Origin of the sequence: Cellulomonas iranensis NBRC 101100 = JCM 18110 (genome assembly GCF_001552375.1) — a bacterium.
GTDB lineage: Bacteria > Actinomycetota > Actinomycetes > Actinomycetales > Cellulomonadaceae > Cellulomonas > Cellulomonas iranensis.
On sequence record NZ_BCRB01000015.1, the window covers coordinates 1 to 57,296 of the forward strand.

At 76.3% G+C, this 57,296-nt stretch carries 53 protein-coding genes and 4 tRNA genes (1 of these 57 running past the window's edge); 35 read left to right on the top strand and 22 right to left on the bottom strand.

Annotated features, from left to right (window positions below):
- A partial coding sequence (locus CS2_RS04680) for a helix-turn-helix transcriptional regulator (protein ID WP_217997359.1) occupies window positions 1–762 on the top strand: 762 nt, incomplete at its 5' end.
- A gap of 39 nt (window positions 763–801) precedes the next feature.
- Here CS2_RS04680 and CS2_RS04685 read toward each other — a convergent pair.
- The 5 genes from CS2_RS04685 to CS2_RS04705 form a co-directional block, all read right to left on the bottom strand.
- Window positions 802–1,299: a DUF1269 domain-containing protein gene (locus CS2_RS04685; protein WP_070319121.1), complete on the bottom strand. Its 498-nt coding sequence runs from the start codon at window positions 1,297–1,299 to the stop codon at window positions 802–804.
- Window positions 1,300–1,430: 131 nt separating this feature from the next.
- Window positions 1,431–3,221: a malto-oligosyltrehalose trehalohydrolase gene (gene treZ, locus CS2_RS04690; RefSeq protein WP_070319122.1), complete on the bottom strand. Its 1,791-nt coding sequence runs from the start codon at window positions 3,219–3,221 to the stop codon at window positions 1,431–1,433.
- Window positions 3,222–3,305: 84 nt separating this feature from the next.
- Complete coding sequence (gene treY, locus CS2_RS04695; RefSeq protein ID WP_070319087.1) at window positions 3,306–5,816, bottom strand: malto-oligosyltrehalose synthase; 2,511 nt, start codon at window positions 5,814–5,816, stop codon at window positions 3,306–3,308.
- The gene (glgX, locus tag CS2_RS04700) at window positions 5,813–8,005 is read right to left on the bottom strand and encodes a glycogen debranching protein GlgX (RefSeq protein ID WP_070319088.1); all 2,193 of its coding nucleotides are present in this window, start codon (window positions 8,003–8,005) and stop codon (window positions 5,813–5,815) included. The genes treY and glgX overlap by 4 nt, the downstream gene beginning before the upstream one ends.
- 77 nt (window positions 8,006–8,082) lie before the next feature.
- Window positions 8,083–8,889, bottom strand: a complete 807-nt coding sequence (locus tag CS2_RS04705; RefSeq protein ID WP_070319089.1) for a transglutaminase-like domain-containing protein — start codon at window positions 8,887–8,889, stop codon at window positions 8,083–8,085.
- A gap of 205 nt (window positions 8,890–9,094) precedes the next feature.
- Between CS2_RS04705 and CS2_RS04710 the strand changes: the two genes are divergently transcribed.
- From CS2_RS04710 to CS2_RS04720, 3 genes are all read left to right on the top strand, one after another.
- A complete protein-coding gene (locus CS2_RS04710) occupies window positions 9,095–10,270 on the top strand; it encodes a glycosyltransferase (RefSeq protein ID WP_070319090.1) in 1,176 nt (391 codons plus the stop codon).
- A gap of 90 nt (window positions 10,271–10,360) precedes the next feature.
- A complete protein-coding gene (locus CS2_RS04715) occupies window positions 10,361–10,894 on the top strand; it encodes a hypothetical protein (protein ID WP_046528291.1) in 534 nt (177 codons plus the stop codon).
- Between the two features lie 23 nt (window positions 10,895–10,917).
- Complete coding sequence (locus CS2_RS04720) at window positions 10,918–11,187, top strand: DUF6457 domain-containing protein (protein ID WP_046528292.1); 270 nt, start codon at window positions 10,918–10,920, stop codon at window positions 11,185–11,187.
- Here CS2_RS04720 and mobA read toward each other — a convergent pair.
- From mobA to CS2_RS04745, 5 genes are all read right to left on the bottom strand, one after another.
- On the bottom strand, window positions 11,159–11,761 hold the full coding sequence (gene mobA, locus CS2_RS04725) for a molybdenum cofactor guanylyltransferase (protein ID WP_070319091.1): 603 nt from the start codon (window positions 11,759–11,761) through the stop codon (window positions 11,159–11,161). The genes CS2_RS04720 and mobA overlap by 29 nt on opposite strands.
- A gap of 16 nt (window positions 11,762–11,777) precedes the next feature.
- The gene (locus tag CS2_RS04730) at window positions 11,778–12,497 is read right to left on the bottom strand and encodes an ATP-binding cassette domain-containing protein (RefSeq protein ID WP_070319092.1); all 720 of its coding nucleotides are present in this window, start codon (window positions 12,495–12,497) and stop codon (window positions 11,778–11,780) included.
- Window positions 12,494–13,255: an ABC transporter permease gene (locus CS2_RS04735; protein WP_439951181.1), complete on the bottom strand. Its 762-nt coding sequence runs from the start codon at window positions 13,253–13,255 to the stop codon at window positions 12,494–12,496. Before CS2_RS04735 ends, CS2_RS04730 begins: the two co-directional genes overlap by 4 nt.
- Window positions 13,256–13,401: 146 nt before the next feature.
- The gene (modA, locus tag CS2_RS04740; protein ID WP_233421069.1) at window positions 13,402–14,283 is read right to left on the bottom strand and encodes a molybdate ABC transporter substrate-binding protein; all 882 of its coding nucleotides are present in this window, start codon (window positions 14,281–14,283) and stop codon (window positions 13,402–13,404) included.
- A complete protein-coding gene (locus tag CS2_RS04745; protein ID WP_070319094.1) occupies window positions 14,280–14,678 on the bottom strand; it encodes a TOBE domain-containing protein in 399 nt (132 codons plus the stop codon). Before CS2_RS04745 ends, modA begins: the two co-directional genes overlap by 4 nt.
- A gap of 129 nt (window positions 14,679–14,807) precedes the next feature.
- On the opposite strand from CS2_RS04745, the gene CS2_RS04750 reads away from it, so the two are divergent.
- On the top strand, window positions 14,808–15,263 hold the full coding sequence (locus tag CS2_RS04750; protein WP_070319095.1) for a molybdenum cofactor biosynthesis protein MoaE: 456 nt from the start codon (window positions 14,808–14,810) through the stop codon (window positions 15,261–15,263).
- Window positions 15,264–15,288: 25 nt separating this feature from the next.
- Here CS2_RS04750 and CS2_RS04755 read toward each other — a convergent pair whose 3' ends face one another.
- Window positions 15,289–15,582 (bottom strand): MoaD/ThiS family protein, encoded by a 294-nt coding sequence (locus CS2_RS04755; RefSeq protein WP_070319096.1) that lies wholly within the window; start codon window positions 15,580–15,582, stop codon window positions 15,289–15,291.
- Window positions 15,579–16,628 (bottom strand): GTP 3',8-cyclase MoaA, encoded by a 1,050-nt coding sequence (gene moaA, locus CS2_RS04760; protein ID WP_070319097.1) that lies wholly within the window; start codon window positions 16,626–16,628, stop codon window positions 15,579–15,581. Before moaA ends, CS2_RS04755 begins: the two co-directional genes overlap by 4 nt.
- A gap of 81 nt (window positions 16,629–16,709) precedes the next feature.
- On the opposite strand from moaA, the gene CS2_RS04765 reads away from it, so the two are divergent.
- Genes CS2_RS04765 through CS2_RS04775 form a run of 3 tightly spaced genes read left to right on the top strand, consistent with a single transcriptional unit; the run spans window position 16,710 to window position 18,917 of the window.
- A complete protein-coding gene (locus CS2_RS04765; RefSeq protein ID WP_070319098.1) occupies window positions 16,710–17,960 on the top strand; it encodes a molybdopterin molybdotransferase MoeA in 1,251 nt (416 codons plus the stop codon).
- Window positions 17,957–18,436: a cyclic pyranopterin monophosphate synthase MoaC gene (gene moaC / locus CS2_RS04770; protein ID WP_070319099.1), complete on the top strand. Its 480-nt coding sequence runs from the start codon at window positions 17,957–17,959 to the stop codon at window positions 18,434–18,436. The genes CS2_RS04765 and moaC overlap by 4 nt, the downstream gene beginning before the upstream one ends.
- On the top strand, window positions 18,429–18,917 hold the full coding sequence (locus CS2_RS04775; protein ID WP_046528300.1) for a MogA/MoaB family molybdenum cofactor biosynthesis protein: 489 nt from the start codon (window positions 18,429–18,431) through the stop codon (window positions 18,915–18,917). Before moaC ends, CS2_RS04775 begins: the two co-directional genes overlap by 8 nt.
- Before the next feature lie 10 nt (window positions 18,918–18,927).
- Here CS2_RS04775 and CS2_RS04780 read toward each other — a convergent pair whose 3' ends face one another.
- The 4 genes from CS2_RS04780 to CS2_RS04795 form a co-directional block, all read right to left on the bottom strand.
- Window positions 18,928–20,145 carry a ThiF family adenylyltransferase gene (locus CS2_RS04780; protein WP_217997360.1) on the bottom strand — a complete coding sequence of 406 codons (1,218 nt, stop codon included), beginning with the start codon at window positions 20,143–20,145 and terminating at the stop codon, window positions 18,928–18,930.
- On the bottom strand, window positions 20,142–20,483 hold the full coding sequence (locus CS2_RS04785; protein ID WP_070319100.1) for a cupin domain-containing protein: 342 nt from the start codon (window positions 20,481–20,483) through the stop codon (window positions 20,142–20,144). Before CS2_RS04785 ends, CS2_RS04780 begins: the two co-directional genes overlap by 4 nt.
- A 149-nt stretch (window positions 20,484–20,632) precedes the next feature.
- Window positions 20,633–20,938: a DUF2249 domain-containing protein gene (locus CS2_RS04790; protein WP_070319101.1), complete on the bottom strand. Its 306-nt coding sequence runs from the start codon at window positions 20,936–20,938 to the stop codon at window positions 20,633–20,635.
- On the bottom strand, window positions 20,935–21,693 hold the full coding sequence (locus CS2_RS04795; protein ID WP_070319102.1) for a helix-turn-helix transcriptional regulator: 759 nt from the start codon (window positions 21,691–21,693) through the stop codon (window positions 20,935–20,937). Before CS2_RS04795 ends, CS2_RS04790 begins: the two co-directional genes overlap by 4 nt.
- A 79-nt stretch (window positions 21,694–21,772) precedes the next feature.
- On the opposite strand from CS2_RS04795, the gene CS2_RS04800 reads away from it, so the two are divergent.
- The 5 genes from CS2_RS04800 (at window position 21,773) to CS2_RS04820 (ending at window position 32,093) form a co-directional block, all read left to right on the top strand.
- The gene (locus CS2_RS04800; protein ID WP_233421070.1) at window positions 21,773–22,951 is read left to right on the top strand and encodes a DUF8744 domain-containing protein; all 1,179 of its coding nucleotides are present in this window, start codon (window positions 21,773–21,775) and stop codon (window positions 22,949–22,951) included.
- Window positions 22,948–25,635 carry a multicopper oxidase domain-containing protein gene (locus CS2_RS04805; protein ID WP_070319103.1) on the top strand — a complete coding sequence of 896 codons (2,688 nt, stop codon included), beginning with the start codon at window positions 22,948–22,950 and terminating at the stop codon, window positions 25,633–25,635. The genes CS2_RS04800 and CS2_RS04805 overlap by 4 nt, the downstream gene beginning before the upstream one ends.
- Before the next feature lie 223 nt (window positions 25,636–25,858).
- A complete protein-coding gene (locus CS2_RS04810; RefSeq protein ID WP_070319104.1) occupies window positions 25,859–27,289 on the top strand; it encodes an MFS transporter in 1,431 nt (476 codons plus the stop codon).
- Window positions 27,289–31,548 (top strand): bifunctional nitrate reductase/sulfite reductase flavoprotein subunit alpha, encoded by a 4,260-nt coding sequence (locus CS2_RS04815; protein ID WP_070319105.1) that lies wholly within the window; start codon window positions 27,289–27,291, stop codon window positions 31,546–31,548. The genes CS2_RS04810 and CS2_RS04815 overlap by 1 nt, the downstream gene beginning before the upstream one ends.
- A gap of 191 nt (window positions 31,549–31,739) precedes the next feature.
- On the top strand, window positions 31,740–32,093 hold the full coding sequence (locus CS2_RS04820) for a hypothetical protein (RefSeq protein WP_046528313.1): 354 nt from the start codon (window positions 31,740–31,742) through the stop codon (window positions 32,091–32,093).
- Window positions 32,094–32,156: 63 nt separating this feature from the next.
- On the opposite strand, the gene CS2_RS04825 is transcribed toward CS2_RS04820, so the two are convergent.
- Entirely contained in the window at window positions 32,157–33,740 is a 1,584-nt protein-coding gene (locus CS2_RS04825; RefSeq protein WP_070319125.1) for a molybdopterin-dependent oxidoreductase, read from the bottom strand.
- Window positions 33,741–33,925: 185 nt separating this feature from the next.
- On the opposite strand from CS2_RS04825, the gene nirB reads away from it, so the two are divergent.
- From nirB to CS2_RS04850, 5 genes are read left to right on the top strand one after another with little or no spacing between them, the layout of a single operon-like run.
- Window positions 33,926–36,484, top strand: a complete 2,559-nt coding sequence (gene nirB / locus CS2_RS04830; RefSeq protein ID WP_070319106.1) for a nitrite reductase large subunit NirB — start codon at window positions 33,926–33,928, stop codon at window positions 36,482–36,484.
- A complete protein-coding gene (gene nirD, locus CS2_RS04835; protein WP_046528315.1) occupies window positions 36,481–36,900 on the top strand; it encodes a nitrite reductase small subunit NirD in 420 nt (139 codons plus the stop codon). The genes nirB and nirD overlap by 4 nt, the downstream gene beginning before the upstream one ends.
- On the top strand, window positions 36,897–38,186 hold the full coding sequence (gene cobA, locus CS2_RS04840) for a uroporphyrinogen-III C-methyltransferase (protein WP_070319107.1): 1,290 nt from the start codon (window positions 36,897–36,899) through the stop codon (window positions 38,184–38,186). The genes nirD and cobA overlap by 4 nt, the downstream gene beginning before the upstream one ends.
- Before the next feature lie 8 nt (window positions 38,187–38,194).
- Complete coding sequence (locus CS2_RS04845; protein WP_070319126.1) at window positions 38,195–39,304, top strand: uroporphyrinogen-III synthase; 1,110 nt, start codon at window positions 38,195–38,197, stop codon at window positions 39,302–39,304.
- On the top strand, window positions 39,301–40,038 hold the full coding sequence (locus tag CS2_RS04850; RefSeq protein ID WP_070319108.1) for a sirohydrochlorin chelatase: 738 nt from the start codon (window positions 39,301–39,303) through the stop codon (window positions 40,036–40,038). The genes CS2_RS04845 and CS2_RS04850 overlap by 4 nt, the downstream gene beginning before the upstream one ends.
- On the opposite strand, the gene CS2_RS04855 is transcribed toward CS2_RS04850, so the two are convergent.
- Window positions 39,983–40,177, bottom strand: coding sequence for a hypothetical protein (locus tag CS2_RS04855; RefSeq protein WP_070319109.1), 195 nt, complete (start codon window positions 40,175–40,177; stop codon window positions 39,983–39,985). The two genes, CS2_RS04850 and CS2_RS04855, sit on opposite strands and share 56 nt — an antisense overlap.
- Window positions 40,178–40,248: 71 nt before the next feature.
- Here CS2_RS04855 and CS2_RS04860 point away from each other — a divergent pair, with 71 nt between their 5' ends.
- A complete protein-coding gene (locus CS2_RS04860) occupies window positions 40,249–40,416 on the top strand; it encodes a hypothetical protein (protein WP_156442000.1) in 168 nt (55 codons plus the stop codon).
- Window positions 40,413–41,162 (top strand): glycosyltransferase family 2 protein, encoded by a 750-nt coding sequence (locus tag CS2_RS04865; RefSeq protein WP_070319111.1) that lies wholly within the window; start codon window positions 40,413–40,415, stop codon window positions 41,160–41,162. The genes CS2_RS04860 and CS2_RS04865 overlap by 4 nt, the downstream gene beginning before the upstream one ends.
- A gap of 82 nt (window positions 41,163–41,244) precedes the next feature.
- Here CS2_RS04865 and CS2_RS04870 read toward each other — a convergent pair.
- The 3 genes from CS2_RS04870 to CS2_RS04880 form a co-directional block, all read right to left on the bottom strand.
- Window positions 41,245–41,319: transfer RNA gene (locus tag CS2_RS04870), tRNA-Val, on the bottom strand.
- 17 nt (window positions 41,320–41,336) lie between these two features.
- Window positions 41,337–41,407: transfer RNA gene (locus CS2_RS04875), tRNA-Cys, on the bottom strand.
- A 50-nt stretch (window positions 41,408–41,457) separates the two neighbouring features.
- A tRNA-Gly gene (locus tag CS2_RS04880) sits at window positions 41,458–41,529 on the bottom strand.
- Window positions 41,530–41,791: 262 nt separating this feature from the next.
- Here CS2_RS04880 and CS2_RS04885 point away from each other — a divergent pair.
- Together CS2_RS04885 and CS2_RS04890 are read left to right on the top strand one after the other, a co-directional pair.
- Window positions 41,792–42,880 carry a chorismate-binding protein gene (locus tag CS2_RS04885; protein ID WP_233421072.1) on the top strand — a complete coding sequence of 363 codons (1,089 nt, stop codon included), beginning with the start codon at window positions 41,792–41,794 and terminating at the stop codon, window positions 42,878–42,880.
- Between the two features lie 36 nt (window positions 42,881–42,916).
- Window positions 42,917–43,780: an aminotransferase class IV gene (locus CS2_RS04890; protein ID WP_070319112.1), complete on the top strand. Its 864-nt coding sequence runs from the start codon at window positions 42,917–42,919 to the stop codon at window positions 43,778–43,780.
- 72 nt (window positions 43,781–43,852) lie between these two features.
- Here the strand turns inward: CS2_RS04890 and CS2_RS04895 are convergent, their stop codons facing one another.
- Window positions 43,853–44,281, bottom strand: coding sequence for an SsgA family sporulation/cell division regulator (locus CS2_RS04895; RefSeq protein WP_052748194.1), 429 nt, complete (start codon window positions 44,279–44,281; stop codon window positions 43,853–43,855).
- A gap of 285 nt (window positions 44,282–44,566) precedes the next feature.
- Here CS2_RS04895 and CS2_RS04900 point away from each other — a divergent pair.
- From CS2_RS04900 to CS2_RS04960, 13 genes are all read left to right on the top strand, one after another.
- Window positions 44,567–44,638, top strand: a tRNA-Val gene (locus tag CS2_RS04900).
- 143 nt (window positions 44,639–44,781) lie between these two features.
- On the top strand, window positions 44,782–46,839 hold the full coding sequence (locus CS2_RS04905) for an NAD(+) synthase (RefSeq protein ID WP_070319113.1): 2,058 nt from the start codon (window positions 44,782–44,784) through the stop codon (window positions 46,837–46,839).
- A gap of 135 nt (window positions 46,840–46,974) precedes the next feature.
- Entirely contained in the window at window positions 46,975–48,990 is a 2,016-nt protein-coding gene (thrS, locus tag CS2_RS04910) for a threonine--tRNA ligase (protein ID WP_070319114.1), read from the top strand.
- Between the two features lie 3 nt (window positions 48,991–48,993).
- Window positions 48,994–49,566, top strand: a complete 573-nt coding sequence (locus CS2_RS04915; protein ID WP_046528322.1) for an HIT family protein — start codon at window positions 48,994–48,996, stop codon at window positions 49,564–49,566.
- A gap of 3 nt (window positions 49,567–49,569) precedes the next feature.
- Window positions 49,570–50,181: a phosphatidylinositol phosphate synthase gene (pgsA, locus tag CS2_RS04920; protein ID WP_046528323.1), complete on the top strand. Its 612-nt coding sequence runs from the start codon at window positions 49,570–49,572 to the stop codon at window positions 50,179–50,181.
- Entirely contained in the window at window positions 50,178–51,167 is a 990-nt protein-coding gene (locus tag CS2_RS04925) for a phosphatidylinositol mannoside acyltransferase (RefSeq protein ID WP_070319115.1), read from the top strand. The genes pgsA and CS2_RS04925 overlap by 4 nt, the downstream gene beginning before the upstream one ends.
- An 11-nt stretch (window positions 51,168–51,178) precedes the next feature.
- Window positions 51,179–52,369 (top strand): glycosyltransferase family 4 protein, encoded by a 1,191-nt coding sequence (locus CS2_RS04930; protein WP_082659978.1) that lies wholly within the window; start codon window positions 51,179–51,181, stop codon window positions 52,367–52,369.
- A gap of 8 nt (window positions 52,370–52,377) precedes the next feature.
- Window positions 52,378–53,049 carry a hypothetical protein gene (locus CS2_RS04935; protein ID WP_070319128.1) on the top strand — a complete coding sequence of 224 codons (672 nt, stop codon included), beginning with the start codon at window positions 52,378–52,380 and terminating at the stop codon, window positions 53,047–53,049.
- A 177-nt stretch (window positions 53,050–53,226) separates the two neighbouring features.
- Window positions 53,227–54,138, top strand: coding sequence for a pyridoxal 5'-phosphate synthase lyase subunit PdxS (gene pdxS / locus CS2_RS04940; protein WP_046528326.1), 912 nt, complete (start codon window positions 53,227–53,229; stop codon window positions 54,136–54,138).
- Window positions 54,135–54,731 carry an NUDIX hydrolase gene (locus tag CS2_RS04945; protein ID WP_070319116.1) on the top strand — a complete coding sequence of 199 codons (597 nt, stop codon included), beginning with the start codon at window positions 54,135–54,137 and terminating at the stop codon, window positions 54,729–54,731. Before pdxS ends, CS2_RS04945 begins: the two co-directional genes overlap by 4 nt.
- 78 nt (window positions 54,732–54,809) lie before the next feature.
- Entirely contained in the window at window positions 54,810–56,003 is a 1,194-nt protein-coding gene (locus tag CS2_RS04950) for a pyridoxal phosphate-dependent aminotransferase (protein ID WP_070319117.1), read from the top strand.
- 100 nt (window positions 56,004–56,103) lie between these two features.
- Entirely contained in the window at window positions 56,104–56,724 is a 621-nt protein-coding gene (gene pdxT / locus CS2_RS04955) for a pyridoxal 5'-phosphate synthase glutaminase subunit PdxT (RefSeq protein WP_070319129.1), read from the top strand.
- Between the two features lie 90 nt (window positions 56,725–56,814).
- Window positions 56,815–57,296 carry the 5' portion of a YebC/PmpR family DNA-binding transcriptional regulator gene (locus tag CS2_RS04960; RefSeq protein ID WP_046528329.1) on the top strand. It continues 274 nt past the right edge of the window, so the window shows 482 of its 756 coding nt (coding positions 1–482); its start codon is at window positions 56,815–56,817; the stop codon falls past the right edge of the window.

A 57,296-nucleotide genomic window follows, 5' to 3' on the forward strand; every position in this document is an offset into this window, starting at 1 on the left:
GTGGCTCGGGCGGCCGCCGTGCTCGTCCACGTCGGCGTCGCGGAGGGCGACGCGGCGGGGGTGGCGTCGGCCCTCGCGACGCTCGACGCGGCACCGCCGGCCGCGCGCGGTCCCGCCGGCGTGTCGCGGCCGTTCCTCGCGGCGAGCGTGCGCCTGGCCAGCGGGGCGACCGGGGACGCGCTCGCGCTCGTCGGACGCACCGACCCGGCGTTCACGTCGGTGGCGGGGGCCTGCCGGCGCAGCGAGATGCTGCTGCGCGCGGGGGAGCGGCGTGCCGCGTGGAGCGTGCTCCCGGACGACGCCCGTCAGGGTTCCTGGCACGTCGCGGACCTGGTGGCGGTGCACGTGGCGCGCGCGCTGCTGCACGACGACCCGCGCAACGCGCACGCGGCGCTCGAGCGCGCCCTCGCCGCGTCGGCGGCCGAGGGCGTCGTCCGTCCGTTGCGCGACCGCGCGGCCGCCCTGCGGCGCCTGCTCCTGGCCCACCTGGGGCGAGGCAGTGCCCACGAGGACCTCGTGACCCGGCTGCTCACGGCCGACGGCCCGGGCGGCGTGTCGCGCGAGCCCGGGCACAGGCTCACCGAGCGCGAGCGCCACGTGCTCGCGTGCCTCCCGTCGCACATGACCGTCGGGGAGATCGGTGCCGCGCTGTTCGTGTCGCCCAACACGGTCAAGACCCACGTGCGATCCGTCTACCGCAAGCTCGGCGTCACCAGCCGGCGCGACGCGGTGCGCACCGCCGTCGAGCGCGGTCTGCTCTGACCGCGCCCGACGCCGGTGCGCCGGCGTGCCACGTCGGCGTCAGACGTTCTCCTGGAACGCCTCCCGCAGCCGCGCCTCGTCCTCGTGCGACAGGTTGGTCTGCAGCAGCTCGCCCTGGATGCCGCGCTCGCGCAGCGCGCTCACGACGCGGTCCGGCACGCTCGTGGTCGCGAGCAGGAACAGCGCCGACGTGCCCGGCGTGACCTTCTCGCGGACCGAGCGGATGAAGTCGTCGTCGATGCCGACGTCGGTGAGCGCGCCGCCCACCGCGCCTGCTGCGGCGCCGATCACGACACCGACGAGCGGCATGAAGAACAGCAGGCCGAACAGCAGACCCCAGAAGGTGCCCCCGAGCGCACCCACGGCCGCGAGGTTGTGCGCCTGGCGCGTCCGCGGCTTCTTCTTGTCGGGCTGCCACGAGACGGTCGCGGCGTCCTGGACCTGGATGAGCTCCTGCTTCTGCAGCTCCAGGAGCGCCTGCTCCGCCTGCTCCGCCCCCTCCGGGGTCTCGAACCTCCACACGCTGAGAGTGGCCACGGTCGTCTCCTCGTCGTCGCGCGCCCCCGGCACGTCGCCCGGGGGCCGTCACCCCAGGGTGGGCGCGTCGAGGGCCGCGCCGCGTCACCCGCCCCGGGTGATCCGCCGACCGCGTCGACGCGACGCGCGGGTCACGCGAGCACGACGACGGCGCGCGCGGGCACCTCCACGACGAGCGGGTCGCCGGCCGTGGCGGGCGGCCGCACGACCCCGCCGTCCCAGTCGGCGACGACGCGCACGGGCCGCTCGACCGGCACCGGGACGGCGGCGGCGACGTGCGCGAGGTTGACGACGACGCGCGCCGCACCGCGGTGCACGACGAGCACCCCCTGCCACGGTCCGTCGTCGGCACCCTGCGCGGGGTGCACGTCGACGACCGTGCGCGAGCGGTCGCCCGAACCCAGGTCCGGCACGGCGCGTCGCAGCGCCACGAGCACGCGGTACCACTCGAGCAGCCGCGCGTGCTCGGGACGTGCCGGCTCGTCCCAGTCGAGGACGCTCGCCGCGAATGTCGCCGGGTCCTGCGGGTCGGGCACGTCGACCGGGCCGCCGTACAGGTCCTGCCAGCCGTGCCCGCCGAACTCGCGGGTGCGGCCCTCGCGCACCGCCTCCGCGAGCTCGGGCTCGGGGTGGTCGGTGAAGAACAGCCACGGCGTGGTCGCGCCCCACTCCTCGCCCATGAACAGCAGCGGGCTGAAGGGGGAGAGCAGCACGAGCGCGGCCTGCGCCGCGAGCCCGCCGGCGTCGAGGCGCGGCGAGGGGCGGTCGCCGAGCGCGCGGTTGCCGACCTGGTCGTGGTTGGCGTCGAACACGACGAACCGGTGGCCGTCGACGTCCGCGGGCACGGGCGCGCCCCACGGGCGGCCACGGAACGTCGAGGGGCCGCCGTCGTGCACGAACACGCGCGTGAGCGCCGTGACCAGTGCGTCCGGCGTGCCGAAGTCGACGTAGTACCCGTGCCGCTCGCCCGTGACCAGCGCGTGCACGGCGTGGTGCACGTCGTCGGCCCACTGCCCGGTCATGCCCCAGCCGCCCGCGGCGGTGGGACGCAGGCTCACGACGTCGTTGAGGTCGGACTCGGCCACCAGGCCCAGCGGGCGTCCCAGCCGGTCGGACAGCTCCGCGACCTCGTCGGCGAGCTGCGCGAGCAGGTGGCGCGGCGAGTCGTCGCGCAGCGCGTGCACGGCGTCGAGCCGGAACGCGTCGACGTGGAAGTCCCGCGCCCACCCGAGGACCGAGTCGCAGATCCACCGGCGCACGTGCTCCGAGCCGGGGCCGTCGAGGTTGATCGCGTCGCCCCAGGGCGTCTGGTGCGTGTCGGTGAAGTACGGGCCGAGCTCGTGCAGGTAGTTGCCCGACGGTCCGAGGTGGTTGTGCACGACGTCGAGGCACACCGCGAGCCCGTGCCCGTGCGCCGCGTCGACGAACGCCTGCAGCGCGGCCGGACCTCCGTACGGCTCGTGGACGGCCGACAGCGCGACGCCGTCGTACCCCCAGCCGTGCCGTCCGTTGAACGCGGCGACGGGCAGCAGCTCGACGACGTCGACCCCGAGCGCGACGAGGTGCTCGAGGCGGTCCGCCGCGGCCGCGAGCGTGCCCTGCGGCGTGAACGTGCCGACGTGCAGCTCGTACGTCACGGCACCGCGCACGTCGACGCCGCTCCACCCGTCGTCGGTCCACGCGAACCGGTCGACGTCGAACACGCGCGACGCGCCGTGCACGCCGTCGGGCAGCCACGTGCCGCGCGGGTCGGGGCGCGGCGGCCCGCCGTCGAGCGAGAACGCGTAGTCGGTGCCGTGCGTCAGCGCGACGTCCGCCGCCCACCAGCCGTCGGGCTGGGCTTGCAGCGCCGAGCGGTCGCCCGTCGCGGGCAGCACGAGCTCGACGCGCTCGGCGAACGGCGCCCACAGGCGCGGAGTCAGTGGCACGTGGTCCCCCCCGGGGCCTCGTCGGGACGTCGGACCGGGTCGGTCCGACGCTCAGGTCGGTGCTGCCGTCGGCGCCGGTCAGGTCGCCTCGTGCACGAGCAGCGCGACCGGCAGGCGCTCGAGGACGTCGGCCACGGGCCGGACGCCGCCGGGCAGCACCCGGTCGCCGAGGACGTCGTGCCACGTGCCCTCGGGCAGCGCGACCGTGTGGTCCGCCCACCCGCCGAGCCGCTCGACGGCCGCCGCGAGCCGGGTCGCGACCACCACGACCCGCGGAGCCCCCGCGGCCGTGCGCGCGTACGTGAGGGTGTGGCCCGAGGAGTGCGGCAGTGCGACGAACCCGGCCTCGGGCCCGACGAAGGCGTCGGCGACGTCCCGTCGCACGCGCAGGGCCCGCGAGGTCACGAGCATCTTCTCGTCGGCGAGCCCCCGCGGGCCGGCGCCGTCGTCGAGCCGCGCGAGGCGTGCGGCGAGCGCGTCGGCGTCGACCGGGCGCCGGTTGTCGGGGTCGACGAGCGTCGGCCCGGGCACCTCGGTGCCCTGGTAGACGTCGGCCACCCCCGGCAGCGTGAGCTGGACGAGCTTGGTGCCGAGGGTCGCGGCACGCACGGCCTCGCGCGTGCGGGCGTCCCAGTCGCCGAGCAGGGCGAGCACGGCCGGGTCGGTGCGCGCGGTGCGCGCCGTGTCGAGCACCGCGCGCTCGTACGCCGCGTCGGGCGCCGTCCAGGTCGTGCGGGACTTCGCCTCGCGGATCGCCTTGGTGAGGTACTCCACGAGGCGGTCCTCGGCGATCGGGCCGTCGTCGGCCCACGTGCCCACCAGGGTCTGCCACAGCAGGTACTCGGTGCGCCCGTCGAGCAGCGTCCCCCGGTACCCGGCCGACGCGCGGCGCAGCTCCTCGACCAGCGCCGCCCACTCGCGCGGCAGCTCCGACAGCACGCCCAGGCGCGCGCGGGTGTCCTCGCCGCGCTTGGTGTCGTGCGTCGACAGCGTCGTCATGCCGAGCGGTGCCGTCGCCTGCGCGCGAGCCGCCCACGCCGCGAGGTCGGTCGGCGTCGTGGCGAACCGGGCGGGCTCGCCGCCGACCTCGCACAGCGCGACCAGGTGGGTCCAGCGGTAGAACGCGGTGTCCTCGACGCCCTTGGCCATGACGGCGCCGCAGGTCTGCTGGAAGCGCACGACGAGCTCGTCGCGCCGGGCGTCGCGCGTGCGACCCGCCGACCCGGCCTCGCGGCCGGACAGCAGGTCCAGCAGCACGTCCATGGTGGCCTCGCGCTCGGGGCCCGTCCGCCGCCGGGCGCGCGCGCCCGCGGCGGCGAGCACCGCGGCCGACGTGGGGGCGACCGTCTCGCCCGGCACGACGTACGCGCGGTACCGGTCGAACGCGACGAGCAGCTCGACCAGGCAGTCCTCGAGCGCGCGCCACGTGTGGTCGCGCAGCCGCAGGTCGTCGTGGCAGATCGCGGCCGCGAGGTTCGTCAGGCGGTGCACCTCGGCGTAGAGCGGCCCGTCGACGATCTCGCGCTTGGCCTGCTCCTCGACCTCCGCGAACGCGTCGGAGACGTCACCCGTGAGGCGGTGCATCACGGAGCCGAGCTGCGCCGCGCCGCCCGGGTCGACGAACGTCTGCTGCACGCGCCACAGCGCCTCGTACCCGGTGGTGCCGGCCGTCGCCCAGTCGTCGGGCAGCTCCTCCTCGCCCGCGAGGATCTTCTCGACCACGACCCACGCGCCGTCGGTCGCCTCGCGCAGCCGCGCGAGGTACCCCGCGGGGTCGGCCAGGCCGTCGGGGTGGTCGATGCGCAGGCCGTCCACGACGCCGTCGCGCAGCAGCCGCAGCGTGAGCGCGTGCGTCGCGTCGAAGACGTCCGGGTCCTCGACGCGCACCGCGACGAGCGTCCCGACGTCGAAGAACCGCCGATAGTTCAGCTCCTCGTCGGCGACCTTCCAGTACGCGAGCCGGTAGTGCTGCCGTTCGACCAGCTCGGCCAGCGGCAGCGCCTCGGTGCCCGCCCGGACGGGGAACACGTGGTCGTGGTAGCGCAGCACGGTGGACGGGCCGACGCCGGGCACGTCCTCCTCCACGAGCCGCAGCTCGTCCGCCGCGAGCACGGCGCCGATGCGGTCGCCCAGCACGGGCATGAGCACCGCGCCGTCGCCCGCCGACCAGTCCACGTCGAACCACGCCGCGTACGGCGAGTCGGGGCCGTCGGTCAGCACGGACCACAGCGCGCGGTTGTGCCACACGGGGGTGGGCACGGCCATGTGGTTCGGCACGACGTCGAGCACGAGGCCCAGGCCCGCGTCGTGCGCCGCCGCGGCGAGCCGCCGCAGCCCGTCCTCGCCGCCGAGCACGTCGGACACCCGGTCGTGGTCGACCACGTCGTACCCGTGCGTCGACCCGGGGGCCGCCGTCAGCACGGGGGAGAGGTACACGTGCGTGACGCCGAGCGACGCGTAGTACGGCACGCGCGTCGCGACGTTGTCGAACGTGAGGTCGGCCCCGAGCTGCACGCGGTACGTCGAGACCGGGACCGGGTGCCCCGGCCGCACCGTGCGACGCTCGGGGACCGCGCGGTCCTCGCTCACACCTGCCCCTTGGCGATCCGCGTCGCCTCGCGGCCCGCGCTCGCGGCCGCGCCGCTGCCCGAGGCCCCGGGCAGCTCGCGCTCCGGCGGCCGGGTGAACAGCACCATCGAGCGCGGCGCGAGGGTCACGCGGCCGCGCGACCGGACCTCGCGCCCCGCCTTGACCTGGCCGTCGGTGTCGAGCACCGCCGTCCACACCGCGCCGTACTCCGCACCGGGCAGCTGGAACTGCTTCTTCTCCCAGTGCGAGTTGAACAGCAGCAGGAACGAGTCGTCGACGACCTCCTCGCCACGCGCGTCGGGCTCGTCGATCGCGTCGCCGTTGAGGAACACCATGACCGCGAACGCGTGGTCGGAGCCCCACGCCTCGTCGGACATGTGCGCACCGGACGGCGTCATCCACGCGATGTCGCGCAGGTCGGACTCGCCGCCGTGCTCGGCGGCGCCGGCGAAGAACCGGCGCTGCCGGAACACGGGGTGGTCGCGGCGCAGGTGGACGACGCGCCGCGTGAACTCGTGCAGCGACTGCTGCGCCTCGTCCAGGTCCCAGTCCACCCACGTGATCGGGTTGTCCTGGCAGTAGCCGTTGTTGTTGCCGCCCTGCGTGCGGCCGAGCTCGTCGCCGTGCGCGAGCATCGGCACGCCCTGCGAGAGCAGCAGCGTCGCGAGGAAGTTGCGCTGCTGGCGCGCGCGCAGCCGCTCGACCTCGGGGTCGTCGCTCGGGCCCTCGACGCCGCAGTTCCAGGACCGGTTGTGGCTCTCGCCGTCGCGGTTGTCCTCGCCGTTCGCCTCGTTGTGCTTGTCGTTGTACGACACGAGGTCGCGCAGCGTGAAGCCGTCGTGCGCCGTGACGAAGTTGATGCTCGCGATGGGGCGGCGGCCGGTGTGCTCGTAGAGGTCCGACGAGCCCGACAGGCGGCTCGCGAACTCGCCGAGCGTCGACGGCTCGCCGCGCCAGAAGTCGCGCACGGTGTCGCGGTACTTGCCGTTCCACTCGGTCCACAGCGGCGGGAACCCGCCCACCTGGTACCCGCCCTCGCCGAGGTCCCACGGCTCGGCGATGAGCTTCACCTGGGACACGACCGGGTCCTGGTGGACGAGGTCGAAGAACGCCGACAGGCGGTCGACCTCGTGGAACTGACGTGCGAGCGTCGCAGCGAGGTCGAACCGGAAGCCGTCGACGTGCATCTCGGTGACCCAGTACCGCAGCGAGTCCATGATGAGCTGCAGCACCGCGGGCGAGCGCATGAGCAGCGAGTTGCCCGTGCCCGTGGTGTCGAAGTAGTGCGACGGGTCGTCGTCGACCAGCCGGTAGTACCCCGCGTTGTCGATCCCGCGGAAGCTCAGCGTCGGGCCCATGTGGTTGCCCTCGGCGGTGTGGTTGTAGACCACGTCGAGGATGACCTCGATGTTCGCCGCGTGCAGCGCCTTGACCATCGACTTGAACTCCTGCACCTGCTGACCCGCGCCGGTCATGGAGGAGTAGCCGTTGTGGGGCGCGAAGAACCCGATGGTGTTGTAGCCCCAGTAGTTCGACAGCCCCTTCTCCTGCAGCGAGGGGTCGTTGACGAACTGGTGCACCGGCATGAGCTCGATCGCGGTCACGCCCAGGTCCGCCAGGTGCTCGATGACCGCGGGGTGCGCGATCCCGGCGTACGTGCCCCGCAGCTCCTCCGGCACCGCCGGGTGCTGCATCGTCAGGCCCTTGACGTGCGCCTCGTACAGGATCGTCTCGTGGTACTGGTGTCCCGGCGGGCGGTCGTGGCCCCAGTCGAAGAACGGGTTCACGACCACCGACGTCATGGTGTGCGCGGCGGAGTCCGACTCGTTGCGCGTGTCCGGGTCGCCGAACGTGTACGAGTAGAGCGACGGGTCGCCGTCGATCTGGCCGTCGATGGCCTTCGCGTACGGGTCGAGCAGCAGCTTCGACGGGTCGCAGCGGTGCCCCTGCGCGGGGTCGTACGGGCCGTGCACGCGGTACCCGTAGCGCTGGCCGGGCGCGATCTGCGGCAGGTAGCCGTGCCAGACGAACGCGTCCACCTCGGGCAGGTCGACGCGCGTCTCGGAGCCGTCGTCGTCGAGCAGGCACAGCTCGACCCGCTCGGCGACGCCGGAGTACAGGGCGAAGTTGGTCCCCGTGCCGTCGTACGTGGCGCCGAGGGGGTAGGGGCGTCCGGGCCAGATCTGCATGGGCTCAGAGTGCCAGCAGGGTCCGACCTCGGCTCATCGAGCGCGTGTGGGCGGGGTCACAGCACGCGGACGGGCGTTCAGGCGAGCGTCACGAGGTCCCGCACGTCATCATCCGGCAGCGCGTCGGCGACGGCCGTCACCTCGAGCGTGCGCAGCGCGGCGACGCCCCCGTGCACGGACAGGAACGCCGTGTCGGACGCGTCGCGGCCGGTCGCGATGCGCACGAGCGAGCCGCGCGGCGCGAGCGTGGTCGCGTCCACGACGCACCACCGGCCGTCGACGAGCGCCTCGGCGACCGCGTGCAGGTCCATCGGGTCGAGCCCGGGCGCGTACGCCGACGCGACGCGTGCGGGCACGTCGAGCGCGCGCAGCAGCGCGACCACGAGGTGCGCGTAGTCGCGGCACACGCCACGTCGCGCCAGCAGGGTGCGCACGGCACCGTCGGTGGGCAGGCTCGACCCCGGCACGTACGCCAGCCGCGTGCCGACCCACGACGCGACCGCCGCGAGCAGGTCGGCCCCCGCCAGCCCGGCGAACTCGGCGCGCGCCGTGGGCGCGAGCACGTCGGACTCGCAGTACCGGCTCGGACGCAGGTACAGCAGCGCGTCGGCGTCGTCCTGCGGCGGCGAGCCGGCGCCCGTGGGCGTGGCCGGGTCGGCGACGGTGGCCCGGTAGGTGACGGCCAGCTCGCCGGGTCCCGCCTCGAGCACGTGCAGCCGCGTGCCGTGCGCGTCGCGCACCTCGCGCACGTCGACGGCGCGCCCGTCCGACCTGACGTCGAGGTGCTCGTCGTCGGGCGCCGCGTGCGCCGCGGCGACCTCGAGGACGAGCCGGGCGGACGCGGTCACGTCCAGGACGAGGTGGGTCGAGACGTCGCGTCGCACGCGGTCAGCCTGGCAGCAGCCCGCGGCGCTGTCGCGCCGGGGCTGGCGTCCCCGGTCGGCCGCCGGGGACGGTGCGCGGCGCGGCCTGGGGTGAAGCGTTTAGTCCCGACGTCGCCCGGTGCGCGCCCAGGTCCGTCGGCTACCGTGGCACGACCGCGCCGACGGCGACGCGGGACACGACAGCGACCACGAGCGAGGCCCAGCCATGACCGCAGCGCCCGAGCCGACGGGCCCGCAGGTGACCGTCGTGGTGCCGACGTTCAACGAGGCACCCAACGTCGCCGAGCTCGTACGGCGCGTCGGCGTCGCGACCCGCGGCCTGGACGCCGAGCTGCTGTTCGTCGACGACTCGCGGGACGGCACCGCCGACGAGGTGCGTCGGGTCGCTCCCGGCGCCGAGCTGCCCGTGCGGGTCGTCCACCGCGACGTGCCGACCGGGGGCCTGGGCGGCGCCGTGCTCGAGGGCCTGCGGGCCTCGCACGCGCCGTACGTGCTGGTCATGGACGGCGACCTGCAGCACCCGCCCGAGCTCATCCCCACGATGGTCGCCCGCGCGCGCGAGCCCGAGGTCGACGTGGTCGTGGCGTCGCGGTACGTCGGCGAGGGCTCGAGCGCCGGCCTGGCGAACGCGGCGCGGCAGGCGGTGTCGTCGACGTCGACCGCGGTGACCCGCGCGATGTTCCCGGTGCGCCTGCGGGACTGCTCCGACCCGATGACCGGCTTCTTCGTGGTCCGCCGCGCGGCGGTCGACGTCGACGCGCTGCGGCCGCGGGGCTTCAAGATCCTGCTGGAGATCCTCGCCCGCCACCCGATGCGCGTCGTCGAGGTGCCGTTCGTGTTCGGCGCCCGCTACGCGGGCGAGTCCAAGGCGAACCTCGCGCAGGGCCTGCACTTCCTGTGGCAGCTCGCGGGCCTGCGCTTCGGGCGCATGTCGCGGTTCGCGATCATCGGCGGCCTCGGCGCGCTCGCCAACATCGCGATCGTCGCGCTCCTGACGTCGCTCGGCATGACGTGGCTGCCCGCCGCGATCGTGGCGGCCGAGGCGACCATCGTGGGGAACTTCCTGCTGCAGGAGCGGTTCGTGTTCCGCGACCTGCGCGACGAGGGCAAGGGCGCGTGGGCCCGCTTCGGTCAGTCGTTCACGTTCAACAACGTCGAGACGGTCGTGCGGATGCCGGTCATGGCCGTGCTGGTCGAGACGATGCACGTCGCCGCGGTGCTCGCGACCGCGATCACCCTCGTCGTCGCGTTCGTCGTGCGGTTCACGTTCCACTCGCGGATCGTCTACCGGCCGCGTGCGTCGTCGCGGCGCGCGCGCATGGTCGAGCGCGAGGCCGAGCAGGCCGGGCCGCCCCCCGCGCCCTCGTCCGAGCACGTCTGACCCCGCGCCCGTCCGGGCGTGGGCTCGCGGCCTGCGCGTGCGGCCCGCGCGCGTGGCCCGCAGGATCGTGGTGCACCCCTGGAGGCCACCATGACCGAGCACGCCGACGCGCCGATCGACCTCGAGCTCGTGCGCACCTACATCAACGACCACGTCACCGGCGCGACAGCGGTGTCCGCGCGGGTCGCGCGCATGAGCCGCAACCCCGACGCGGGCGCCGACGCCCCGCTGCTCGCCGAGCTCGCGCGCCAGCTGCGCGAGGAGCGCGACGTGCACGAGGCGACCGCGCGCGACCTCGGGTTCACGATGTCGCGCTGGAAGCACCTCGGTGCGGCGCTCGCCGAGCGTGTCGCGCGCCTCAAGCCCGACGGCCGGTGGACCCGCCGCTCGCCGCTGTCGCTCGTGCTCGAGCTCGAGATCCTGCGCTCGGGCCTCGAGGGCAAGCGCCTGGGGTGGGTCACGCTGCGCGAGCACGCCGACGTGCTCGGGCTGGACGCCGACCGGCTCGACGCGCTGGTGGCGCGCTCGCGCGAGCAGGCCGACACGGTCGAGGCGATCGCGGCCCGGGCGCGCGAGCGCGCGTTCGCGGCAGCGGGGGAGCGGACGTCGGCCGACGACGCCTAGGCTGCTCGCGGACGGAGGTCGCGATGGACGCGCTGCAGCGGTGGATGGACGACGTGGTGCCGGCGCTCGGCGTGGACCCGGACCTCGTGTCCGCCACGACCGACGACGTGCTCGACATGGTGAGGGACGTCGCGCACGGGGTCGTGCGCCCCGGCGCGCCGCTGACGGCGTACCTGGTGGGGCTCGCCGCCGGCCGCGCCGCGGCCGAGGGGCAGGACCCCGCCGCGGCGGTGCGCGACGGGCTCGCACAGGTCGACGCCCTCGTCAGGGCGTGGGAGCCGACCTCGGCCTGAGCGCCGCGTCGCGCGCGGCCGCGAGGGCGGCCGGGTCGTCGACGTCGAGCGTCGTGCGCTCGTCGACGGCCACCACGACCGTGCGCAGCCCGGTGAGCAGGTGCCGCGCGGGGCGGCCGTCCGGCGCGTCCGCGAGGACGTCGCGCACGGCCGAGAGCCGGTAGGCGGCCAGCAGCGGCTGCGGCCGCCCGTCGGGTCCGGCCGCGACGGCCGCGTCGGCGTCGGAGCGCTCCAGCGCGTCGCGCAGGGACGGCACCACGTCCCCGGCGAACGGCTGGTCGCCCGCGACGACGACCACGACCCGTGCCCGCGGGTGGGCGGCGGCACCGACAGCGACCCCGGCGGCGACGCCGGCGAACGGCCCGCCGCCGGGCGGGTCCTCGCGCGCCCAGAGCACGCCGCGCGGGACGTCGCGCGGCGGGCCCACCACCACGACCGGCACGTCGCCCAGGGCGAGCAGGAGGCGGTCGAGCACGGGGCGTCCCCCCACGTCGAGCGCGGTCTTGTCGACGCCGCCCATGCGGCGCGCCGTGCCGCCGGTCAGCACCACGGCGACGGCGGGCGCGAGGGTCACGCCGCCACGCTACGTGTCACGCGAGCGCGGCGGCCACCCGCGCCGCGTAGGACGTCGCGGGGTCGGCGGCGACCTCCTGCGGCGTGCCCCGCTGCGCCGCGCGGCCGTCCTCGAGGACGAGCAGCTCGTCGGCCAGGTCGAGCGCGTCGCGCAGGTCGTGCGTGACGAGCAGCGTCGGCAGGCCGCGGGCGACGTGGCGCCGGACGACGGCGCGCACGTGCGTGCGGGTCCCGGCGTCGAGGGCGCCGAACGGCTCGTCGAGCAGCAGCGCGCGGGGCTGCGCGGCGAGCGCGCGCGCGAGCGCCACCCGCTGCGCCTGGCCGCCCGAGAGCCGGTCGGCGCGTGCCCGGGCGTGGGCGGCGAGCCCGAGGTCGGCCAGCAGCGCGTCGGCGGACGCGCGCGCCGCACGTGCCCGCGCGCCCTGCGCGCGCAGCCCGAACGCGACGTTCTCACGCGCCGACAGGTGACCGAACAGGAGCCCGTCCTGCAGCACGACGCCGAGCCGACGGTGCCGCGGCGCGACCGTCGCACCCGTCGCGGCGTCGTCGAGCACGGTCCCGCCGAGGCGCACGTGCCCCGCAGCCAGGGCGGCGATCCCGGCGAGGGACTCCAGCAGCGTGGTCTTGCCGCTGCCGTTCGGTCCCATGACGGCGAGGACCCGTCCCGGCGGGACGCTCAGCCGGACGTCGAGGTGCAGCGCCCCGCGCTCGGCGACGACGTGCGCGTCGAGCGTCATCGGTCCCCCCGGCGCGTGCGGCCGCGGCCGGGCAGTCCGCCGACCCAGCGTCCGCGCATCGCGACCAGGACCGCCACGGACACGACGAGCAGCAGCACCGACATGGCCACGGCCTGCTCGGGTGCGGCGTCCATCGCGAGGTAGACCGCGAGCGGGACCGTCCGCGTGGTGCCGGGGAAGTTCCCGGCGAACGTGACGGTCGCGCCGAACTCCCCGAGCGCGCGCGTGAAGCACAGCGCCGCACCGGCCGCGACGCCGGGGGCGACCGACGGGAGCGTGACGCGGCGCAGGACGTAGGCGGGGGACGCGCCGAGCGTCTCGGCCACGAGGGCGCGACGGCGGTCGGCCCCGCGCAGCGCGCCCTCGACGGTGAGCACGAGGAACGGCAGCGCCACGAACACCTGGGCCAGGACGACCGCGACCGACGTGAACGGGACGGTCACGCCGAACCACGCGTCCAGCCGCGACCCGAGCAGCCCGCGGCGGCCCAGCAGGAGCAGCAGCGCGACGCCGCCCACGACGGGCGGCAGCACCAGCGGCACCGTCACCAGCGAGCGGACCAGCCGGCCGCCCGGGACGTCGTCCCGGGCCAGGACCCAGGCCAGCGGCACGCCCACGACGAGGCAGACCACCGTCGTGCAGGCCGCGGTGACGACCGACAGCCGCAGCGCCTCGACGACGGCCGGGTCGGCGACCAGGGCGGCCATGTCGCCCCACGGCGTCGCGGCGAGCAGCGCCACGAGCGGCAGCACGAGCAGCGCGAGCCCGACTACCGCCAGCGCACCGAGGACGAGCGTGCCGACCGCGGGTCGCGCGCGCCGAGCGGTTCGTCGGTCGACGTCGGCCCGCGGCCTCGCGGACGCCCTGCCGGGTGCCCGCGGGGACCGGGTGGGGGCGGGTGTCGTCACGGGACGTCGAACCCGGCGTCCTCGAGCGCCTGTCGGCCGACCGGACCCCGGAGCAGCGCGACGAACGCGGCGGCGGCCCGCGGGTGCGGTGCGTCGCGCAGGGCCAGCGCGGGGTAGTCGGTCGGCACCTGGACGTCGGCGGGGACGTCGATGCCCTCGACCGCGCCGCCGGCCGCGATGACGTCGGTCCGGTACACCAGGCCCGCGTCGGCCTCGTCGAGCCGCAGACGCGTCAGGACCGCGCGCACGTCCTGCTCGAGCGTGTCGGGCGCGGGCGTCACGCCGGCCTTCGCGAGGACCTGGGCGCCGACCGCGCCGCACGGCACCTCGGCGGCGCACAGCGCGACGGTCCGCGCGGGGTCGGCGAGGTCGGCGAGCGTGGTGACGCCGCCGGGGTTGCCCGCGGGCACCGCGATCTGCAGCTGGTTGGTCGCCACGACGACGGGGTCGCCGCCGAGCGCGTCGGTCACGGTCGTCATGGTCGCGGGGCTCGCGGTGACGACCACGTCGGCCGGGGCGCCGCTGACGACCTGCGTGGCCAGCGCCGAGCTGGCGCCGAAGCTCGTCCGCACGGTGAGCCCGGGGTGGTCGGCCTCGAGCGTGGCGGCGAGGTCGGTCACGACGTCCGTGAGCGAGGCCGCGGCGAGCACCACGAGGGTCCCCTCGAGCGTCTCCCCGGGTGTGTCCCCGGGCGGTACGGCGGTGCTCGCGCCCGGCGCCGGGGTCGCGGCGGTCGGTCCGGCGTCCGGGGCGGCGGCGCCGGTCGAGGAGCAGCCCGTCAGCGCGAGCGCGGCCACGAGCAGGGCGACCGGTGCCGTGCGGAGCGTGCCACGGCCCGCCGGCCCGCGCCGCGGCAGCGCGGCGTCCCGGCCGGTCACCGGGTCTCCACGTGCTCGACGGCCACGTTGGTCGCCTTGACGGACGCGACGGCCACGACGCCGGGCTCGAGGCCCAGGTCGTCCGCGGCCTCCCGGCTGATGAGCGACACGAGGCGGTACGGGCCCGCCTGGATCTCGACCTGCGCCATGACGGTGTCGCGCACGACGCGCGTGACGATGCCGCGCAGCCGGTTGCGGGTCGAGCGCTGGTCGCTGCCGGGCTCGGGCTCGGTGCCGAGCTCCTGCGCGAGCCGGGCGAGCGCGCCGCCGTCGACCGCGTGGTGCCCCGTGGCGTCGCGGGTCGACGCGAGCCGTCCCGCCTCGATCCAGCGGCGGACGGTGTCGTCGCTCACGCCCAGGAGGGTCGCGGCCTCGCTCACGCGGTAGGTCGGCATGCGCCCACAGTACGAGGTGGTGGCCGCAGATGCGGGCGAGAACGCCGTGGGTGTCCGCATCTGCGGGACGTGTGCGCGGTGCGCCGCGCTCGATGCGGCGCTGCGGGGCGGGCTGCCTACCCTGGACCCGTGCCCCAGGACACCTCGCGCCTGCACCCCCCGGCGCGTCGCGTCGTCGTCGCCGACGTCACGACCGCACCCGTCGACGTCGCCGCGCTCGCCGCCGCCGTCGGGGACGCCGCCGCCGGAGCCGTCGTCACGTTCGCGGGCGTCGTGCGCGACCACGACCACGGCCAGGGCGTGACCGGGCTGGAGTACGTCGCCCACCCCGACGCGGGCGCCGTCATCGCGCGCGTGGTCGCCGACGTCACGGCCCGTAGCGCCGTCGACGCCGTCGCCGTGGTGCACCGGGTCGGCGCGCTCGCCGTGGGGGAGTGCGCGCTCGGCGTCGCGGTGTCGGCGGCCCACCGCCGCGAGGCGTTCGAGACGGCCGCGCTGCTCGTCGACGAGGTCAAGGAGCACCTGCCGGTGTGGAAGCGGCAGGACCTGACCGCCGGCGGCCACGAGTGGGTCAACAGCGCCTGACGCGCGCCGCGACCGCCACGGACGCTCAGCCGCCCGCGAACGGCGGCAGCACGTCGACGCGCGCGGGCGTGCCCACGGGCTCGTCCCGGTCGCGGTGCAGCACGCCGTCGACCAGCAGCGCGCAGCGCGCCGCCACCGCACCGAGCGCGTCCCCGTGGCGGGCCGCCAGCAGGTCCAGCAGCCCACCGACGGTCGCGTCGGCGGGGACCTCGACCCGCTCGGCGTCGCGTCCCGCGGCCTCGGCCGCCGCCGCGAAGTACCGCACCTCGACCGTGCGCGTCCCGGTCGTCGCGCCTGTCGTGCCGTCCACCGTCGTCATCCCCCGATCGCGCTCATCGTGCGGGCCGGCTGCAGGAACGACGGGTCGTCGATGCCGTGCCCGGCGGCCTTGCCGCGCTGCGCGGCGCGCCACGCGTCCGCGACTGTCGCGTCGTCCGCCCCGCCGCGCAGCAGCCCGCGCAGGTCGTCCTCCTCGCGCGCGAACAGGCAGCTGCGCACCTGCCCGTCGGCCGTCAGCCGCGTCCGGTCGCACGCGCCGCAGAACGGGCGCGTGACCGAGCCGATGACGCCGACCGTCGCTCCCGCGTGCCCGCGGACCGTCCACGTCTCGGCCGGAGTCCCGCCGCGGGAGCCGTCGGGCTCGGCGACCAGGTCGTACGCCGCCGACAACGCGTCGAGGATCTCGCGCGCCGTCACGAGGTCCTCGCGCCGCCACGAGCCGTGCGGCCCGAGCGGCATCTGCTCGATGAAGCGCAGGTGGTAGCCGTGCTCGAGCGCCCAGGCGAGCAGCGGCACGGCCTCGTCGTCGTTGACGCCGCGCTGCAGCACCGCGTTGACCTTGACCGGCGTCAGGCCCGCCTCGACCGCGGCCGCGAGGCCCGCGAGCACGTCGGCGTGCCGGTCCCGCCGCGCGATCCGCGCGAACCGCTGCGGGTCGAGCGAGTCCAGCGACACGTTGACACGGTCCAGCCCGGCCTCGGCCAGGGAGCGCGCGCGCTTGTCGAGCCCCAGCGCGTTGGTCGTCAGGGCCGTGCGCACCCGTGCGCCGTCGGGCGTGCGCAGCGCCGTGGTCGCCGCCACGATGCCCTCGAGCCCGCGCCGCAGCAGCGGCTCGCCGCCCGTGAACCGGACCTCGCGGATGCCGAGCCGCTCGACGCCGACGCGCACGAGCCGCACCACCTCGGCGTCGGTCAGCACCGTGTCGTCCGGCGCCCACGGCAGACCCTCGGCCGGCATGCAGTAGGTGCACCGCAGGTTGCACCGGTCGGTCAGCGACACGCGCAGGTCGGTGGCGACCCGGCCGTACCGGTCCGCCAGTCCCTGCGCGCGCGGCTCCGAGCCGCCCGCGGCGCTCACGGCTCGCATCCCACGATGGTACGGACCGCACCGACGAAGGCCGGTCGCGGGCGGTCCGGGGCGCGGTGCCGCCGGCGATAGGTTGGGCGCATGGTCGAGGTCCCTCCCGCGCGGGCCGACCTGGCTCCGCGCGTCGTCCGTCCGCTCGACGAGCACGCGGCCGCCGTCCTCGCGCTCGCGGGCCCGCTGCCGACCGTCACCGCGCCGCTCGCGCAGGCCGCGGGACGCGCGCTCGCGGTCGACGTGCGCAGCGGCGTCGACCTGCCGCCGTGGGACTCCTCGGCCATGGACGGGTACGCCGTGCGCGCCGCGGACCTGCGGCCCGGGGCCGTGCTCGACGTCGTCGACGACGTCCCCGCCGGCGACACGCGCGAGGTGACCGTCCCGGACGGTGCGGTGACGCGGATCATGACCGGGGCGCCCGTGCCGAGCGGCGCCGACGCTGTGCTGCCGGTCGAGCTCACCGACGGCGGCACGGCCCGCGTGCGGGTCGACGACGTGGTCGCCCCGGGGGCGCACGTGCGGCACCGCGGCGAGGACGTGCGCGCCGGCGACGTCGTGCTGCGGGCGGGCGACGTGCTCGGCGCCGGAGCCGTCGGGCTGCTCGCCGCGACGGGCCACGCGCACGTCGCGGTGCACGCCCGGCCGCGCGTCGCGGTGCTGTCCACCGGCTCCGAGCTGGTGCCGCCCGGGACGCCGCTGCGGCACGGGCAGATCCACGAGTCCAACGGTCCCCAGCTCGCCGCCGCGGCCGCCGCGGCCGGTGCCGAGGTCGTGCTGCTCGCCGCGGTGCGCGACGACGTCGACGGCGTGCGGGCCGCGCTCGCCGACGCGGCCGCGCGGGCCGACGTCGTCGTCACGACCGGCGGCGTGTCGGTCGGCGCGTACGACGTCGTGCGCGACGCGCTGCTCGCGGGCGGGCGCGCCGAGCTCGTACACGTGCGCATGCAGCCCGGCAAGCCGCAGGCCGTCGCCGTGCTCCCGGACGGCACGCCCGTGCTCGGCCTGCCCGGCAACCCCGTGAGCTGCTTCGTGTCGTTCGAGGTGTTCGTGCGGCCGCTGCTGCGCCGCATGCTCGGCGCGTCCGACGTGCACCGCCGCCGGCTGACCGCCAGCGTGCCGGACGCGCTGAGCTCGCCCGCCGGTCGTCGCCAGCTGCTGCGCGCGCGCCTGGACTGGACCGGCGGGACGCCCGTGGCCGTGCCCGTCGGCGGCCCCGGCTCGCACCTGCTCGGCGCGCTCGCGCGCGCCGACGCGCTGATCGACGTCCCCGAGGACGTCACGCACGTCGCGGCGGGGGACGCCGTGACCGTCATCGACCTGAGGGAGCACGACGCGTGAGCCGGTCCGACCGCCTGACCCACGTCGACGCGCGCGGCGCCGCGCGCATGGTCGACGTCGCCGAGAAGGACGTCACCGTGCGCACCGCGCGCGCCACGGGGCGCCTCGTGACCACGCCGCAGGTCGTCGCGCTGCTGCGCGGCGAGGGCGTGCCCAAGGGCGACGCGCTCGCGGTCGCGCGCATCGCCGGCATCCAGGCGGCCAAGCGCACGCCCGACCTCGTGCCGCTGTGCCACCCCGTCGCGATCCACGGCGTCACGGTCGACCTCGAGGTCGTCGACGACGGCGTGCGCATCGACGCGACCGTGCGCACGGCCGACCGCACGGGCGTCGAGATGGAGGCGCTCACGTGCGTCGCCGCCGCGGGGCTCACGCTGGTCGACATGGTCAAGGCCGTCGACCGCGGCGCGCACCTGACGGACATCCGGGTCGAGGAGAAGGCCGGCGGGCGCAGCGGGACGTGGACGCGTGACTGACGCGCCCGCGCCGCGCGCCGTCGTCGTCACGGCCTCGGACCGGGCCGCGGCGGGCGAGTACGCCGACCGCTCCGGCCCGCTGCTCGTCGCGGGCCTGCGGGAGCTGGGCCTCGCGGTCGACGACGCCGTGGTCGTCCCCGACGGCGCACCGGTCGAGCGCGCGTTGCGCGACGCCGCGGCCGCGGGCGTCGCGCTGGTCGTGACGACGGGCGGCACGGGCCTGGGGCCGCGGGACCGCACGCCCGAGGCGACCCTCGCGGTCGTCGAGCGCGTGGTGCCCGGGATCGCCGAGGCGCTGCGGGCCGACGCCGTGCGGCGCGGCGTGGCCGCGGGCGTGCTCTCGCGCGGCGTGGCCGGGGTCGCCGGGCGCACGCTCGTCGTCAACGTCGCGGGGTCCACCGGGGCCGTGCGCGACGCGCTCGAGGTGCTCGCCGGCGTGCTGCCGCACGCGCTCGCGCAGCTCGCGGGCGGCGACCACTGACGCTCGCGCGTCATGCGCCGCGCGCCGCCGCGACGCGCGCCCACGCCGCGAGCCCGCCGGGCAGGTGACGCACGTCGTGCACGCCGGCCGCGCGCGCGAGCCGCGCCGCGTGGGCGGCGCGCGCACCGACGCGGCACACGAGCACGAGCGGTCGGTCGGGGTCGAGCTCGGTGAGGCCCTGCTCGGAGGCGAACCGTGCGAACGGCACCGAACGCGCGCCGGGCAGCGGGGCCGCGGCGGCCTCGGGCGCGTCGCGCAGGTCGACGACGTCGACGTCCGGGCGCGACGCGAGCAGCCGCAGCACCTCGGCGACGCCGCTCAGGGCGCCGTCGTCGTCGGCGGTCTCGGTCCCGGCGCCGACGCCGACCGACCGGACGGCGCGCGCCGGTCGTGCGTCGGGCCCGGTGCGCGTGCCGGGCCCGGGACGCGTGGGGACGGGTACGTCGGCCGCCGCGCGGCGACGCACCGGCACGTCCTGCCACGTGCCCGCGAACGCGTCGTGCACCGCGACCCGGCCCAGCAGCGTGCGCCCCGTGCCGCACACGAGCTTGACCGCCTCGAGCGCCATCGCCGCGCCCGCCGCGGCGCAGACCGCGCCGAGCACGCCGTCGACCGCGCACGACGCGACCGTGCCGTCGGGCGGCGGGCCGCCGAACACGTCCCGCAGGTCGACGCCCTCGCCCGCGGGCGGGTCGGACCAGAACGTGCTGACCTGCGCGTGACCGCGCTGCAGGGACCCCCACACCCACGGCACGCCGAGCTCCGCGCACACGTCGTTGACGAGGTAGCGCGTCGCGAAGTTGTCGGTGCCGTCGACCACGAGGTCCCAGCCGCGCAGCACGTCGTGCGCGTTCGCGTCGTCGAGGCGGAAGGCGTGCGTCTCGACGCGCAACGCCGGGTCGATGGCGCGGACGGCGTCGGCGGCCGAGTCGACCTTGCGGCGCCCGACGTCCGCCGTGCCGTGCAGGACCTGCCGCTGCAGGTTCGAGGCCTCGACGACGTCGTCGTCGACCACGCCGAGCGTGCCGACGCCCGCCGCCGCGAGGTACTGCAGCACGGGCGACCCGAGCCCGCCCGCACCGAGCACGAGCACGCGCGCCGCCAGCAGGCGGCGCTGACCCGCCTCGCCGACCTCCGCGAGCGCGAGGTGCCGCGCATAGCGGGACACCTGCTCCGTCGTGAGCGGCGGACCTGGTGCGACGAGCGGCGGCAGGGCCGGGCCGGTCACCCGTGCGACCCCGTGGCGACGCTCGTCACGGTCGTGAGCAGCAGCACGCTGTCCTCGAGCGCGACCACCGCGTGCCGCTCGTGCGTGAGCTCCCACAGCTCGCCGGCCGCGACGTCCCGCTGCACGTCGCCGTCGACCTCGACGCGCACGCGCCCCTGCAGGGCCTGCAGCGACGCCGCCGGGGGAGACGCGTGCTCACCGAGCCGTGCCCCCGCGACCAGCGCGATGACGGTCTGCCGCAGCTCGCCGTCGTGCACCACGAGCTGCGCGCTGCGGCCGTGCGGGTCGGTGCGGGCGGCCGCGAGGTGCTCGGCGGCGAGGGCGGTGAGGTCGGGCATGGGTCGATCCTCGCAGGGCTCGGTGACGACGGCGTGTCTGACGGCTCACTCGCGGCGGGCGGCCGAGCGCTCGGGGTCGCGGGCGCCGCGCGGGTGCGGCGCGGTCCCGACGGGCGCTGCCGCCGGGACCGCGCCTCCGTGCGACCCGTTCAGTCCTGCGTGCGGCGCGTGATCCGCACGTGCCACGCCTCGGGGCCCTCGACGAGGTACTCGACGTCGACGGGAGCGCGCTCGGCGAGCTGTCCGAGCAGCGGCAGCGGCGCGTGCGGCGCGACGATGACGAGCGAGGCGCCCGGGGCGATCGCGTCGAACGCGCCGAACACCGTCGCGTGGCGGATCGCGTGCGGGATGGTGCGCACGTCGAGGACAGGGTCGGCCTCGTCGTGGCCGCCGCAGCCGCACGTGTGCCCGGCGGGCTCGGGCGCGGCGGGCAGGAATTCGACGGGCTGGCTCATGGCTCTCCTTCGGTGGTCGCCCGCCGGGTGGCAGGCGCGGTCGCTGCGGCAGCGGCGGCGCCGGTGCCGGACAGGTGCAGGGCGCACCGGCGGGGCCCGACGAACGGCTCGAGGCGCTCGGCGCGCACGGGCCCGCCGACCTGCTCGAGCACGCCCTGTGCGAGGCCGAGGTGGACGCTGCAGACGACCTCGGGGCGCTCGCGCGCGAGGTCGAGGAACGGGCAGCGCCGCAGGTCGAACGTCGTGCCGTCGGCGCTCAGGACCGGGTCGAAGCCGAGTCGGTCGAGGTGGGCCTCGAGCGCGAGCACCTGGTCGTCGGTGCCCGACGGCAGGTCGGGCAGGTCGGGCAGCATGGCGTGCCCCGCGCGTCGCGCCGACTCGCGGACGTCGCCGACCGGCGTGCCGTAGCCCCCCAGCAGGACGCTCGTCAGCCGGGCGCGCGCGGCGGACTCGGCGAGGTGGCGAGCCGCCGCGGGGTCGGTGCGTCCGTCGCTGCGGCCGGTCGCGCGGTAGACGGTCCGGGGGCGTCCGCGGGTCGCGCGGCGCTCGGTCTCGCGGACCACGAACCGCGCGTCGACGAGGCGCTGGAGGTGCTCACGCACGGTGTTCTCGTGCAGGCCGGTCCGCGCGGCGAGCGCGGCGGTGGTCTGCGGGCCGTCGGTCTGCAGGACGTGCAGCAGCTCGACGCGGCTCGCCGAGGCCAGCACGCGCGCGGTGGGCGTGCGACGGGCGTCGCCGTCGTCGTGCTCGGTCACCGTGCGCCTCCGGGTGGGTGATCCGCTCCGGGACCCAGGTCCCGGGCGGTGGTGGTGACTCATTAAATACCGTCGTGCCGTGGAAAAGACCGGGACCAGGGTCCCCCCGCACGTCGTGCTGCTCGTCCCGGGTGGTCTGGCGCTGCTGGCGGGCCTCGACGCCGCCCTCCTGCTGCTGGGGCTGCCCGCGCCCGTGCACCTCGAGCGCTGGTCCGACGTGCACGGGCCTCTCATGGTGCTCGGATTCGTCGGCACGCTCGTCGCGCTCGAACGGGCCGTCGCCGTGCGGCGACCGATCGCGTTCGCCTCGCCCGCGCTGCTCGGGGTCGGCGGTCTGGCGCTCCTGACACCCGCGCCGCTGTGGGTCGGCCGCGCGTGCCTCGTGCTCGGCGCGCTCGCGCTCGTGGGGATCTACCTCGCGGTGTGGCGCAAGCAGCCCGCCGCCGCGCTCGCGGTGCAGGCCCTGGGGGCCGCGCTCGCCGTCGCGGCCGCCGTGCTGTGGCTCGCGGGCGCCGCCGTGCCGCACCTCGTGCCGTGCCTCACGGGCTTCCTCGTCCTGACGATCGCCGGTGAGCGCCTCGAGCTCCTGCGGGTCGGCGGGCCCGGGCCGCGCGTCGAGGACGTCGTGTGGGGCCTGGCGTGCGCGTGGGCGCTCGCGGCGACGGCCGCGCTGCTGTGGCCCGAGGTCGGCTGGCCGCTGTTGGGTGCCGTGCTGCTCGCGCTCGTCGCGGTCCTCGTGCGGCACGACGTCGCGCGGCGCACGGTGCGCTCCACGGGCCTGCCCCGGTTCATGGCGTGCGCGATGCTCGCCGGGTACGCGTGGCTCGCCGTCGCCGGAGCGCTCTGGCTCGTCGCCGGGCCCGTGCTGGCCGGCCGCGGGTACGACGCGGCCCTGCACGCCGTGTTCCTCGGCTTCGTGCTGTCGATGGTCATGGCGCACGCGCCCGTGATCCTGCCCGCGGTGCTGCGCCGCCCGCTGCCGTACCGACCGGTGATGTACATCCCGCTCGTGCTGCTGCACACGACGCTCGCGCTGCGGGTGCTCGTCGGCGACGCGCGCGGCGTCGACGCGGTCGTGCAGGTCGGCGGCGTGGGCAACGTCGTCGCGCTCCTGCTGTTCGTCGTCGTCGCCGTGACGTCCGCGGTGCTCGGGCCGCCGTCGGTCGCGCCGCGGCCCTCGCGCGCGACCGCTACGGGTGCACCGGCCGACTCGACCCCGCCCGCCGCTGCGGGCCTCGCCCTCGGAGGTCCCCGGTGAACCGCGCCGCGCACCACGTCCGCGCCAACGCGCTCGTCCTGGTCTGGCTCGTGGCGGCCGCGGGCGCCGCGCTCGCGCACCGCTGGCTGCCCGAGGCCGGGTGGCTCCTGGTGCACCTGCCGCTGCTCGGGGCGGTCACCACCGCGATCCTCGTGTGGAGCCAGCACTTCGCCGACACGCTGCTGCGCAGCCCCGCACCGCGCCGCGCGCTCGCGTGGCGCCTGGCGGCCCACACCGCCGGGGTGCTCGCGGTCGTCGCCGGGCACCTCACGTCGGTGCCCGCACTCGTGGTCGCCGGGGGCGTCGCCGTCGCCGGCGTCGGTGTCGCGCAGGCCGTCGGCATCGTCCGGCAGGGCCGCGGCGCGCTGCCCTCGCGGTTCGGCCACCTCGCGCGCGCCTACGTCGCGGCGGGCCTGCTGCTGGTCCCGGGCGTCGCGTGCGGCGTCGTCATGGCCACCGCCGCACCCGGGCCGGAGGCGTACGCGCAGTGGTACGTCGCGCACGTCGTGCTCACGCTGATCGGGTTCGTCGGCGTCACGGTCGCGGGCACGCTCGTCGTGCTGTGGCCGACGGTCCTGCGCACCCGGATCGACGCGGCCGCCGAGACCGCGGCGCGCCGCTCGCTCGTGCTGCTCGTCGCAGGCACGCTGCTCGCGGCGCTCGGGCCGGCCACGGGCCTGCGGGCCGTCACGGTCGCGGGCGTCGCGGTCGTGCTGGCGGGCATCGCGCTGACCGCGCACGTGCTCGTCCGCCAGGTGCGCACCGCGCCGCCCGTCACGTACGCCGCGCTCAGCGTCGGCGCGGCCGTGGTGTGGTGGGCCGCGTCGGTCACGGTGCTCGGAGTCGTCGTCGCGACCGCCGGCTCGTGGGCCGCGGCGGTCCCGCGGCTGTCGGCGCTCACGCCCGCGACGGAGGGCGGGTTCGCGGCGCAGGTGCTGGTCGGTGCGCTGTCGTACCTGCTCCCCGTCGTGCTCGGCGGCGGGCCCGCTGTGACGCGCACCGTCGCGGCCGAGCTCGACCGCTCTGCCGTCGTGCGTGCCGTGCTGCTCAACGGCGCGCTCGTGATCTTCGTGCTGCCCGCGCCGAGCCTCGTGCGCGTCGTCGCCTCGAGCATCGCGCTCGCGGTGGGCGTCTGGTTCCTCGTGCTCGTCGCGCGGGCCGTCCGGCTCGCCCGGCGGCCCGCCGCGATCGAGCACCCCGCACCCGTCGTGCCCGCTCGCGCGGCCGTGGCCGACCCCGTCGCCGTGGCCCTGGCGCGCTCGCGGCGGCGCGGCGCCGGCGCGCTGGCTGTCGGCGCGCTCGTCGTGGTGACCGCCGTCGCGCTCGCGGGCGACCCCACCGCGGCGGGCCTCACGCAGGTCCTCACCGCGGGTGCCGCGGCCACCGCGGCGTCGGAGGCCGGGGCGACCGGACGCACCACCACCGTGCGCGTCGAGGCGCAGGACATGCGGTTCGTGCCCGACACGGTCGAGGTGCCGGCCGGCGACCGCTTGGTCATCGAGGTCGTCAACACCGACACCACGGTGCACGACCTCGTGCTCGACCGCGGTGCCACGTCGGGGCGCCTCGCACCGGGTGGCACGGCCTCGGTCGACGTCGGCGTCGTGCAGCAGGACCTCGCGGGCTGGTGCTCGGTCGCCGGGCACCGCCTCATGGGCATGACGCTGGACGTCGTCGTGGTGGGCGGGGAGCCCGCCGCGCCCGTCGCGGCGGCCCCGGGGGGCGACGGTGGCGCGGGGCACGACATGCCCGGCACAGCGGGCACGCACCACGGCGGAGCCGGCGACGGCGCGCGGGCGTCCGACCTGCTCGACCTCATGGCCGCACCCGACGACGCGTTCGTCGCCCGCGACGCGACGTTGCCGCCGGTCGGCGACGGCACGACGCACCACGTCACGCTCGAGGTCACCGAGACGGTCCAGGAGGTCGCCCCCGGCGTCACGCGCACCGCCTGGACGTTCGGCGGCACCGCACCCGGACCCGTGCTGCACGGGCGGGTGGGCGACACGTTCGTCGTCACGCTCGTCAACGACGGCAGCCTCGGGCACTCGATCGACTTCCACGCCGGGGCGCTCGCGCCCGACGACGTCATGCGGACCATCGAGCCCGGGGAGACGCTCACGTACACGTTCCGGGCGACGCGCAGCGGCATCTGGATGTACCACTGCTCGACCATGCCGATGAGCCTGCACATCGCCAACGGCATGTTCGGCGCGGTCGTCATCGACCCGCCCGGCCTGCCCGAGGTCGACCACGAGTACGTGCTCGTGCAGTCCGAGCTGTACCTGGGCGAGCAGGGCGGCACCGCCGACGAGGCCGCGCTCACCGCGCAGCAGCCCACGCTGCTGACGTTCAACGGCTACGCGAACCAGTACCGCGACCGACCCCTCGCGGTCCGCGCGGGCGAGCGCGTGCGCGTGTGGGTGCTCGACGCCGGGCCGAACCGGCCGTCGTCGTTCCACGTCGTCGGCGGGCAGTTCGACACCGTCTACCGCGAGGGCGACTGGACCCTGCGCGACGGCGGGTCGACGGGGACGGGCGGCGCGCAGGTGCTCGCGCTCGCGCCCGCCGAGGGCGGGTTCGTCGAGCTGACGTTCCCCGAGGCCGGCACCTACCCGTTCGTCACGCACGCCATGGGCGACGCCGAGCGCGGCGCGCAGGGCCGGTTCCGCGTCGCGGACTGACGGCGACGACGCCACGCGGCCCGGGGGAGTTCTCACACCCCGGGCCGCCGGTGTGTGCGCGGAACGTTGCGGGCCGGTGACGCGGGTGCGCGTCCGGGCGAAACACGCGCTGCCTAGCGTCCTGCTCGACGCCGGCCCCACGCGGCGACGCCCGCCGGGCACCGCCCGGCCCCGACGCCCGACCCCGCGCAGCCCTGCACGGACCGACGCCCGGAGGCTCCCCGTGACCCAGACCCCGACGACCGGCGCGCCCGCCGCCTCGGCGACCGCGCCCGCCGACCCCACCCCGGCACCCCCGACCCCGGCGCCCGGCGCCGAGGTCCTCACCCCGGCCGGCGTCGAGCCCGTGCTCGTCCGGCACCGCGGCCGCTGGCTGCACGGCTGGGACCCCGAGGCGCCCGACCAGTGGCGCACGGCGGGGCGCGCCGTCGCACGCCGCAACCTCGTGCTGTCGATCCTCGCCGAGTTCCTCGGGTTCGCGGTCTGGGCGCTGTGGAGCATCGTCGTGCCGCAGCTGCCGGCGGCCGGGTTCACGCTGACCGCCGACCAGATGTTCTGGCTCATCGCGGTGCCGTCGCTCGTCGGCGCGACCCTGCGCATCCCGTACACGTTCGCCGTGCCCGTCTTCGGCGGGCGCAACTGGACCGTCGTGTCGGCGCTCCTGCTGCTCCTGCCCACGGGTGCCCTGGTGTGGGCCGTGCAACGACCCGACCTGCCGTTCGGCGCGCTGCTCGCGGTCGCCGCGCTCGCGGGCGTCGGCGGCGGCAACTTCGCGTCCTCGATGGCCAACATCTCGTTCTTCTACCCCGAGCGCGAGAAGGGCCGGGCGCTGGGCCTCAACGCCGCGGGCGGCAACGTCGGCACCGCGGCCGTGCAGCTCGCGGTGCCGCTGGTCATCGTCGGTGCGGCCGGCGTGCACCTCGAGCGGGCCGGTCTGATGTTCGTGCCCCTCGCGATCCTGGCCGCGGTGCTCGCGTGGCGGCTCATGGACAACGTCAAGGACGCCGCGGCCGACCCGCGCGCGTACGGCTCGGCCGCGCGCCACCGTCACACGTGGGTCATCTCGTTCGTGTACATCGGCACGTTCGGCTCGTTCATCGGGTTCTCAGGGGCGTTCCCGACGCTGCTCAAGGCCCAGTTCCCCGACGTGACGCTGTCGATCGCGTTCCTCGGCGCGCTCGTCGGGTCGGTCGCGCGCCCGGCGGGCGGTGCGCTCGCCGACCGGCTCGGCGGCGCCCGCGTGACGGTCGCGGCGTTCGCGGTCATGGCGGTCGGGACCGTGTCGGCGATCCTCGCGCTGCGGGCCGGGTCGTTCCCGCTGTTCTTCGGCTCGTTCCTGCTGCTGTTCCTCGCCACGGGCGCCGGCAACGGGTCGGTGTACCGCATGATCCCGGCGGTGTTCCGGCACGGCGCGACCGACGACGCCGACCGCGGCCGGCGGGCCAAGGCCGCCGCGGGGTGCATCGGGATCGCGGGCGCGGTCGGTGCCGTCGGCGGGTTCCTGGTGCCGCGCGGGTTCGCGGCGTCGACCACCGCGACGGGTGGCATCGAGGCGGCGCTGTGGGTGATCGTCGCGACCTACGCCGTCATGGCCGCCACCACGTGGGTCGTGTACGCGCGCCGCGGCTCGGCGTTCGGCGACGCCGTCATCTGATGACGGCCACCACCACCGCGCGGGACGCGCGCACGGCCACGACGCAGGTCGCGACCGTGTGCTCGTACTGCGGCGTCGGCTGCGGGATCGTCCTCGACGTCGGGGACGACGGCACGGTGCGCCGCGCGAGCGGCGACCGCTCGCACCCCGCGAACGCCGGGCGCCTGTGCACCAAGGGCGCGACGAGCGCGACGATGCTCGCGGCCGGCGGGCGCGTGACGACCGCGCTCGTGCGGCCCGAGCGCGGCGCCGAGGCCGTGCCAGCCGACGTCGACGCCGCGGTCGCGGACGTCGCCCGCCGGCTGCGCACGATCCTCGACCGCGACGGTCCCGACGCGATCGCGCTGTACGTGTCGGGTCAGCTGAGCATCGAGGCGCAGTACCTGGCGAACAAGCTCGCCAAGGGGTACCTGCGCACGCGGTGGATCGAGTCGAACTCGCGGCTGTGCATGGCGAGCGCGGGCACGGGCTACAAGCTGTCGCTCGGTGCCGACGGCCCGCCGGGGTCGTACGACGACCTCGACCACGCCGACGTGTTCCTGCTCGTCGGCGCGAACATGGCCGACTGCCACCCCGTGCTGTTCCTGCGGCTGCTCGACCGCGTCAAGGCGGGCGCCCGGCTGATCGTCGTCGACCCGCGGCGCACGGCCACGGCCGAGAGGGCGGACCTGTTCCTGCAGGTCCGGCCCGGCAGCGACCTCGCGCTGCTCAACGGCCTGTTGCACCTGCTGGTCGAGGCCGGCGCGGTCGACGAGGCGTTCGTCGCCGAGCACACCGAGGGCTGGGACGCGATGCCCGCGTTCCTCGCGGACTACCCGCCGGACGTCGTCGAGCGGCTCACGGGCGTGCCGGCGGCCGACCTGCGCGCGGCCGCCGCGATGATCGCCGGAGCGGGTGACTGGGTGTCGTGCTGGACGATGGGCCTCAACCAGTCGACGCACGGCACGTGGAACACGAACGCGCTGGTCAACCTGCACCTCGCGACCGGTGCGATCGGGCGCCGGGGGAGCGGACCGTTCTCGCTCACCGGCCAGCCCAACGCGATGGGCGGGCGCGAGATGGGCTACATGGGCCCGGGCCTGCCGGGGCAGCGCAGCGTGCTCGACGCCGACGACCGCGCGTTCTGCGAGGACCTGTGGGGGCTGCCGCCCGGGACGATCCGCACCGAGGTCGGCACCGGCACGGTCGACATGTTCCGCCGCATGGCCGACGGCGAGATCCGCGCCGCGTGGGTGATCTGCACCAACCCGGTCGCGTCGGTCGGCAACCGCCGCACCGTGGTCGAGGGTCTCGAGCGCGCCGAGCTCGTCGTCACGCAGGACGTGTTCGCCGACACCGAGACCAACGCGTACGCCGACGTCGTGCTGCCGGCCGCGCTGTGGTCCGAGGCCGACGGCGTCATGGTGAGCTCCGAGCGCACCATGACGCTCGCGCGGCGGGCGCTGGCCGCCCCCGGGCAGGCGCTGCCGGACTGGCAGCTCGTCGCGCGCGTCGCGACGGCCCTGGGGTTCGACGGCTTCGCGTACGCGTCGTCGCAGGAGGTCTTCGACGAGCTGCGCCGCGCGAGCAACCCGCGCACGGGCTACGACCTGCGGGGGGTCAGCTACGAGCGGTTGCGCCGCGAGCCCGTGCAGTGGCCGTGCGCGTCCGCCGACGCGCCCGCGCGCAACCCGGTGCGCTACCTCAACGACGGCGAGCACCAGCCGCTGCTCACCCGCCCCGACGGCACGCGGCCGCGCCTGGCGTTCCCCACGCCGAGCGGTCGCGCGGTCTTCCACGCGCGCCCGCACGTCGACCCGGCCGAGCTGCCGGACGACGACCACCCGTTCTGGTTCACCACCGGCCGCGTGCAGCACCAGTGGCACACCATGACCAAGACCGGCAAGGTCCCGGCGCTGAACCGGCTCGAGCCCGGCCCGTTCGTCGAGGTACACCCCGAGGACGCCGCGCGGCTCGGGCTCGTCGAGCGGGCGCCCGTCGAGGTCGCGTCGCGGCGCGGCCGCGCGGTGCTGCCGGTCGTCGTGACCGACCGCGTGCGCCCCGGCACGCTGTTCGCGCCGTTCCACTGGAACGACGTGTTCGGCGAGCACCTCGCGGTCAACGCGGTGACGAACGACGCGGTCGACCTGCTGTCCCTGCAGCCCGAGCTCAAGGCGTGCGCGGTCGCGCTCACGCCCGTCGCCGCCGAGGTCGCGCCCGCCCGACGCACGCACGGCGCGACACCCGGACCCGACCCCGACCCCGGCGCGGCGCCCGCCTCCGCGTCGGCGACGCTCGACGGTCCGGCCACGATGCGGGCGCTCGCGGCCGCGCTCGGCGTCGACGACGTCGAGGCCCCCGCGCTCGGCGACGGCGAGCGGCGCTACCTGGCGGGGTTCCTCGCGGGTCTCGGGCGTGGCACCGGCGCGGCGGGGACGCCCGTGCTGCCGCCGACGGCACCGTTGCGCGACGACCACGCGCTGTGGGTCGACGGCGTGCTGGCGGGGCTGTTCTCCCGCGCGCCGGGTGCACCGTCCGCGGCCGCCCTGCGGGCGCCGGCCCGCACCGTCACGGTGCTGTGGGCGTCCCAGACGGGCAACGCCGAGGAGCTCGCGGGCGTCGTCGCTGACCGGCTCGGGGCCGCCGGGCTCGGCACGCGGCTGCGCGCGATGGACGACGCGCTCGACGACCTGCCCCGGCGCGGTGACGTCGTGCTGGTCACGAGCACGTTCGGCGACGGCGACGCACCCGACAACGGGGCGGCGCTGTGGGAGAGGCTCGCGGACCCGCAGGCGCCGTCGTTCGGCGGTGCGCGGTTCGCGGTGCTGGCGCTGGGCGACCCGACGTACGACCGGTTCTGCGGGCACGGGCGGCGCCTCGACCACCGGCTCGCCGAGCTCGGCGCGCAGCGGCTCGTGCCGCGCCTCGAGCGCGAGCCCGGCGACGACACCGCGGTCGGCCCGTGGCTCGACGGGCTCGTCGCGGCGCTGACCGGCGGCGAGCAGGACGACGACGCGGCTGACGGTGGCACGGTCGTGGGAGGCGCCGACGACGCGGACGCGCGCGACGGCGTCGGCGGCGGGCCGGCTCGTGCGCCGGCGCGCACGGCACCCGTCGCGCCGTCCGGGTCGGGTGACGCGCCCGCCCGGGCGTCGCGGCGGCACCCCGGCACGGCGCGGCTCGTGGGCCGTCGGCGCCTCGGGGCAGCGGGCGCCGCGAAGGAGGTGCGCGAGGTCCTGCTCGACACGTCGGGCTCGCCGCTGCCCGTGCCGTACGCGGCCGGGGACGCCCTGGCGGTCCGCCCCCGCACGCCGGTCGCGCTGGTCGAGGAGATGCTCGGCGCGACGGGGCTGGACGCCGCCGCGCCGGTCGTGCTCGACGGCGTGACGCAGCCGCTGCACGACGCGCTGCGCACCGGCCTCGACCTGGGCCGCCCGACGCCCGCGCTGCTGCGGTTCGTCGCCGACCGCACGACCCGTGCGGCGGGTGACGACCTGCGCCGCCTGCTGCGGGCGGGCGACCGCGCGGCGCTCGACGCGTGGACGTGGGACCGCGGCGTCGTCGACGTGGTCGCGGCGCACCCGCTCGACGCGACGCCGCAGGAGTGGGTCGACGCGCTGCGCACGCTCCAGCCGCGCGCGTACTCGATCTCGTCGAGCCCGCTCGTCGACCCGGCCCGCGTGCGCCTGACGGTGTCGGTCGTGCGGTGGGCGGGGCCCACCGGACGGCCGCGCGGCGGCACGTGCTCGACGTACCTCGCGGACGCCGCCCCGGACGCCGAGGTCGCAGTGCACGTGCAACCCAGCGCCCACTTCCGCCCGCCGTCGGACCCCGACGCACCCGCCGTGATGATCGGTCCGGGCACGGGCGTCGCGCCGTTCGTCGGGTTCCTCGCCGAGCGCGAGGCGCGCGGGCACCGCGGCGGCAGCTGGCTGGTCTTCGGCGAGCAGCACGCGGCGACCGACTTCTGGTACCGCGACGAGCTCGACGCGTGGCGCACGAGCGGCGTGCTCACGCGCCTCGACACCGCGTTCTCGCGCGACCAGCGGCAGAAGGTCTACGTGCAGGACCGGCTGCGCGAGCACGCGCGCGACCTGTGGTCCTGGCTCGAGCGCGGCGCGCACGTCTACGTGTGCGGCGACGCGCGGCGCATGGCGCCCGACGTCGACGCGGCGCTGCGCGAGGTGGTCGCCCGCGAGGGCGGGCTCGCCGAGCCGGACGCCGCCGCGTACGTCCGGCGGCTCGCGGCGGAGCGACGCTACGTGCGCGACGTGTACTGAGCGCCCGCGTCGACCGGACGTACCCCGCGCGGCGTCGGCCCGGCGAGCGTGACGGGTTCCGTGCTCCCGCGAGCCGCGGCGCGTCCGCCGCGGGAACCCGGGGCCGCACGGGGAACCCGGTGCCGCGGTCGTGCGTTCCCCCGGGAGTGCCTGCCGGCCGGTGGCGCACGCCCCGACCCGCAGGAGGTGCCGTGCGCGGCCGCAGGACCCGTGTCGTCGTCGCCGCCCTCGTCGTGCTCGGCCTGGTCGGCTCGCTCGCGGTCGGCCTCGTCGCGGGGACGGGCGGCGGGCGCGTCGACGTGCCCGCGACGGGCCCCTGGGCGGTCCTGGTCGGCCCCGAGCACCCGACCGTCGCCGCGTGCACGAGCGACCCCGCGGTCGAGCGCGTGTCGGTGCCGGACGGCCAGGACGGCGGGCCGCTCGCGGTCGTCCTGTACGCCGACGCGGCCCGCGGCGACCTCGACCGCGTGCTCGCGTGCCTGCAGCGCGACCCGGGCGCGGCGCAGGTGCAGGTCGTGCAGGTGTCGCGCGGCGTCCAGGGCTGATCGCGGCGGCCGTCGGCCGTCCCACGCGGTCGCCCGTGCGACCGGCGCGGGTGCGGCCCCGGCTCAGGTCACCGTCACGTCGAGCGTGTCGTAGCCCGCCGCGCCGTCGGGCACGACGTCGGCCGGGACGCCCGTCTGCGGGCCGTCGGGGTCCCACGCACGCACCGCGAGCACGTGGTCGCCCGGTGCCGCGTCGGGCCACGTCCACCGCCACTGCCGCCACGAGTCCACGCCGCCGTCGGCGGCCAGGTCGGCGTCCTGCCACGCGCCGTCGTCGACGCGCACCTGCACGCGCTCGACGCCGCGGTGCTGCGCCCACGCCGTGCCGGCCACGACGACGTCGCCCGCCGCGACCGTCGCGCCCGTGCGGGGCACCTCGATGCGCGACTGCGTCTTCACGGGGCCGCGCTCGGACCAGCCGCGCTGCGTCCAGTACGCGCTGACCCGGTCGAACCGCGTGACCTCGAGCTCGGTGACCCACTTGGTCGCCGACACGTAGCCGTACAGCCCGGGCACGACCATCCGCACCGGGAACCCGTGCTCGGGGGGCAGGGGAGCGCCGTCCATGCCGACCGCGAGCAGCGCGTCCCGGTCGTCGGTGAGCGCCTCGAGCGGCGTGGACGCGGTGAACCCGTCGGCGCTGCGCGAGAGCACCATGTCGGCGTCGGCCGTGGGCACGGCCCGCGCGAGCACGTCGCGCACGGGCAGCCCGAGCCAGCGCTGGTTGCCCACGAGCCCGCCGCCCACGGGGTTGGAGACGCACGCGAGCGTCACCCACGCCTCGACGAGGTCGGACGCGAGGAGCTCGTCCCACGTGAGCTCGACCTCCCGCTCGACGAGCCCGTGCACGCGCAGGCGCCACGTGGCCGGGTCGACCTGCGGCACCACGAGCGCGGTGTCGATGCGGTAGAAGTCCGCGGGCGGCGTCGCCCACGGTCCGACGCCCGCGACCTGGACGCCGCTCGGCGGTGACGGCGCGGGACGCGCGGGCGACGGCAGCCGCAGGGCCGCGCGCGCGGCCTGCGCGCCGCGCGCACCGGTAGCGGCGACGCGCCCGACGACCGCCCCGACGACCCCGACCGCGGCGGCCAGCGCGGTGAGCCGCAGGAACGTGCGGCGGCCGGGCGGCGCGGGTCCGTCGGCCACCGGGCCAGGTGCCGCCGCGGTGGGCGGTGCGGCGGGCGGCAGGCGGCGCAGCAGCTCGCGCAGCGTCCACAGGCCCGCGACGGTCCCGACGACGGCCGGGGCCGGGGCGAGCGCACCGGTGTCGGGGCGCAGCGACGCGGCGAACGCCGCGACCCCGCCGAGCAGCACCACGAGGACCGCGCCGACCGACCACCGGCGCCGCGCGGCGACACCGGCGACGGCCGCGAGGGCGGCCAGCACCAGGGCCTCCCCGACGCCGAGCACGAGCTTGTCGGCCGTGCCGAACGCCGCGACCGCGGCGTCCTTGAGCCACCCCGGCGTCGCGTCGACGAACGCCGCACCGACCGCCACGAGCGGGTCCGTCGAGGGCCCCGTGACGATCGCCACCAGGGCTCCGACACCCACCGTGACCGCACCGGCGGCCAGCCCCGCGAGACCCGCGAGGAGGTCGGGCGTGCGCGGGCGGCGCGTGCGCGGGGCCGCGACCGTGGGGGTCGTCATGCGCGCCACGCTAGGCCGCGGGCACGGAGCGCGCCACGGCGCACGGGACGAAGGTCTCACACGCGAGGCCCGCCCGGTGAGAGCGAAACGTTCCGGCGCGGAAACCCCGGCGCACCCCTGCGCGAAACGCCCGGTTCGTAGCGTCGACGCACGCCCTCGTCCCACCCGTCCCGGCTGGAGGCCCCATGGACCCCCGTCATCTCGTCGTCGTCGGCGGCGGCATGGTCGCGCAGCGTCTCGTCGAGGCCCTGCGCGACCGCGACGCCGCCGGCTCCTGGCGCGTCACGGTGCTCGCGGAGGAGCCGCGCCGCCCCTACGACCGCGTCGCGCTCACGAGCTACTTCGCGGGCCGCACCCCCGACGACCTCGCGCTCGGCGACCCCGCGCTGTGGGACGACCCGCTCGTGACGTTCGTGCGCGGCGACGCCGTCACCGCCGTCGACCGGGAGTCGCGCAGCGTCACGGCTGCCTCGGGCCGCACGTACACGTACGACCACCTGGTCCTCGCGACGGGGTCGTCGGCGTGGGTGCCGCCCCTCGAGGGCGCCGACCTCGAGGGCGTCTTCGTGTACCGCACGCTCGACGACGTGGCCGCGCTGCGCGGTCACGTCACGCGCCTGGCCGAGCAGCGGCCCGTGCGCGGGGTCGTGCTCGGCGGCGGCCTGCTGGGCCTGGAGGCCGCGGGGGCGCTGGACGCGCTCGGCGCCCGCGCGACCGTGCTGCAGGTCGACACGCACCTCATGTCCGCGCAGGTCGACCTCGGTGGCGGCGAGGCGCTGCGGCGGCTGATCAACCGGCTCGGCATCGGCGTGCGCACGCAGGCCAGGACGACGCGCGTGCTGCCGCACCGTCGCGGGGGCGTCGGCCGCGTCGAGCTCGCCGACGGCACGCGGCTCGACGCCGACGTCGTGGTCGTGGCGGCGGGCGTGCGTCCGCGGGACGAGCTCGCGCGCACCAGCGGCCTCGAGATCGGCCCGCGCGGCGGCGTGGTCGTCGACGACACGTGCCGCACGGCCGACCCGCACGTCTCGGCGGTCGGCGAGGTCGCGTGCATCCAGGGCGCGTGCATCGGGCTCGTCGCGCCCGGCTACACGATGGCCGAGGTGACGGTCGACCGGCTGCTCGGCGGCGGGGCCGCGTACCCCGGTGCCGACACCGCGACCAAGCTCAAGCTCGCGGGCGTCGACGTCGCGAGCTTCGGCGACGCGTTCGCCCGCACGCCGGGCGCGCTCGAGGTCGTGTGGGCCGACCCGGTCGCGGGCGTCTACAAGAAGCTCGTGGTGTCCGACGACGCGCGCACGCTGCTCGGCGGCGTCCTCGTCGGCGACGCGAGCGCGTACGCGAGCCTGCGCCCGCTGGTCGGCCGTGAGCTGCCCGGCGACCCGGGCGCGTTCCTGCTGCCCGCCGGTGGAGCGGGAGCGCCGGACCTCGAGCTGCCCGACGAGGCGACGGTCTGCTCGTGCAACAACGTCACCGCGGGGTCGATCCGGCACGCCGTGACCGACGAGGGCTGCCACGACCTCGGCGCCGTCAAGGCGTGCACGCGCGCCGGCACGAGCTGCGGGTCCTGCCTGCCGCTGGTCAAGAAGCTCGTGACCACCGAGCTCGCCGCCCTCGGCGTGAGCGTCAGCACCGCGCTGTGCGAGCACTTCGCGCTGTCGCGGGCCCAGCTCTACGACGCCGTGCGGGTCGCCGGCCTGCGGACCTTCACCGAGGTCGTCGAGCGGTTCGGCACGCACGGGCGCGGCTGCGACCTCTGCCGTCCCGCGGTCGCGTCGATCCTCGCGACCACGGCCCCCGCGCACGTCCTCGACGGCGAGCGCGCGGCCCTGCAGGACACCAACGACCACGTCATGGCGAACCTCCAGAAGGACGGGTCGTACTCGGTGGTGCCGCGCATGCCCGGCGGCGAGGTCACGCCCGAGGGGCTCATCGCGGTGGGCGAGGTCGCGCGCGACTTCGGGCTGTACACCAAGGTCACGGGCGGGCAGCGCATCGACATGTTCGGCGCGCGCATCGACCAGCTCCCGCTGATCTGGCGTCGCCTGGTCGACGCGGGCTTCGAGTCCGGCCACGCCTACGGCAAGTCGCTGCGCACCGTGAAGTCGTGCGTCGGGTCGACGTGGTGCCGGTTCGGCGTGCAGGACTCCGCGGCGCTCGCGGTCATGCTCGAGCTGCGCTACCGCGGCCTGCGCTCGCCGCACAAGATCAAGCTCGGCGTCTCGGGCTGCGCACGCGAGTGCGCCGAGGCCCGCGGCAAGGACGTCGGGGTGATCGCGACCGACAAGGGCTGGAACGTGTACGTCGGCGGCAACGGCGGCTTCACGCCCCGTCACGCGCGCCTGCTCGCCGAGGACCTCGACACCGAGACGCTCGTGCGGACCATCGACCGCTTCCTGCTCTACTACGTGCGCACGGCCGACCGCCTGCAGCGCACCGCGCCCTGGATCGACGAGGTCGAGGGCGGCCTCGAGGGCGTGCGTGCCGTCGTCGTGGACGACGCGCTGGGCATCGGCGCCGACCTCGACGCGCAGATGGACGAGCACGTCGCGCAGTACGAGGACGAGTGGCGCGCGACGCTCGAGGACCCCGACAAGCTCCGGCGGTTCGCGTCGTTCGTCAACGCGCCCGACGTGGCCGACCCGTCCCTGGCGTACGTGCCCGAGCGCGGCCAGGTCCGTCCCGCCACCGCCGACGAGCGCGCCGTGCTCGTCGCCGGCACCACCCTGGAGGTCCGCCCGTGACCACGCTCGACGCGCCCACCACCACGTGGCTGACCGTGTGCCGGCTCGCGGACCTCGCGCCCGAGCGCGGCGCCGCGGCGCTCGTGCCCGACCGCGTGGCCGGCGCACCGACGCTCACGCAGGTCGCGGTGTTCCGGCTGCTCGACGACACGGTGCACGCCGTGCAGCAGCACGACCCGTTCAGCGACGCGCACGTCCTGGCCCGCGGGATCGTCGGGACGCGCCGCGTCGACGGCACCGACGTGCCGACCGTCGCGTCGCCCATGTACAAGCAGGTGTTCGACCTGCGCACGGGTGCGTGCCTCGACGTCGCGGGCAAGACGCCGGTCGCGGGGCACGGCGCGGACCTGCGCACGTGGGGCGTGCGCGTCGTCGACGGCGACGTGCAGCTCGCGGTGCTCGGCGGTGCGGGGTGACCGCGCTGCTGGGCGTCGAGCTCGCGGGCCGGGCGGTCCTCGTCGTCGGCGGGGGACCGGTCGCGGCACGACGCGCGCAGGCGCTCGCCGACGAGGGCGCGCTCGTGCGCGTCGTCGCGCCGCACGTGTGCGAGCCGCTCGCCGACCTCGTCGTCGCCGGCGGCGCGCGCTGGTCCGACCGCGAGGTCGCCGAGACCGACCTCGACGACGTGTGGCTCGTGCACACCGCCACGGGAGACCGCGCGACCGACGCCGCGGTCGTCGCGTGGGCCACCGCCCGGCGCGTGTTCTGCGTCGACGCCGGCGGCCCCCGCCGCCCGGCGGCGGGAACGGCGCGCACGCCCGCGACGACCCACGCGGGCGACGTGCTCGTCGGCGTCGTGTCCGCCGCCGGCGCGGACCCGCGGCGCAGCGTCGAGGTGCGTGACCGGCTCGCGGCCCACCTGCGAGCCGGCGACGTCGACCTGCGTCGCCGCCGCGCGACGGCGGGGCAGGGCCGGGTCGTGCTCGTCGGCGGCGGCCCGGGCGACGTCGACCTGCTGACCGTCGCCGGGCGTCGCGCGCTCGCCGAGGCGGACGTCGTGGTCGCCGACCGCCTCGGCCCCGTCGACGTGCTCGACCAGCTGCCCGCCGACGTCGAGGTCGTCGACGTCGGCAAGTCGCCCGGCCACCACCCCGTGCCGCAGGACGAGATCAACCGGCTCCTCGTCGAGCAGGCGCAGCGCGGCCGCGTCGTCGTGCGGCTCAAGGGCGGCGACCCCTTCGTGTACGGCCGCGGCGGCGAGGAGGTGCTCGCGTGCCGCGCCGCGGGCGTGCCGGTGAGCGTCGTGCCGGGCGTCAGCAGCGCGTTCGCCGCCGCGGCGGCCGCCGGCGTGCCGCTCACGCACCGCGGCGTCGTCGGCGCGGTGCACGTCATGAACGGCACCGACGGCTGGTCGGCAGCCGCGCTCACGGGGCTGCGCGACCGCTCGTGCACGGTCGTCGTGCTGATGGGCGTCGCGGCGCTGCCCGGGCTCGTGCGCGACGCGCTGGCCGGCGGCGTGGCCCCCGACGTGCCCGTGGCGGTGGTCGAGCGCGCCACCCTGCCCGACCAGCGGGTGACCCACGCGCCGCTGCACGAGGTCGCGGCTGTCGCGGCCGCGCGCGGCGTGCGCGCGCCGGCCGTGGTCGTCGTCGGTCACGTCGCGGCGCCTGACCTGCTGACGCCCACGGTGGCGGACCCCGCACCGGAGCTCGTGGACGAGGTGGACGTCACGCCCCCGGCGCCGGTGACAATGGACGCGTGAGCGCGCAGATGATCGACCAGACCCTGGCCGGTTGCGTCGTGCTCGTCACGGCCGACCGCCGTTCCTCCGAGCTGCGCGCCGCGCTCGAGCGGCGCGGCGCGAGCGTGCGGCACGCGGCCGCGCTCGGCATGGTGCCGCACACCGACGACGCCCTGCTGCTCGAGCGCACGCGCAGCGTGCTCGCCGAGCCGCCCGACACCGTGGTCGTCACGACGGGCATCGGCTTCCGCGGCTGGGTCGAGGCGGCGGACGCCGCCGGTCTCGCCGACCGGCTGCTCGAGGTGCTCGCGGGCACCCGGATCGTCGCGCGCGGCCCCAAGGCGCGCGGCGCGATCCAGGCCGCCGGGCTGAGCGCCGACTGGGTCGCGGAGTCCGAGACGAGCGCCGAGATCGCCGAGACGCTCCTCGACGAGGGCGTCGCGGGCCGCGACATCGTCATCCAGCACCACGGCGCGGGCGCCGACGGCCTCGACGAGGCGTTCGCGCTGGCCGGGGCGCGCGTGCGCAGCCTCGTGGTGTACCGGTGGGGTCCGCCGCCCGACCCTGGGCTGGTGCGTGACTCGACGCGCGCGGTCGCCGACGGCGACGTCGACGCCGTCGTGTTCACGTCGGCCCCGGGTGCCGCGGCGTGGCTCGACGCCGCGCGCGAGGCCGGCGCGCTCGACGGCCTGCTCGCGCGCCACCGCGCGGGTGCCGTCGTGTTCGCGGCCGTCGGTCCCGTCACCGCGAAGCCGCTGCTGGAGGTGGGCATCGAGCCGCTCGTGCCCGACCGCGGCCGTCTCGGCTCGCTCGTGCGCGCGGTCGTCACGCACTACGGCGGCATCGAGGCCCTCGACACGGTCGCCGGCCCGCTGCGCGTGCACCGCGCGGCCGCCGTGCTCGACGGGCGCGTGCTGCCGCTGTCGCGCACGGGCCTGGAGGTGCTGCGGCTGCTCGCGCACGCGCGCGGCTCGGTCGTCCCGCGCGAGCAGGTGCTCGCGGCGCTGCCGGGCGACTCGTCCGACCCGCACGCGGCCGAGGTCGCGATCGCGCGGCTGCGCGACGCGAGCGGCAGCCGCGCCCTCGTCCGCACCGTCGTCAAGCGCGGCTACCGACTCGAGCTCCAGGAGCAGTCATGACCACCACCCCCGCGCCCGTGCTCGTCGGCTGCTCGCACGGCACCGACAGCCATGCGGGCCGCGCCGCGATCGCCTCGATCCTCGTCGACCTGGCGGACCTGCGGCCGGACCTCGACGTGCGCGAGGCGTTCGTCGACGTGCAGCAGCCCGAGCTGCCGGACGTCGTCGCGGGGGCCGTCGTCGACGCCCCGACGGTCGTCGTGCCGCTGCTGCTGTCGACGGGCTTCCACGTGAAGACCGACGTCGCCGAGGCCGTCGACCGTCCCGGGGCCGCCGCGGGCCGACCGATGGGTCCCGACCCGCGGCTGGTCGAGATCCTCGCCGACCGGCTCGCCGCGGCGGGCCTGCGCGACGACGACGCGGTCGTCGTCGCGGCTGCCGGGTCGAGCGACCCCGAGGCCGCGACCGCGGTGCGCGAGGTCGTCGCGGGCCTGGTCGAGCGGCTGGGCCGGCCCGTGACCGTCGGGTACGGCGCGGGCGCGCACCCGCGCGTGCCTGTCGCGGTCGCCGACGCGCGCACCACCCTGGCCCCGGGCGGGCGCGTCGTGGTGGCGTCGTACCTGCTGGCTCCCGGCTTCTTCCTCGACCGCGTGCACGAGGCCGGGGCCGACGTCGTGGCCGCACCCCTGGCACCGGACGTGCGGCTCGCGCAGATCGCGCTCGACCGGTTCGACGAGGTCAGCGCGCAGGCGTCGGCGACGTGGGCGCCGAGCGCGTCGCACGCGGGAGCGTGAGCAGCGCCGACGCGACGAGGTCCTGCACCTCCTCGTCCGCGAGGCCCGCCGCACGAGCGGTCTCGACGAACGCGACGGCGGCCTCGGCGGTGGTCCCGGGGGCGCGCTCGGCACCGTGGTCGATGAGGGACCGCGACACCCACAGGTCCCGCTGACCGGATCCGGCGCACCGGCGTGCACGCCGCACCGCCCGGTGTGACGGTGGACGGCATGAGCGAGCAGACCACGGGCTACGACCCGTCGCAGGACCCGGACGCCGACCCCGCCAACCTCAACCCGCGCACGGGTGCGCAGGCCGCCGGCGGCGACGAGCAGGACGTCGACACCGACGCCGAGCCCGCCAACCTCAACCCGCGCGGCACCGAGGACGACCGCTGAACGGTTCGGCGCCGCGTCCGACGCCCGTCGTCTCGGTCGTCGTCCCCGTGCGGGACGACGCCGCGCACCTCGACGCGTGCCTGCGCCTGCTCGCCGCGCAGACCCGCCCGCCCGACGAGGTGGTCGTGGTCGACAACGCCTCGAACGACGCGAGCGCGCGGGTCGCGCGCGAGCACGGGGCACGCGTGGTCGTCGAGCCGCGCGTCGGTATCCCTGCAGCCGCGGCCGCTGGGTACGACGCGGCGCGCGGCGACGTCCTGCTGCGGCTCGACGCCGACTCCCGGCCGGCACCCGACTGGGCCGAGCGTGCGCTCGCGACGCTCGCCGACCCGCGCGTCGACGCGGTGACCGGCCACGGGGTGTTCGACCTGCCGGGGCGGCGCGGCGTGCGTCTCGCGCGCGTCTACCTGGGCGCGTACTACGCACTCGGCCACCTCGCGGCCGGCCATCCCGTGCTGTGGGGGTCGTCGATGGCGTTCCGTGCGTCGGTGTGGCGCGCCGCCCGCCCCCGCGTGACCCGCACGGGCGACGTGCACGACGACCTCGACCTCGCGCTCGCGATCGGCCCGGGTGCGCGCGTCGTCGTCGACCCGGGATGGTCGGTCGGCATGTCGGCGCGCGCCGTGCGCCCGGGGCGGCAGTGGGTGCCGCGCGTGCGGCGCGCGCTCACGACGCTCACGCGGCACTGGCGGCACGCCCCGCCGTGGGAGCGCTGGCTGCGCCACCGGCGGCCGATGTCGGCCTGAGCTGCACCGAGTGGGCGTCCGGTGCGCAGCCGGTTCTCCCCGGGAACCACGAAGGCCCCAGGTCGATGACCTGGGGCCTTGCTGGTGGGCGATACTGGGATCGAACCAGTGACCTCTTCCGTGTCAGGGAAGCGCGCTACCGCTGCGCCAATCGCCCGCGTGGGGTGTGCTACGAGGTGGAGACGGGATTCGAACCCGTGTATACGGCTTTGCAGGCCGCTGCCTCGCCTCTCGGCCACTCCACCGCTGAGACCGCAGTCCACGACGGCGGTGACGCCGAAGGGGATAGCCTCCGAGCGGACGACGGGATTCGAACCCGCGACCCTCACCTTGGCAAGGTGATGCTCTACCACTGAGCCACGTCCGCACGCCTGGTCTCGCCGTTTCACCGGCGTTTCCTGGTGCGTCGAAGACTCTAGACGACAAACTCGGGGAGAGTCCAACCGGCTCGCTGAGCGCGTCGTCACACCGGCCCTCCGGCGTGTCCGCGTGACGGGCGCGGGAGAGTGTGCTGACGGTCCAGCCGCAGGTCACCGGGCGGTCGCGCCCCGTTCGTCCGGGCGTCGCGGGAGGGTGCCGCGACGTGGTCGTGCCGCGGGTCCGGTGGGTCGCGTCGGTAGGTTGGGGCCGTGCCCGCGCCCGCGATCCCGCCCGCCCCCGCGGCGCCCGGCGTCGCGTGGTTCGGCGGGCGTCGCGCGATCGGCGTCGTCGAGCACGCGGACCTGCGCGCCCGCCCCGACGCGCTCGCGACACCCGGCTGGTGGGCGCTCGTGGGGGAGTTCGAGGGCCGCGTCGACGCGTGGCGGTTCGCACGCGTCGGGCCCGACCGGGCCACCGCCGACCCGGCGACGTGGCGCGGCCCGGCCCCCGGTGCGTGGACCACGTCGCTCGACCGTGACACCTACGTCGCCGCGGTCGACCGCGTGCGCGGTCACGTGCGCGACGGGCTCGTCTACCAGGCCAACCTCTGCCGCGTGCTGTCCGCGCCGCTGCCCGCCGCCGGCGGTGACGAGCCGGACGCACGCGCGCTCGGGGCGCGCCTCGCGGCCGGGAACCCCGCGCCGTACGCGGGTGGCGTGCACGTGCCGTCCGGCGGCGCCGTGCCCGGCACGTGGGTCGTGACGGCGTCGCCGGAGCTGTTCCTGCGCGTGCGCGACGGCGTCGTGACGTCCGGGCCCATCAAGGGCACGGCGGCCACGCCCGACGGCCTCACGGCCAAGGACCGCGCCGAGAACGTCATGATCACCGACCTTGTGCGCAACGACCTGCAACGCGTGTGCCGCCCGGGCACGGTCGCGGTGACCGACCTGCTCGCGACCGAGGCCCACCCCGGGCTCGTGCACCTGGTCTCGACGGTCACCGGCGAGCTCGCGCCCGACGTCGCGCACGCACCCGACCTCGTCGCGCGGCTCCTGGACGCGACCTACCCGCCCGGCTCGGTGTCCGGTGCGCCCAAGAGCTCGGCGCTGCGCGTCATCGCCGAGCTCGAGCGCGCGCCGCGCGGACCGTACTGCGGCCTCGTCGGCTGGGTGCGCGTCGGCGGCGACGGCACCGTCGAGGCCGAGCTCGCCGTCGGCATCCGCACGTTCTGGTGGCGCGACGGCACGCTGCGGTTCGGCACGGGCGCCGGGATCACGTGGGCGAGCGACGCCGCCGCGGAGTGGGACGAGACGGAGCTCAAGGCGGCGCGGCTCGTCGCGCTCGCGTCCGGCGCCTGACCCCGCCCGGCGCGGCCCCGGTGGCAGGATGGCCGGGTGGACCTCGCGATCTGGGCCGGCGGCCGGCTGCACACCCTCGACGAGCCCGTGCTGACGGCCGTCGACCACGGCCTGACGGTCGGCGACGGCGTCTTCGAGACGTGCGGCGTGCACCGCGGCACCGCGTTCGCCCTCACGCGGCACCTCGAGCGCCTGCAGCGCTCGGCCGACGGCCTGGGGCTGCCCCCGCTGCCGCTCGACGAGGTGCGCGAGGGCGTCCGCGCGGTCCTGGCGGCCGCGGGCGACCGCGCCGGCCGGTTGCGCATCACGGTGACGGGCGGCCCCGGCCCCATGGGGTCGCAGCGCCTCGCGCCCGCCGAGCAGCGGCCGACCGTGGTCGTCGTGGCGGCGCCCGGGGGAGCGAGCGACGTCGCGCGCGCCGTGCGCGTGCCCTGGGTGCGCAACGAGCGGTCGCCGATCGCCGGGCTGAAGACGACGTCGTACGCCGAGAACGTGGTCGCGCTCGCGCGGGCGCGCGAGGCCGGCGCGGACGAGGCGCTGCTCGCGGACACGCGGGGCCGGCTCAGCGAGGGCACGGGGTCCAACGTCTTCGTCGAGGTGGGCGGTGAGCTGCTGACACCCTCGCTCGAGACGGGCTGCCTCGCCGGCATCACACGTGACCTGCTGCTGCTGTGGGGCCGTGAGGCGGGGCTCCCGGTCCGCGAGGCGGCACCCGACGAGCTGCCGTGGGGCGTGCTCGACGAGGTCGTCGCGGGTCGGGCCCACCTCGTGCTCACGGGGTCGGTGCGCAACGTCACGCCCGTGGTGCGGCTCGACGAGGTCGACGTCGCGGCGGGCCCGCTCGCGGCCGAGGCGCGGCGCGTGTTCCTCGCGCGGATGGCGGACGACCTCGACCCCTGACGCACGACGGCCGGCCCCGCACGAGGCGGGACCGGCCGGGTGTCGTGGTGCGCCGCGTCGCGGCGCGTGGGGTCAGGCGGTCAGCAGCGCCGCGATGAGCGCCGTGATCTCGCCCTCCATCTTGTCGGACTCGTTGCCGACGGGCACGAGAGCCTGCGTCGCGGCGAGGAACCGCAGCAGCGGCTCGGTCGGTGCCGCGAGCAGCGCGCTGCCCTCGACCCCGGACAGCGAGACGAGCGTGTAGTCGGGGTCGTCGTCGCGCCACACCTGCACGTCGCCGGTCCCCGCGGGGGCGTCGGCCACGGCGTGCACGCCCTGGACCAGCAGCTCGCGGCCGAGCAGCCACGTCGACATCGTGTGCGCGCCCGTGAACACGGCGCGGACGGTGTAGGGGTCGCTCGTGCGGAAGGACAGCTCGGCGGACACCGGGATCACCGTGGCGTCCGACCCGATCAGCTGCATGGCGACGACCTCGACGACGTCGTACGACGAATCCGCCATCGGGGTCCTCCTGTCGGGGGTGCGGCCCACCGCGGGCCGTGGGAACACATCATGGCAGGACGGATGTCCCATTGGACCGGTGCGTGCCCACAGTTCACCCGCCCGGACCCTTCCTGACCAGTAGGAAAGCGTTCGCCGGGCCGCTGCGGGTGAACGGTAAGCGCCTTCTGCGGTGCTTTGCACGACTTCTGGGGCTCGCGACGGCCCCGGTTCGGAGATCCGGCCGACGTCCGCTAGCATCGTCTCCCGTGCCGCCCACGGGTGGTGCACGTCGTTCGACACGACGGGCGATTGGCTCAGTGGTAGAGCGCCTCGTTCACACCGAGGAGGTCACTGGTTCGAACCCAGTATCGCCCACCCGCACAGCACGCCCCCGGCTCCGGCCGGGGGCGTGCTGCGTTCCCGGAGGTCCCCCGTGACGTCGCCCGGGTCGGGCTCGCGCACGCGTACGAACCGCGTCGCCGCAGGTGGCGCGGCAGCCCGCGTGCCAGACTCGCGACGTGGACTTCCTCTCCGCCTACGCCCACGGGTTCGCCCGCGTCGCGGCCTGCACCGTGCCCGTCACGGTGGCCGACCCGGCGCGCAACGCCGCCGCCGTCGTCGCCGCGGCCCGCGCCGCGCACGACGACGCGGTCGCCGTGGCCGTGCTCCCCGAGCTCTGCCTGTCCGGCTACGCGATCGACGACCTCTTCCTGCAGGACGCGCTCCTGGACGCCGTGCGCGACGCGCTGGACGAGGTCGTGGCCGCGTCGAGGGACCTTCGGCCCGTGCTCGTCGTGGGCGCGCCCCTCGCGCACGGCACCCGTGTCCTCAACGCCGCCGTCGTGGTGCACCGCGGACGCGTGCTGGGCGTCGCGCCCAAGTCGTACCTGCCGACCTACCGCGAGTTCTACGAGCGGCGCTGGTTCGCGCCCGGCGACGACGTGCGCGGCACCACCACGGTCGCGGGGCAGGAGGTGCCGATCGGGCCCGACCTGCTGTTCGCCGCGTCCGACGTGCCCGGACTCGTGCTGCACGTCGAGGTGTGCGAGGACATGTGGGTGCCCGTGCCGCCGAGCGCCACCGCGGCGCTCGCCGGGGCCACCGTCCTGGTCAACCTCTCGAGCAGCCCCATCACGGTCGCGCGTGCCGAGGACCGCCGGCTCCTGGTCCGCTCGGCGTCCGCGCGCTGCCATGCCGCCTACGTGTACGCCGCCGCGGGCCAGGGGGAGTCGACGACCGACCTGTCGTGGGACGGCCAGACCATGCTCTACGAGCTGGGCGAGCTGCTGGCCGAGGGCGAGCGCTTCGCCGACGGCGTCGTGCTGACGACCGCCGACGTCGACCTCGACCGCATCCGCCAGGAGCGGCTGCGCACGGGCACGTTCGACGACAACCGCCGCGGTCTCGGCCTGCCGCCCGCCGGCGGCTCGCACCGCACGGTGACGTTCACGCTCGACCCGCCCGCCGGCGACGTCGGGCTGCGGCGGCCCGTCGACCGGTTCCCGTTCGTGCCCGACGACCCGGCACGCCTCGCGCTCGACTGCTACGAGGCCTACAACATCCAGGTCTCCGGCCTCGAGCAGCGGCTGCGCGCCGTCGGCGGCGCGAAGGTCGTCATCGGCGTGTCCGGCGGCCTGGACTCGACGCACGCGCTCATCGTCGCCGCCAACGCCATGGACCGGCTCGGCCGCCCCCGCAGCGACATCCTCGCGTTCACCATGCCCGGCTTCGCGACGAGCAGCACGACGCTCGCGTCCGCGCTCGCGCTCATGGAGGCGCTCGGCACGACGTCCGAGACGATCGACATCCGTCCCGCCGCCCGTCAGATGCTCGCCGACCTCGGCCACCCCGCCGGTGCGGGCGAGGAGGTCTACGACGTCACGTTCGAGAACGTGCAGGCCGGCCTGCGCACCGACTACCTGTTCCGCGCCGCCAACCAGCGCGGCGGGATCGTGCTCGGCACGGGCGACCTCTCGGAGCTCGCGCTGGGCTGGTGCACGTACGGCGTCGGCGACCAGATGTCGCACTACGCCGTGAACGCGGGCGTCCCCAAGACCCTCATCCAGCACCTGATCCGGTGGGTCGTGGGGGAGCGGCACTTCGACGACGCGACCAACGCGGTGCTGCTGCGCGTCCTGGACCAGGAGATCTCGCCCGAGCTCGTGCCCGTGCGCGACGGCGAGCCGCTGCAGTCCACCGAGGACACGATCGGCCCCTACGCGCTGCACGACTTCACCCTGTACCAGGTGCTGCGGCACGGCACGCGGCCCAGCAAGGTCGCGTTCCTCGCGTGGCACGCGTGGCACGACGCCGCGGCCGGCGCCTGGCCCGCCGGGTGGCCGCAGGACCGCCGCACGTCCTACGACCTGCCGACCGTGCGGCGCTGGCTCGAGGTCTTCCTGCGCCGGTTCTTCGCGTCGCAGTTCAAGCGCTCGGCGCTGCCCAACGGCCCCAAGGTCAGCGCGGGCGGCACGATGTCGCCGCGCGGCGACTGGCGCATGCCGTCCGACGCGTCGGCCGCCGCGTGGCTCGCCGAGCTCGACGCGCGCGTCCCGCACGACCTGCCGCGCGCCTGACCACGGCCTGACCTTGTCGGTCGCGGCGCACCGCGTCGGTGGTCGGGCGCCGCGGTCGGTAGCATCGACCACGCCCTGGTCGGCGAGCGCCGACGTGCCGTGACGCGGCGGGCGTGCACCCGAGGAGCCCTGATCGTGCCCGAGCAGATCACCCTGACCGTCGACGGCGTCGAGACCCCGGTCGCGCAGGGCACGACGGGCACGGACCTGTTCGGCGACCGCCGCGACGTCGTCGTCGTGCGCGTCGACGGCGAGCTCACGGACCTCGCGCTGCCGCTGCCCGCCGGCGCGGTCGTCGAGGCCGTCACCATCGACTCGCCCGACGGGCTGTCGGTGCTGCGGCACTCGGCGGCGCACGTGCTCGCGCAGGCGGTGCAGGAGGTCAACCCGCAGGCGCGCCTGGGCATCGGCCCGCCCATCACCGACGGGTTCTACTACGACTTCGACGTCGAGACCCCGTTCACGCCCGAGGACCTCAAGGCGATCGAGAAGGTCATGAACCGGATCGTCAAGGAGGGGCAGACCTTCCGACGCTGGGACGTGACCGAGGCCCAGGCGCGCGAGGAGCTCGCGGCCGAGCCGTACAAGCTCGAGCTCATCGGGCTCAAGGGCGAGGCCGGCGACGCGGCCGACGGCGCGTCGGTCGAGGTCGGTCTCGGCGGCCTGTCGATCTACCAGAACGTGCGGGGTGCGGGCCGCGAGTCCGAGACCGTCGTGTGGCAGGACCTGTGCCGCGGGCCGCACCTGCCCAGCACGCGCCTCATCGGCAACGGCTTCCAGCTCACCCGGTCCGCCGCGGCGTACTGGCGCGGGTCCGAGAAGAACCCGCAGCTGCAGCGCGTGTACGGCACCGCGTGGCCCACCAAGGACGAGCTCAAGGCCCACCTCGAGCGCCTCGCCGAGGCCGAGCGCCGCGACCACCGCCGCCTGGGCAACGAGCTCGACCTGTTCTCGTTCCCCGAGGAGATCGGCTCCGGCCTGTCGGTGTTCCACCCCAAGGGCGGCATCATCCGCATGGAGATGGAGCACTACTCCCGCAGGCGCCACGTGGAGTCCGGCTACTCGTTCGTCAACACGCCGCACATCACCAAGGAGCAGCTCTTCCAGATCTCGGGCCACCTCGACTGGTACGCCGACGGCATGTACCCGCCGATGCAGCTCGACGAGGAGCGCGACGCCGACGGCAACGTGCGGCGCGCGGGGCAGAACTACTACCTCAAGCCCATGAACTGCCCCATGCACAACCTCATCTTCAAGTCGCGCGGGCGGTCGTACCGCGAGCTGCCGCTGCGGCTGTTCGAGTTCGGCACCGTCTACCGGTACGAGAAGTCGGGCGTCGTGCACGGCATGACCCGCGGACGCGGCTTCACGCAGGACGACGCGCACATCTACTGCACCCGCGAGCAGATGCGCGACGAGCTCACGAGCCTGCTCACCTTCGTGCTCGAGCTGCTCAAGGACTACGGGCTCGACGACTTCTACCTCGAGCTGTCCACCCGCAACCCCGAGAAGTCGGTCGGCTCGGACGAGGTGTGGGAGGAGGCCACCGAGACGCTGCGTGCGGTCGCCGAGGCCTCGGGCCTCGACCTCGTGCCCGACCCGGGCGGCGCCGCGTTCTACGGCCCCAAGATCTCCGTCCAGGCCAAGGACGCGATCGGCCGCACGTGGCAGATGTCGACCATCCAGCTCGACTTCAACCTGCCCGAGCGGTTCGAGCTCGAGTACACCGCGCCCGACGGCAGCCGGCAGCGGCCCGTGATGATCCACCGCGCGCTGTTCGGCTCGATCGAGCGGTTCTTCGCGGTCCTCACCGAGCACTACGCAGGCGCATTCCCGGCGTGGCTCGCGCCCGTGCAGGTGCTGGCCGTGCCCGTCGCCGAGCCGTTCGAGCCGTACCTCGACGAGGTCGTGTCGCGCCTGCGGGCGCAGGGCGTGCGCGCCGAGGTCGACCGTTCGGACGACCGGTTCGGCAAGAAGATCCGCAACGCCTCGACGCAGAAGATCCCGTTCGTGCTCATCGCGGGCGGCGAGGACGCCGAGGCCGGTGCGGTGTCGTTCCGCTACCGCGACGGCCGCCAGGACAACGGCGTGCCGGTCGACGAGGCGATCGAGCGGATCGTCACGGCCGTGCGCGACCGCGTGCAGGTCTGAGCCGTGACCTCCTCCGACGAGGTCGAGGTCGAGCCCGCCGGCGCCTTCGCGGGCGACCCGGACGGGCTCGACCGGCTCTGGACGCCGCACCGCATGGTGTACATCGGCGGGCAGGACAAGCCCGCCGACGACGCGCCCGGCGACGGCTGCCCGTTCTGCCGCATCCCGGCGCTGCCCGACGAGCAGGGGCTCGTCGTGCACCGCGGCGCGGTCGCGTACGTCGTCATGAACCTCTACCCGTACAACTCGGGGCACCTGCTGGTGTGCCCGTACCGGCACGTCGCCGACTACACGGACCTCACCGAGGCCGAGGTCGCCGAGGTCGCCGCGCTCACCCGCACCGCCATGCGGGTCGTGCGCGACGTCATGGCGCCCCAGGGGTTCAACCTCGGCATGAACCAGGGGCAGGTCGCCGGCGCCGGCATCCAGGCGCACCTGCACCAGCACGTCGTGCCCCGCTGGGGTGGCGACGCGAACTTCCTGCCCGTCGTCGCCCGCACGCGCGCGCTGCCCGCGCTGCTCGGCGACACGCGCGCCGCGCTCGCGGCCGCCTGGCCGGCCACCCCGGAGGTCTGACGCGTGCTCAGCCGCCTGCGCGGGCTCATGACGCGCCTGTGGACCCCGCTCGCCGACGTGCTGCTGCGCGCCGGCGTCTCGCCCGACGCCGTGACGATCACCGGCACGCTCGTCGTGGTCGCCACCGCGCTGTGGGCGTTCCCCACCGGGCACCTGCTGCTCGGTGCCCTGCTCATCGCGCTGTTCACGCTCACCGACTCGATCGACGGCGTCATGGCGCGCCGCGCGGGCCGCAGCGGCCCCTGGGGCGCGTTCCTCGACTCGACGCTCGACCGGTTCGGCGACGGCGCGATCTTCGCGGGCCTCGTGCTCTGGTACACCGGCGCGGGCGACCACCGACCCACGGCAGTGCTGGCGCTCGCGTGCCTCGTGCTCGGCTCGATCGTGCCCTACGCGCGCGCCCGCGCCGAGGGTCTCGGCATGACCGCCTCGGGCGGCATCGCGGAGCGCGCCGACCGGCTCTTCGCCGTGCTGCTGGCCGCGTTCCTCGTCGGCCTCGGCCTGCCGGTCGTCGTCATGACCGTGGTGCTCGCGCTGCTCGCGCTCGCGTCCGCCGTCACCGTCGTCCAGCGCATGGCCGCCGTGCGCCGCCAGGTCCGGGAGGCGGCCTCGTGAAGTTCGACGTCGCGCGCGCCTACCACCTGGCCTGGCGCGTCGGTCACCGCGTCCCGGGCCCCGTCGTGCGCGCGCTGACCACGCTCGGGGCCGACGTCGCGTGGTGGCGCCGCGGGTCCGGCGTGCGCCGCCTCGAGGCGAACCTCGCGCGCGTGCGCCCCGAGCTCGATCCCGCGGCGCTGCGACGGCTGTCGCGCGCCGGCATGCGCTCGTACATGCGCTACTTCGGCGAGACGCTCACGCTGCGCGGCAGCAGCCCCGCGCACATCGCCGCGCGCGTGCGCGCGGTCGGTGACGCACCCGTGCGCGCGCTGCTCGCCGACGGGCACGAGGTCGTCCTCGCGCTCGGCCACATGGGCAACTGGGATCTCGCCGGCGCCTGGGCGACCGCCCACCTCGGCCACGTGACGACCGTCGCCGAGCGGCTCGAGCCCGAGGAGCTGTTCCAGGAGTTCCTGGCCTTCCGCGAGTCCATCGGCCTGACGATCATCCCGCTCACCGGCGGTGGCGACGTGTTCCGGCAGCTCGTGCGCGTCGCCCGGGGCGGTCCGGGGGTCCTGCCGCTGCTGGCCGACCGCGACCTCACGGCCAGGGGCGTCGAGGTCGACCTGTTCGGGCGCCGCGCGCGCGTGGCCGCCGGCCCCGCCGCGCTGGCGGTCTCGACCGGCGCGCCCCTGGTGCCCGCCGCCATCACCTACGAGCGTCTGCACGGCGCCCGCCGCCGCGCGGCCGGCACGCCGTGGGGCATCGTCATCACGTTCCTGCCGCGCGTCGAGGTCCCCGCGGAGCTGCCGCGTGCGCAGCAGCTCCAGGCCGTCACGCAGGGCTGGGTCGACGCCCTCGCGGCAGCCATCCACGCGCGACCGCAGGACTGGCACATGCTGCAGCGCGTGTTCGTCGAGGACCTCGACCCGGCGCGCGACGCCGCCCGGCGCGCCGCCGCGACGCCGGACCTCGTCGCCGGTGGCGAGGAGGGTGCGTCATGAGCGAACGACCGCTGCGCGTCGGGATCGTCTGCCCGTACTCGTTCGACGTGCCCGGGGGCGTGCAGTTCCACGTGCGCGACCTCGCGGAGTCGCTCCTGCAGCGCGGGCACGACGTGTCCGTGCTCGCGCCCGCGGCCGAGGACACGCCCGTCCCGCCGTACCTGGTCCCCGCGGGCCGTGCCGTGCCGGTCCACTACAACGGGTCGGTCGCGCGCCTCACGTTCGGGCCCGTGACCGCCGGTCGCGTGCGCCGCTGGCTCGCCGCCGGCCGCTTCGACGTGCTGCACCTGCACGAGCCCGTGACGCCCAGCCTGGGCATGCTCGCGCTCTGGATCGCGGACGGCCCGGTCGTCGCCACGTTCCACACGTCCATCACGCGTTCGCGCTCGCTGCAGGTCGCGTACCCGCTCGTCCGGCAGTCGCTCGAGAAGATCTCGCTGCGCATCGCCGTCTCCGAGGACGCCCGGCGCACGCTCGTCGAGCACCTCGGCGGCGACGCGGTCGTCATCCCCAACGGCGTCCAGGTCGACGCGTTCGAGGGCGTCGGCACCGACCCCCGCTGGACCGGCACGCCCGACGCCCCCACGCTCGCGTTCCTCGGCCGGCTCGACGAGCCGCGCAAGGGCCTCGCGGTGCTGCTGAAGGCCATGCCCGCCGTCCTCGACGCCTACCCGGGCGCGCGGCTGCTCGTCGCGGGCCGCGGCGACACCGGCGCCGAGCAGGCGCGCGAGGCGCTCGGCGACCGGGCGGGCGCGGTCGAGCTGCTCGGCGGCGTGAGCGAGCAGGACAAGGCGCGCCTGCTCGCGTCGGTCGACGCGTACGTCGCGCCGCAGACCGGCGGCGAGAGCTTCGGCATCGTGCTGGTCGAGGCGATGAGCGCCGGCAGCGCGGTCGTCGCGAGCGACCTCGGCGCGTTCTCGCGCGTGCTCGACGGCGGCGAGGCGGGCGTGCTGTTCCGCACCGGTGACCCGGCCGACCTCGGCGCGACGCTGGTCCGCGTGCTCGGCGACCCCGAGCTGCGCGCCCGGGTGACCGCGCGCGCGTCGCAGGTCGTGCGCCGGTACGACTGGTCGGCCGTGACCGACCAGGTGCTCGCGGTGTACGAGATGGCCGTCGCCGGGCGTGACGCCCCCGTCGGCGAGGACCCCTCGTCGCTGCGCGGCGCGCGCCTGCTCGAGCTGCGCAGGGGGAGGTCGTCGTGACGGCCGAGATGTGGGCCGACGGCACGGTCGTGCTCGTCGTCGCGGGCGTCGTGCTGCTGCTCGCGTGGCTCGTGTGGGTGCAGGCCTCGCGGCTGGACCGGCTGCACCGCAAGGTCGGCGCGTCGCGTGCGGTCGTCGAGGCGCAGCTCGTGCGCCGCGCCGGCGTGGCGGCCGAGCTCGCGACGAGCGGGCAGCTCGACCCCGCCAGCTCGGTGCTCGTGGGCGAGGCCGCGTGGGCCGCGCTCACGGCCGGCGGGGCCGGCGGCGACGTGCCGTCCTCGGGTCTGCTCCCGCCGGACCTGCGCGCGTTCCTCGGCACGTCGGCGGCCGCGCGGGGCCTCGACCGCGGGCAGGTCGAGAGCGAGCTCAGCGCGACGCTCGACGAGGTGCTCGACGAGCCCGAGGAGGTCGCCGCGCTCACGGCCGACCCCGTGGGGGAGCGGCTGCTCGGCGAGCTCGCGGCGGCCTGGTACCGCGTGCAGCTCGCGCGCCGCTTCCACAACGAGGCCGTCGCGCAGACGCAGCGCGTGCGCCGCGGCGCGCTCGTGCGGCTGCTGCGGCTCGCGGGGCACGCGCCCGAGCCGCGCACGCTCGAGCTCGACGACGCGTGGCCGCGCGGCCTGCCGCTGCCCGGCGAGGCCGCGTCGGCGCGTCAGCCGCGCCCCGGGACCGCGGGCTGACGCACCGGACGACGCGCCCGCCGGTCGGCCGGCGTCCGCGTGCCGGTCACCCGGCGGCCGCGCGCGGGCCGCGACCTAGGATGGGCGCGCCCCGACCACGGCGGCCGGTGTCACGCCCGTCCCCGGGTTCCGCCGGGGCGCCGCGCGTCCCGAACCCACGGATCGAAGAGGTCTGACGTGACCGAGAACTCCCAGCCCGCGGCCGCGGGCGAGGTCGGCACCGCCCGCGTCAAGCGCGGCATGGCCGAGATGCTCAAGGGCGGCGTCATCATGGACGTCGTCACGCCCGAGCAGGCGAAGATCGCCGAGGACGCCGGGGCCGTCGCGGTCATGGCGCTCGAGCGCGTGCCGGCCGACATCCGCGCGCAGGGCGGGGTCGCGCGCATGAGCGACCCCGACCTCATCGACGGGATCATCTCGACGGTGTCGATCCCCGTGATGGCCAAGGCCCGCATCGGGCACTTCGTCGAGGCGCAGGTGCTGCAGTCGCTCGGCGTCGACTACGTCGACGAGTCGGAGGTGCTCACGCCCGCCGACTACGCGCACCACATCGACAAGTGGGCGTTCACGGTGCCGTTCGTGTGCGGTGCGACCAACCTGGGCGAGGCGCTGCGCCGCATCACCGAGGGCGCGGCGATGATCCGCTCGAAGGGCGAGGCCGGCACGGGCGACGTGTCGAACGCGACGACGCACATGCGCACGCTGCGCGACGAGATCCGCCGCCTGACGTCGCTGCCCGAGGACGAGCTGTTCCTCGCCGCGAAGGAGCTGCAGGCGCCGTACGACCTCGTCAAGGAGGTCGCGACCACCGGCAAGCTGCCCGTCGTGCTGTTCACGGCGGGCGGGATCGCGACCCCGGCCGACGCCGCGATGATGATGCAGCTGGGCGCCGAGGGCGTGTTCGTCGGCTCTGGCATCTTCAAGTCCGGCAACCCGGCGCAGCGCGCGGCGGCCATCGTCAAGGCCACGACGTTCTACGACGACCCCGACGTGGTCGCGCAGACGTCGCGCGGCCTCGGCGAGGCGATGGTCGGCATCAACGTCGACGACGTGCCGGTGCCGCACCGCCTGGCCGAGCGGGGCTGGTGACCACGGACGAGCAGCGGCCCACCGGGACCGTCCCCGCCGCCGGTGCGGACGGAGGCGGTCCCGGGGGCGCCTTCGGGTCCGAGTGGGTCCCGGGGCCGGACGGCCTGCTGGAGCGCTCCGCCGCGCGCGTGATCCTGCTCGACGAGCACGACCGCGTGCTCCTCGTGCGCGGGCACGACGTCGACCTGCCCGACCGCTCGTGGTGGTTCACGGTCGGCGGCGGCATCGACGCGGGGGAGGACGAGCGCGCGGCCGCGGTGCGCGAGGTCCGCGAGGAGACCGGCATCGTTGTCGACGTCGACGACCTCGTCGGCCCGGTCTACACGCGCTCGGCCGTGTTCGACTTCGCCGCCCGCACGTGCCGGCAGCACGAGGTGCTGTTCCTCGCGCGCGTGAGCAGCGCGGACCTGGCGCTCAGCCGCGACGGCTGGACCGACGTCGAGCTCGACGTGATCGACGAGCTGCGCTGGTGGGACCTCGACGCGCTCGCGCAGGTCACGATCGAGGTGTTCCCGACGGGCCTCGCCGACCTGGTGCGGGACGTCCTGGTGTGGGACGGCACGACGCGGCACCTGGGGCTCGCGCGCGAGTGAGCCGCGCCCGAGCCGCGCGGACCCCTGCGCGTACCGGTCGGTAACGTCGCCGTCACGCGACGGCGCTAGCGTCCCGCCATGCCCCGCCCCGCCGCCGCCTCGCCCGTCACCCGCATCCCCCGCTCGGGGATCCGCACGCTCATGGAGCTCGCGCTGCGCGACCCGGACGCGATCCACCTCGAGATCGGCGAGCCGGACGTCGCACCGCCCGCGCACGTCGTCGACGCCGTCGCCGCGGCGGCCCGCGACGGGCGGACCGGCTACACCTCGAGCCTCGGCCTCGACGCGCTGCGTGCGGCGGCCGCCGACCGCGTGACCCGCACGCACGGCCGGGTCACGACGGCCGACGAGGTCGTCGTCACGCACGGCGCGATGCACGGGCTCGCCATGGCGATGGCGACGCTCCTCGCACCGGGCGACGAGATCCTCTTCCCCGACCCCGGCTTCCCCAACTGGGAGATGGCGGCCGTCGCGGCGTCGGCGGTCGCGCGGCGGTACCCGACGCACGCCGCCGCGGGCTTCGTGCCCGACCCGGACGAGGTCGAGGCGTGCGTCACGCCGCGCACGCGTGCGATCGTCGTGTGCTCGCCCAGCAACCCGACCGGCGCGGTCTACCCCGACGCCGTGGTCGCCGCGCTCGTGGACGTCGCGCGCCGCCACGACCTGTGGCTGCTCTCGGACGAGTGCTACGAGGCCATCACGTTCGACGCACCCCACGCGAGCCCGCTCGCGCACGACACCGACGGGCGCGTGCTGGGGTTCTTCTCGCTGTCGAAGACGTACGCGATGACCGGGTGGCGCGCCGGGTACGTCGTGGTGCCCGACCCGCACGTGGTCGACGCGCTCGGCCACCTCGCCGAGGCGACGGTCGCGTGCCCGTCGACCACGGGCCAGGTCGGCGCGCTCGCGGCCCTCACGGGCCCGCAGGACGCCGTCGCGGACGCCGTCGCGTCGTACCGCGAGCGACGCGACGCGGCCTGCGCGCTGCTGCGGCGCCGCGGCGTGCGGCACGTCGAGCCCGACGGCGCGTTCTACCTCATGGTCGACGTGGGCGAGGCCGACACCGACGCGTTCGCTCGCCGGCTGCTCGCCCGTCGCGGCGTCGCGGTCGCGCCCGGCTCGACGTTCGGCGAGCACGCCGCGGGGCTCGTGCGCGTCTCGCTCGCGGCGCCGCGCGACCTGCTGCTCACGGGCCTCGACCGGCTCGCCGACGAGGTCGTGGGCGCGGGTGGCGCCGGGGTCGTGGGGCGCGCCGTCGCCGCCGCGCGATGACGGCGTCGCCAGGCGCGACGAGGTCGTCCACGTCGGCCCGGCCGGCCGGGTCCTGGCCCGCTCGCGGCCACGCAGGGCGCGGCGCCTAGGATCGGCTGCCGTGCCCACCACGAGCCCCACGATCGGTGTCCTCGCCCTGCAGGGCGACGTCCGCGAGCACGTCGCCGCGCTGACCTCGCTCGGCGTCGCGGCGGTCGGCGTGCGCCGCCGGTCCGAGCTCGACGCGGTCGACGCGCTCGTCCTGCCGGGCGGCGAGTCCACGACGATCGACAAGCTGCTGCGCGCCTTCGAGCTCGACGGCCCCGTGCGCGAGCGGCTCGCGGCGGGCATGCCGGCGTACGGGTCGTGCGCCGGGATGATCCTGCTCGCGGACCGGATCATCGGCGGCATCGACGGGCAGCGCACGCTCGGCGGCGTCGACATCACGGTGCGCCGCAACGCGTTCGGGCGGCAGGTCGACTCGTTCGAGACCGACCTCGTGATCGACGGCGTCGCCGACAGCGCGACGGACCCCGTGCACGCGGTCTTCATCCGCGCGCCGTGGGTCGAGGAGGTCGGACCGGCCGCCACGGTCCTCGGTCGCGTGGAGGACGGCCCCGCCGCCGGTAGGATCGTCGCGGTGCGCCAGGGCCCGTTGCTGGTCACGTCCTTCCACCCGGAGGTGACGGGCGACACGCGGGTGCACCGACTGTTCGTGCAGATCGTCCGCGACAGCCTGTGACGTCGCGGCGTCCTGCGGCCCGTCCCTCACGGACGGCGCCGCCGGGGCGCGACGCGGGCGGAACCAGCGGAGACGAAGGGGTAACGAGGCATGTCGGGTCACTCCAAGTGGGCCACCACGAAGCACAAGAAGGCCGTCATCGACGCGAAGCGCGGCAAGCTCTTCGCCAAGCTCATCAAGAACATCGAGGTGGCCGCCCGCACGGGCGGCGGTGACCCCGCCGGCAACCCCACGCTCTTCGACGCCATCCAGAAGGCGAAGAAGTCCTCGGTGCCGAACGACAACATCGACCGCGCCGTCAAGCGCGGGTCGGGTGCCGAGGCCGGCGGCGCCGACTACCAGTCGATCACGTACGAGGGCTACGGCCCCGGCGGCATCGCGGTGCTCGTCGAGTGCCTCACCGACAACCGCAACCGCGCCGCGTCCGACGTGCGGGTCGCGTTCACGCGCAACGGCGGCCAGATGGCCGACCCGGGCTCGGTGGCGTACATCTTCAGCCGCAAGGGCGTCGTCATCGTCCCCAAGGAGGGCACCGACGAGGACGCCGTCATGGAGGCCGTGCTCGAGGCCGG

Excerpts from the sequence above, each read along its gene's own strand:
- glgX (WP_070319088.1), bottom strand. The coding sequence starts at position 8,005 with ATGCAGATCTGGCCCGGACGCCCCTACCCCCTCGGCGCCACGTACGAC.
- CS2_RS04710 (WP_070319090.1), top strand. The coding sequence starts at position 9,095 with ATGACCGCAGCGCCCGAGCCGACGGGCCCGCAGGTGACCGTCGTGGTG.
- CS2_RS04715 (WP_046528291.1), top strand. The coding sequence starts at position 10,361 with ATGACCGAGCACGCCGACGCGCCGATCGACCTCGAGCTCGTGCGCACC.
- CS2_RS04720 (WP_046528292.1), top strand. The coding sequence starts at position 10,918 with ATGGACGCGCTGCAGCGGTGGATGGACGACGTGGTGCCGGCGCTCGGC.
- CS2_RS04730 (WP_070319092.1), bottom strand. The coding sequence starts at position 12,497 with ATGACGCTCGACGCGCACGTCGTCGCCGAGCGCGGGGCGCTGCACCTC.
- CS2_RS04745 (WP_070319094.1), bottom strand. The coding sequence starts at position 14,678 with ATGCCGACCTACCGCGTGAGCGAGGCCGCGACCCTCCTGGGCGTGAGC.
- CS2_RS04755 (WP_070319096.1), bottom strand. The coding sequence starts at position 15,582 with ATGACGACGGTGGACGGCACGACAGGCGCGACGACCGGGACGCGCACG.
- moaA (WP_070319097.1), bottom strand. The coding sequence starts at position 16,628 with ATGCGAGCCGTGAGCGCCGCGGGCGGCTCGGAGCCGCGCGCGCAGGGA.
- CS2_RS04765 (WP_070319098.1), top strand. The coding sequence starts at position 16,710 with ATGGTCGAGGTCCCTCCCGCGCGGGCCGACCTGGCTCCGCGCGTCGTC.
- CS2_RS04785 (WP_070319100.1), bottom strand. The coding sequence starts at position 20,483 with ATGCCCGACCTCACCGCCCTCGCCGCCGAGCACCTCGCGGCCGCCCGC.
- CS2_RS04790 (WP_070319101.1), bottom strand. The coding sequence starts at position 20,938 with ATGAGCCAGCCCGTCGAATTCCTGCCCGCCGCGCCCGAGCCCGCCGGG.
- CS2_RS04815 (WP_070319105.1), top strand. The coding sequence starts at position 27,289 with ATGACGGCCACCACCACCGCGCGGGACGCGCGCACGGCCACGACGCAG.
- CS2_RS04825 (WP_070319125.1), bottom strand. The coding sequence starts at position 33,740 with ATGACGACCCCCACGGTCGCGGCCCCGCGCACGCGCCGCCCGCGCACG.
- nirB (WP_070319106.1), top strand. The coding sequence starts at position 33,926 with ATGGACCCCCGTCATCTCGTCGTCGTCGGCGGCGGCATGGTCGCGCAG.
- CS2_RS04845 (WP_070319126.1), top strand. The coding sequence starts at position 38,195 with ATGATCGACCAGACCCTGGCCGGTTGCGTCGTGCTCGTCACGGCCGAC.
- CS2_RS04850 (WP_070319108.1), top strand. The coding sequence starts at position 39,301 with ATGACCACCACCCCCGCGCCCGTGCTCGTCGGCTGCTCGCACGGCACC.
- CS2_RS04860 (WP_156442000.1), top strand. The coding sequence starts at position 40,249 with ATGAGCGAGCAGACCACGGGCTACGACCCGTCGCAGGACCCGGACGCC.
- CS2_RS04895 (WP_052748194.1), bottom strand. The coding sequence starts at position 44,281 with ATGGCGGATTCGTCGTACGACGTCGTCGAGGTCGTCGCCATGCAGCTG.
- CS2_RS04935 (WP_070319128.1), top strand. The coding sequence starts at position 52,378 with ATGTGGGCCGACGGCACGGTCGTGCTCGTCGTCGCGGGCGTCGTGCTG.
- CS2_RS04950 (WP_070319117.1), top strand. The coding sequence starts at position 54,810 with ATGCCCCGCCCCGCCGCCGCCTCGCCCGTCACCCGCATCCCCCGCTCG.